At 39.9% G+C, this 57,671-nt stretch carries 56 protein-coding genes and 1 riboswitch (2 of these 57 running past the window's edge); of the genes, 35 read left to right on the top strand and 21 right to left on the bottom strand.

Annotated features, from left to right (window positions below; genetic code table 11):
* A protein-coding gene (locus PSF67_RS11120) for a gluconeogenesis factor YvcK family protein (protein ID WP_004909155.1) crosses the window boundary here: on the bottom strand, positions 1-336 show its start. 573 nt of this gene lie to the left of the window's left edge; the window shows 336 of its 909 coding nt (coding positions 1-336); the start codon lies at positions 334-336; the stop codon falls past the left edge of the window.
* Positions 337-628: 292 nt separating this feature from the next.
* Between PSF67_RS11120 and PSF67_RS11115 the strand changes: the two genes are divergently transcribed.
* The 8 genes from PSF67_RS11115 (at position 629) to PSF67_RS11080 (ending at position 8,454) form a co-directional block, all read left to right on the top strand.
* Positions 629-1,126 carry an RNA polymerase sigma factor gene (locus tag PSF67_RS11115; protein WP_102138362.1) on the top strand — a complete coding sequence of 166 codons (498 nt, stop codon included), beginning with the start codon at positions 629-631 and terminating at the stop codon, positions 1,124-1,126.
* Between the two features lie 2 nt (positions 1,127-1,128).
* Entirely contained in the window at positions 1,129-2,070 is a 942-nt protein-coding gene (locus tag PSF67_RS11110) for a FecR family protein (protein WP_210848330.1), read from the top strand.
* A gap of 134 nt (positions 2,071-2,204) precedes the next feature.
* The gene (locus PSF67_RS11105; RefSeq protein WP_272676917.1) at positions 2,205-4,871 is read left to right on the top strand and encodes a TonB-dependent hemoglobin/transferrin/lactoferrin family receptor; all 2,667 of its coding nucleotides are present in this window, start codon (positions 2,205-2,207) and stop codon (positions 4,869-4,871) included.
* Positions 4,872-5,302: 431 nt separating this feature from the next.
* Positions 5,303-5,442: riboswitch (molybdenum cofactor riboswitch) on the top strand.
* Positions 5,432-6,412 (top strand): GTP 3',8-cyclase MoaA, encoded by a 981-nt coding sequence (gene moaA / locus PSF67_RS11100; protein WP_102138365.1) that lies wholly within the window; start codon positions 5,432-5,434, stop codon positions 6,410-6,412. (Overlaps the previous riboswitch by 11 nt.)
* Positions 6,413-6,437: 25 nt before the next feature.
* Positions 6,438-6,914, top strand: coding sequence for a cyclic pyranopterin monophosphate synthase MoaC (gene moaC, locus PSF67_RS11095; RefSeq protein WP_272676916.1), 477 nt, complete (start codon positions 6,438-6,440; stop codon positions 6,912-6,914).
* The gene (gene moaD / locus PSF67_RS11090) at positions 6,914-7,159 is read left to right on the top strand and encodes a molybdopterin synthase sulfur carrier subunit (protein ID WP_102138367.1); all 246 of its coding nucleotides are present in this window, start codon (positions 6,914-6,916) and stop codon (positions 7,157-7,159) included. The genes moaC and moaD overlap by 1 nt, the downstream gene beginning before the upstream one ends.
* A gap of 1 nt (position 7,160) precedes the next feature.
* Positions 7,161-7,613 carry a molybdopterin synthase catalytic subunit MoaE gene (gene moaE, locus PSF67_RS11085; protein ID WP_166266382.1) on the top strand — a complete coding sequence of 151 codons (453 nt, stop codon included), beginning with the start codon at positions 7,161-7,163 and terminating at the stop codon, positions 7,611-7,613.
* A 133-nt stretch (positions 7,614-7,746) separates the two neighbouring features.
* The gene (locus PSF67_RS11080; RefSeq protein WP_004256664.1) at positions 7,747-8,454 is read left to right on the top strand and encodes a Bax inhibitor-1/YccA family protein; all 708 of its coding nucleotides are present in this window, start codon (positions 7,747-7,749) and stop codon (positions 8,452-8,454) included.
* A gap of 212 nt (positions 8,455-8,666) precedes the next feature.
* On the opposite strand, the gene PSF67_RS11075 is transcribed toward PSF67_RS11080, so the two are convergent.
* The 5 genes from PSF67_RS11075 to cecR all read right to left on the bottom strand — a co-directional run bounded on the left by PSF67_RS11075 (position 8,667) and on the right by cecR (position 14,514).
* Positions 8,667-9,773, bottom strand: coding sequence for an ABC transporter permease (locus PSF67_RS11075; RefSeq protein WP_195698355.1), 1,107 nt, complete (start codon positions 9,771-9,773; stop codon positions 8,667-8,669).
* A gap of 9 nt (positions 9,774-9,782) precedes the next feature.
* Entirely contained in the window at positions 9,783-10,922 is a 1,140-nt protein-coding gene (locus tag PSF67_RS11070) for an ABC transporter permease (protein ID WP_272676915.1), read from the bottom strand.
* Positions 10,919-12,658: an ATP-binding cassette domain-containing protein gene (locus PSF67_RS11065; RefSeq protein ID WP_272676914.1), complete on the bottom strand. Its 1,740-nt coding sequence runs from the start codon at positions 12,656-12,658 to the stop codon at positions 10,919-10,921. The genes PSF67_RS11070 and PSF67_RS11065 overlap by 4 nt, the downstream gene beginning before the upstream one ends.
* Positions 12,659-12,667: 9 nt before the next feature.
* A complete protein-coding gene (gene hlyD, locus PSF67_RS11060; protein WP_272676913.1) occupies positions 12,668-13,663 on the bottom strand; it encodes a secretion protein HlyD in 996 nt (331 codons plus the stop codon).
* A 152-nt stretch (positions 13,664-13,815) separates the two neighbouring features.
* A complete protein-coding gene (gene cecR / locus PSF67_RS11055; protein ID WP_195698358.1) occupies positions 13,816-14,514 on the bottom strand; it encodes a transcriptional regulator CecR in 699 nt (232 codons plus the stop codon).
* Between the two features lie 282 nt (positions 14,515-14,796).
* Between cecR and rhlE the strand changes: the two genes are divergently transcribed.
* From rhlE to PSF67_RS11040, 3 genes are all read left to right on the top strand, one after another.
* The gene (gene rhlE, locus PSF67_RS11050) at positions 14,797-16,134 is read left to right on the top strand and encodes an ATP-dependent RNA helicase RhlE (protein WP_272676912.1); all 1,338 of its coding nucleotides are present in this window, start codon (positions 14,797-14,799) and stop codon (positions 16,132-16,134) included.
* 168 nt (positions 16,135-16,302) lie between these two features.
* A complete protein-coding gene (dusC, locus tag PSF67_RS11045; RefSeq protein ID WP_102138375.1) occupies positions 16,303-17,244 on the top strand; it encodes a tRNA dihydrouridine(16) synthase DusC in 942 nt (313 codons plus the stop codon).
* 161 nt (positions 17,245-17,405) lie between these two features.
* Positions 17,406-17,654 (top strand): GlsB/YeaQ/YmgE family stress response membrane protein, encoded by a 249-nt coding sequence (locus tag PSF67_RS11040; protein ID WP_004256598.1) that lies wholly within the window; start codon positions 17,406-17,408, stop codon positions 17,652-17,654.
* 81 nt (positions 17,655-17,735) lie between these two features.
* Here PSF67_RS11040 and sseA read toward each other — a convergent pair whose 3' ends face one another.
* Positions 17,736-18,575, bottom strand: coding sequence for a 3-mercaptopyruvate sulfurtransferase (gene sseA, locus PSF67_RS11035; protein ID WP_272676911.1), 840 nt, complete (start codon positions 18,573-18,575; stop codon positions 17,736-17,738).
* 38 nt (positions 18,576-18,613) lie between these two features.
* Positions 18,614-18,775 (bottom strand): hypothetical protein, encoded by a 162-nt coding sequence (locus tag PSF67_RS11030; protein WP_004256593.1) that lies wholly within the window; start codon positions 18,773-18,775, stop codon positions 18,614-18,616.
* Between the two features lie 258 nt (positions 18,776-19,033).
* On the opposite strand from PSF67_RS11030, the gene dinG reads away from it, so the two are divergent.
* On the top strand, positions 19,034-21,142 hold the full coding sequence (dinG, locus tag PSF67_RS11025; protein WP_102138377.1) for an ATP-dependent DNA helicase DinG: 2,109 nt from the start codon (positions 19,034-19,036) through the stop codon (positions 21,140-21,142).
* 128 nt (positions 21,143-21,270) lie between these two features.
* Here the strand turns inward: dinG and dps are convergent, their stop codons facing one another.
* Positions 21,271-21,774 (bottom strand): DNA starvation/stationary phase protection protein Dps, encoded by a 504-nt coding sequence (gene dps, locus PSF67_RS11020; RefSeq protein ID WP_102138378.1) that lies wholly within the window; start codon positions 21,772-21,774, stop codon positions 21,271-21,273.
* Positions 21,775-22,112: 338 nt separating this feature from the next.
* Positions 22,113-23,000 (bottom strand): threonine/homoserine exporter RhtA, encoded by an 888-nt coding sequence (gene rhtA / locus PSF67_RS11015; protein ID WP_102138379.1) that lies wholly within the window; start codon positions 22,998-23,000, stop codon positions 22,113-22,115.
* A gap of 313 nt (positions 23,001-23,313) precedes the next feature.
* Between rhtA and PSF67_RS11010 the strand changes: the two genes are divergently transcribed.
* The 3 genes from PSF67_RS11010 (at position 23,314) to PSF67_RS11000 (ending at position 26,211) form a co-directional block, all read left to right on the top strand.
* Positions 23,314-23,889 (top strand): TIGR00730 family Rossman fold protein, encoded by a 576-nt coding sequence (locus PSF67_RS11010; RefSeq protein WP_166266405.1) that lies wholly within the window; start codon positions 23,314-23,316, stop codon positions 23,887-23,889.
* A gap of 30 nt (positions 23,890-23,919) precedes the next feature.
* Positions 23,920-24,378, top strand: a complete 459-nt coding sequence (locus PSF67_RS11005) for a GNAT family N-acetyltransferase (RefSeq protein WP_195698361.1) — start codon at positions 23,920-23,922, stop codon at positions 24,376-24,378.
* 234 nt (positions 24,379-24,612) lie between these two features.
* The gene (locus PSF67_RS11000) at positions 24,613-26,211 is read left to right on the top strand and encodes an ABC-F family ATPase (protein ID WP_102138382.1); all 1,599 of its coding nucleotides are present in this window, start codon (positions 24,613-24,615) and stop codon (positions 26,209-26,211) included.
* A gap of 67 nt (positions 26,212-26,278) precedes the next feature.
* Here PSF67_RS11000 and PSF67_RS10995 read toward each other — a convergent pair whose 3' ends face one another.
* The 3 genes from PSF67_RS10995 to moeA all read right to left on the bottom strand — a co-directional run bounded on the left by PSF67_RS10995 (position 26,279) and on the right by moeA (position 28,823).
* A complete protein-coding gene (locus PSF67_RS10995; protein ID WP_004909208.1) occupies positions 26,279-26,614 on the bottom strand; it encodes a zinc ribbon domain-containing protein YjdM in 336 nt (111 codons plus the stop codon).
* 209 nt (positions 26,615-26,823) lie between these two features.
* Positions 26,824-27,576: a molybdopterin-synthase adenylyltransferase MoeB gene (gene moeB, locus PSF67_RS10990; RefSeq protein ID WP_195698362.1), complete on the bottom strand. Its 753-nt coding sequence runs from the start codon at positions 27,574-27,576 to the stop codon at positions 26,824-26,826.
* 5 nt (positions 27,577-27,581) lie between these two features.
* Positions 27,582-28,823 (bottom strand): molybdopterin molybdotransferase MoeA, encoded by a 1,242-nt coding sequence (gene moeA, locus PSF67_RS10985; protein WP_166266411.1) that lies wholly within the window; start codon positions 28,821-28,823, stop codon positions 27,582-27,584.
* Positions 28,824-29,272: 449 nt separating this feature from the next.
* On the opposite strand from moeA, the gene folE reads away from it, so the two are divergent.
* Together folE and yeiB are read left to right on the top strand one after the other, a co-directional pair.
* Entirely contained in the window at positions 29,273-29,932 is a 660-nt protein-coding gene (gene folE, locus PSF67_RS10980) for a GTP cyclohydrolase I FolE (protein WP_004256561.1), read from the top strand.
* A 3-nt stretch (positions 29,933-29,935) separates the two neighbouring features.
* On the top strand, positions 29,936-31,081 hold the full coding sequence (gene yeiB, locus PSF67_RS10975) for a DUF418 domain-containing protein YeiB (RefSeq protein ID WP_272676910.1): 1,146 nt from the start codon (positions 29,936-29,938) through the stop codon (positions 31,079-31,081).
* A gap of 20 nt (positions 31,082-31,101) precedes the next feature.
* Here yeiB and sanA read toward each other — a convergent pair whose 3' ends face one another.
* The gene (sanA, locus tag PSF67_RS10970) at positions 31,102-31,806 is read right to left on the bottom strand and encodes an outer membrane permeability protein SanA (protein WP_004256559.1); all 705 of its coding nucleotides are present in this window, start codon (positions 31,804-31,806) and stop codon (positions 31,102-31,104) included.
* A gap of 367 nt (positions 31,807-32,173) precedes the next feature.
* Between sanA and PSF67_RS10965 the strand changes: the two genes are divergently transcribed.
* The 5 genes from PSF67_RS10965 (at position 32,174) to PSF67_RS10945 (ending at position 37,020) form a co-directional block, all read left to right on the top strand.
* Complete coding sequence (locus tag PSF67_RS10965) at positions 32,174-32,869, top strand: carbohydrate-binding family 9-like protein (protein WP_206275898.1); 696 nt, start codon at positions 32,174-32,176, stop codon at positions 32,867-32,869.
* 168 nt (positions 32,870-33,037) lie between these two features.
* Positions 33,038-33,955, top strand: a complete 918-nt coding sequence (gene murQ / locus PSF67_RS10960) for an N-acetylmuramic acid 6-phosphate etherase (protein WP_195698365.1) — start codon at positions 33,038-33,040, stop codon at positions 33,953-33,955.
* Between the two features lie 60 nt (positions 33,956-34,015).
* Positions 34,016-35,377, top strand: coding sequence for a PTS transporter subunit EIIC (locus tag PSF67_RS10955; RefSeq protein WP_102138388.1), 1,362 nt, complete (start codon positions 34,016-34,018; stop codon positions 35,375-35,377).
* Between the two features lie 15 nt (positions 35,378-35,392).
* A complete protein-coding gene (locus tag PSF67_RS10950; protein WP_102138389.1) occupies positions 35,393-36,238 on the top strand; it encodes a MurR/RpiR family transcriptional regulator in 846 nt (281 codons plus the stop codon).
* The gene (locus tag PSF67_RS10945; protein WP_272676909.1) at positions 36,238-37,020 is read left to right on the top strand and encodes a sulfite exporter TauE/SafE family protein; all 783 of its coding nucleotides are present in this window, start codon (positions 36,238-36,240) and stop codon (positions 37,018-37,020) included. Before PSF67_RS10950 ends, PSF67_RS10945 begins: the two co-directional genes overlap by 1 nt.
* Before the next feature lie 64 nt (positions 37,021-37,084).
* Here the strand turns inward: PSF67_RS10945 and PSF67_RS10940 are convergent, their stop codons facing one another.
* Both PSF67_RS10940 and PSF67_RS10935 read right to left on the bottom strand, forming a co-directional pair.
* Positions 37,085-37,966, bottom strand: coding sequence for a rhomboid family intramembrane serine protease (locus tag PSF67_RS10940; protein WP_195698366.1), 882 nt, complete (start codon positions 37,964-37,966; stop codon positions 37,085-37,087).
* Positions 37,967-38,127: 161 nt separating this feature from the next.
* Positions 38,128-39,825 carry an NAD-dependent malic enzyme gene (locus PSF67_RS10935; protein WP_102138392.1) on the bottom strand — a complete coding sequence of 566 codons (1,698 nt, stop codon included), beginning with the start codon at positions 39,823-39,825 and terminating at the stop codon, positions 38,128-38,130.
* A 429-nt stretch (positions 39,826-40,254) separates the two neighbouring features.
* On the opposite strand from PSF67_RS10935, the gene PSF67_RS10930 reads away from it, so the two are divergent.
* The 7 genes from PSF67_RS10930 to PSF67_RS10900 all read left to right on the top strand — a co-directional run bounded on the left by PSF67_RS10930 (position 40,255) and on the right by PSF67_RS10900 (position 46,022).
* A complete protein-coding gene (locus PSF67_RS10930) occupies positions 40,255-40,878 on the top strand; it encodes a hypothetical protein (protein ID WP_239979131.1) in 624 nt (207 codons plus the stop codon).
* A 59-nt stretch (positions 40,879-40,937) separates the two neighbouring features.
* Positions 40,938-41,636 carry a hypothetical protein gene (locus tag PSF67_RS10925; protein ID WP_272676908.1) on the top strand — a complete coding sequence of 233 codons (699 nt, stop codon included), beginning with the start codon at positions 40,938-40,940 and terminating at the stop codon, positions 41,634-41,636.
* Positions 41,637-41,778: 142 nt separating this feature from the next.
* On the top strand, positions 41,779-42,528 hold the full coding sequence (locus tag PSF67_RS10920) for a hypothetical protein (protein ID WP_195698369.1): 750 nt from the start codon (positions 41,779-41,781) through the stop codon (positions 42,526-42,528).
* Complete coding sequence (locus PSF67_RS10915; RefSeq protein WP_272676907.1) at positions 42,521-43,288, top strand: hypothetical protein; 768 nt, start codon at positions 42,521-42,523, stop codon at positions 43,286-43,288. Before PSF67_RS10920 ends, PSF67_RS10915 begins: the two co-directional genes overlap by 8 nt.
* A 24-nt stretch (positions 43,289-43,312) precedes the next feature.
* Complete coding sequence (locus PSF67_RS10910) at positions 43,313-44,563, top strand: hypothetical protein (protein ID WP_272676906.1); 1,251 nt, start codon at positions 43,313-43,315, stop codon at positions 44,561-44,563.
* A 153-nt stretch (positions 44,564-44,716) separates the two neighbouring features.
* Positions 44,717-45,385: a hypothetical protein gene (locus PSF67_RS10905; RefSeq protein ID WP_272676905.1), complete on the top strand. Its 669-nt coding sequence runs from the start codon at positions 44,717-44,719 to the stop codon at positions 45,383-45,385.
* Positions 45,372-46,022, top strand: a complete 651-nt coding sequence (locus PSF67_RS10900; RefSeq protein WP_272676904.1) for a hypothetical protein — start codon at positions 45,372-45,374, stop codon at positions 46,020-46,022. Before PSF67_RS10905 ends, PSF67_RS10900 begins: the two co-directional genes overlap by 14 nt.
* A gap of 157 nt (positions 46,023-46,179) precedes the next feature.
* Here PSF67_RS10900 and cdd read toward each other — a convergent pair whose 3' ends face one another.
* The 4 genes from cdd to metG form a co-directional block, all read right to left on the bottom strand.
* A complete protein-coding gene (gene cdd / locus PSF67_RS10895; protein WP_272676903.1) occupies positions 46,180-47,067 on the bottom strand; it encodes a cytidine deaminase in 888 nt (295 codons plus the stop codon).
* A gap of 205 nt (positions 47,068-47,272) precedes the next feature.
* The gene (locus tag PSF67_RS10890) at positions 47,273-47,968 is read right to left on the bottom strand and encodes a CidB/LrgB family autolysis modulator (protein ID WP_272676902.1); all 696 of its coding nucleotides are present in this window, start codon (positions 47,966-47,968) and stop codon (positions 47,273-47,275) included.
* Positions 47,968-48,435: a CidA/LrgA family protein gene (locus PSF67_RS10885; protein WP_166266438.1), complete on the bottom strand. Its 468-nt coding sequence runs from the start codon at positions 48,433-48,435 to the stop codon at positions 47,968-47,970. Before PSF67_RS10885 ends, PSF67_RS10890 begins: the two co-directional genes overlap by 1 nt.
* Before the next feature lie 142 nt (positions 48,436-48,577).
* Positions 48,578-50,605: a methionine--tRNA ligase gene (gene metG / locus PSF67_RS10880; protein WP_272676901.1), complete on the bottom strand. Its 2,028-nt coding sequence runs from the start codon at positions 50,603-50,605 to the stop codon at positions 48,578-48,580.
* A 258-nt stretch (positions 50,606-50,863) separates the two neighbouring features.
* Here metG and apbC point away from each other — a divergent pair, with 258 nt between their 5' ends.
* From apbC to asmA, 6 genes are all read left to right on the top strand, one after another.
* Positions 50,864-51,976, top strand: a complete 1,113-nt coding sequence (gene apbC, locus PSF67_RS10875; RefSeq protein WP_102138401.1) for an iron-sulfur cluster carrier protein ApbC — start codon at positions 50,864-50,866, stop codon at positions 51,974-51,976.
* A gap of 223 nt (positions 51,977-52,199) precedes the next feature.
* Positions 52,200-52,760 carry a LemA family protein gene (locus PSF67_RS10870; RefSeq protein WP_004909264.1) on the top strand — a complete coding sequence of 187 codons (561 nt, stop codon included), beginning with the start codon at positions 52,200-52,202 and terminating at the stop codon, positions 52,758-52,760.
* 86 nt (positions 52,761-52,846) lie between these two features.
* Positions 52,847-53,803 (top strand): zinc metalloprotease HtpX, encoded by a 957-nt coding sequence (gene htpX / locus PSF67_RS10865; RefSeq protein WP_102138402.1) that lies wholly within the window; start codon positions 52,847-52,849, stop codon positions 53,801-53,803.
* Positions 53,804-53,981: 178 nt separating this feature from the next.
* Positions 53,982-54,626 (top strand): uridine kinase, encoded by a 645-nt coding sequence (gene udk / locus PSF67_RS10860; protein WP_102138403.1) that lies wholly within the window; start codon positions 53,982-53,984, stop codon positions 54,624-54,626.
* A 38-nt stretch (positions 54,627-54,664) separates the two neighbouring features.
* On the top strand, positions 54,665-55,246 hold the full coding sequence (gene dcd / locus PSF67_RS10855; protein ID WP_004909269.1) for a dCTP deaminase: 582 nt from the start codon (positions 54,665-54,667) through the stop codon (positions 55,244-55,246).
* A gap of 128 nt (positions 55,247-55,374) precedes the next feature.
* Positions 55,375-57,213 (top strand): outer membrane assembly protein AsmA, encoded by a 1,839-nt coding sequence (asmA, locus tag PSF67_RS10850; RefSeq protein WP_272676900.1) that lies wholly within the window; start codon positions 55,375-55,377, stop codon positions 57,211-57,213.
* A 91-nt stretch (positions 57,214-57,304) separates the two neighbouring features.
* Here asmA and PSF67_RS10845 read toward each other — a convergent pair whose 3' ends face one another.
* Positions 57,305-57,671: the 3' portion of a hypothetical protein gene (locus PSF67_RS10845; protein WP_231068652.1), read on the bottom strand. The gene runs 314 nt beyond the window's last position; only the last 367 of its 681 coding nucleotides appear in the window; the start codon falls outside the window, past its right edge — the gene reads right to left on this strand; it ends in the stop codon at positions 57,305-57,307.

The raw sequence follows: 57,671 nt of genomic DNA, 5'->3' as shown, positions 1-57,671 counted from the left end.
TAGCGGGCGCACACTTAGGTGGTCTAATGATTTTAACATTAAATTACCTAAATTATGGCCTGAAAGCTCGCCATTACCGCTGAAACGGTATTCAAACATCGCTGAAGCAATAGACGGCTCAGTAATTAGCTGATTTAAACAGTTACGCATGTCTCCCCAAGCGATCCCGCCTTCGGAACGACGAATACGACCTGTCGAGCCTCCATTATCGGTTGTGGTAACAATACCCGTTAAACGAGAACCTAAAGAAGAAAGTGAAGACATCACGCGACCAAGTCCATGCCCGCCACCTAGAGCGACAACATGCCTGAGATCCGCCAGACTGCAATTCGGCATAGTGTTCCTATATCAGTTAATTTCCAGTACTTATAAAAGCAAGTAAACCAGCGAGTTACGAATGCGGTTTTTTACGCTAAAGCCCGTTTTATGGCGACTAAAATAAATTGGGCATTAATCTACCATAAAACATCATTCTTAGCTTAAGTACTGTGACAAAAAACAATAAAAGAGATGATTCTGTATTGATGTGGGCCTTAGACGGAAAAATGCGCGAGAGAGTTTTCATTTCAAATTATTATCTATATTATGTAAATAATTCTCATTTTCATTGTTTATTTTATGGATCAATATGTCTGATTCAGAATTACAGCGCCTGTTTGCTCGCCATTCGTCGTCGTTATGTCGTTATCTGAACATCTACCTTAAAGACCATAGTTTAAGTATGGATATTACGCAGGAAAGCTTTGCTCGGTTGGCCGAGTTGATGAAAAACCCTGCCATTCAAGATTTTGATGCTTATTTGTATCGAATTGCGAAAAACCTGATGGTCGACCATTTCCGCCTACAGAAAAAACAACGATTAATGGCTATCAGTGACCAACAGTGGGAAGAGATCCCATCGCGGGTGAAAGGCCTAGAAGCCACTGTCATTCATGATCAACAACTAGAACAAATTCAAAAAATTATCCAAACTTTGCCATTCAGGACTCAGGAGATATTTCGCTTGCATCGAGAAGAAGGACTAACCCAAACGGAAGTGGCGCAGCATTTAAATATTTCATTAAGTACAGTCGAAAAACATTTAGCCAGTGCATTGGCAATGCTAATTCATAAATGGAGAGACTAGTCATGAAGCCATCTGATAGTCCATCTGAAATTGAAAACAAAGCCGCAATGTGGGTTGTGAAAACAACGCATCGCGAGTTGACATCACAAGAGAATGCAGCGTTCCAGTCTTGGCTTAATGCGTCAGAACAACATGCATCAGCTTACTTCCGTGCTCGGCAATTATGGGCACTAACGGCGAATAAACCACGACAAAAAACAGCTGAAAATCAACAGGGAATGAAAAAAAAGAGACGCCCTCGCTATGTTGGTTTATCGATCGCCGCGGCTGTGCTAGTGAGTGTGTTATCCATGTCAATTTGGTATTTTCAATATACACAGCAAGTGGATTACTATGCGAAAACCGGTGAAATACAGCATATCACCTTACCGGATGGTAGCCGTGTAGATCTCGACAGTGGCGCACAGTTGCAATTAGCGTTTAATTCGCAGTACCGGCAAGTCAATTTATTACGGGGACGCGCTTACTTCACCGTCGCACCAAAAACGGATACGGAACCAAGGCCTTTTCAGGTTATGGCGAAAAATGGCATAACTCAGGCGCTTGGTACTGAATTTTCAATTGATAATGAAAATAGCGAAGTGGTGGTCAGTGTTTATCAACACAGCGTAAAGGTGTCGCTATTATCAGGGCAGGAAATGCTTATTCCAGCAGGAAACTTCACACAATATCAATCAGAGATAACGCCTATGGCTTCCATGGTTAATTCGCATTCTACAGTGTGGCGCGAAGGGCAAATTATTTTTCAACAGCAAATATTTCCAGAAGTTATTGCTGAAATAAATCGTTACCGTGACAAGCAAATTATTTTATTGGCTGAGGAGCCAGTAGGGCACATTAGTGGTGTATTACAGATTAACGCACTCGATAGTGGGCTGACGCATCTGGTGTCATCGTACGGTTTATCCGTTTATGAAATCCCATTTTTTACTTTAATCTATTGATTATGAATAAGTAGTATAGATATTAAGTGATACCGAATTATTTTATAAAAATTTATTTACGGGTTTTCCTAATTTTCGCGTCTTAACCTAAGTGATTATGATTTTTATTACCATTATCATTTTAGGGATGGGAAATGACTCAAAAAAAGCACCACTATAAAAAAGCGACACTTTGTGTTCACCTTGCATTATTTACGTTACCTGCATTTTCATTTTTTAGTCTAGCACAGGCAAACTCAGCGGTAGCACCTGCACAACAGGAAATCATATTTTCTGTTGCTGCGGGTTCGCTTGAAAACAGCTTGCTGCAATTCGCCCAGCAAGCAAAGGTAGAAATTATCATTCAGAGCCGAGAAGTGAATGGTTTACAAACTCAAGGCTTGAAGGGGAGTTTTACGCTACAGGAGGGGTTACGTCGATTAATTGCTTCAAACCCTGTGCAATATCAGTTGCAAAATAACCGGATAACCATTGAGCGTATCGCGCCTGCTACCAGTGATTCAGTGATCAAATTGGATAATATTACTGTCACAGCAAGCCAGCTCCAACAAGGGGATTGGGTATATAGCAGTCCATCATCCGTCAGTGTGATTAGTAAAAAACAAATTGATGACCGCCCACCAAAGCACATAGCCGATGTGTTAGAACTCACGACAGGCGTCTATTCGAGTGTTAGCCAGCAAGACCCTTCTTTGTCTGTGAATATCCGTGGGATACAGGATTATGGTCGCGTGAATATGAATATCGATGGCATGCGGCAAAACTTTCAAAAAAGCGGACACGGTCAGCGCAATGGTTCTATGTATATCGACTCAGAACTGCTTTCTGGAGTGGAAATACAGAAGGGCAATACGAGTGGGATGGGGAGTGGTGGAACTTTAGGAGGGGTGGCGACTTTCAATACTGTCAACGCGTCTGATTTTTTATCGAAAGATAAAACCTTTGGTGGGAAATTGCATGCGAGTACAGGGTCAAATAATACGCACTTTATTGGTAGCAGTGTGCTGGCATTAGGGAATGAAAAAGCGGATTTACTGTTTGCGGCAAGCGAACGGCGCCTTGGGGATTATAAACCGGGAACTCACGGTAATATTGGTAATATACGAGTCAACAATGGGGCCGGACATTACGATGAACTTGCACACCAATTAAAACACACTCGCATTAATGACAGTAATTACCGAATGACCTCTTATTTGGCAAAAGCTGGTTGGAATATAAGTGATGAGCAGCGTTTGCAATTTAATTACTTAGAAACCAAAGTGGCAACGCCAAATGCAGGAACATTAACGAACTTAGGTGGCACATGGCCCTACAAGTTAGGGTGGAAAAGTAGCGGTTTCAGTGATGTAACCGCCAAAAATTATTCTCTTGATTACACTCAATTTAGCGATAACCCATGGAGCACTGAGTTAAAGGGAAAAGTGTATTTTGTTGATACTAAAGACAATACAGACACCTATTCCACGAGCCAAATTTATAATAATGGCTACCAGATGGATACTCGAGTCAAAACGGTAGGGGTACAGCTTGAAAATCATTCAGAAATTGAATTTAACCATAACAATGTATTAAAAGCGCATTATGGTTTGGAAACCTTCCAAGACAAAGCGAGTAGTAGTTCAACACGTGAAGCAGCTAGTGGCGTGACACCGGACGGAAAACGTTCATTGAGCTCATTATTTACTAATTTGGCTTATGAATACGATGATTGGTTAACATTAGAAGGGGGAGTGCGTTATGACTACTATTCTCTCAAAGGCCAAACCAGTATGCGTTATGGCGTACTTCCTTATACCAAAGACAACCCATGTACAGGCAGAAGGTTACGTGATTGCAAAGTTGTTATGACGACTGAGAATTGGGATGTTGATAACTCAGAAGGGGCATTTTCACCCCACATTCGCTTAGCGGTACGTCCTAATCTTGAGTGGATGGAATTATTTACCAGCTATGGGCGATCATGGCGCCCGCCAGCTATTACAGAAACGTTAACCACAGGTAGTGCTCACAGTAGTTCGACCCAATTCCCGAATCCATATTTAAAACCTGAGCGTTCAAATGCTTGGGAAGTGGGAATGAACATCAATTATCCGCAATTATTTATCGAAGAGGACCGATTTGTGGCGAAAATCGCCTATTTTGATACTCGAGTAGATAACTACATTAATTTAGCGATTGACCGTAAAAAACCCGGAATGGTTAGCCCTAATATTGGTAATGCCGCATACAGCAATAACTTGGTTGCAACCCGTTTTAGAGGGTTTGAATACCAACTGAATTATGATGCAGGCTTTGTGTATGCAGACCTGACCTTTACCCACATGATCGGCAAAAATAAATTCTGTTCACGGCCCGCATGGTTAGGTGGCGTATTGAAGTATGGCGAAGATGTTGGTCCCGGTAACTGGTATGTTGAGCCAAATGAGGCATCAAATAACCATGTGGATTGTGATAGCAGCGCTATTTTCAGTAGTGCTGCGAACTTACCTGGAGATCGCGGTTCCTTTACATTAGGTGGGCGAGCGTTTGACAGAAAACTCGATGGGGGAATGGTCATTCGCTTTACACCTGGTTTTCAAGACTATTCAACGGGCTCTAATTCCCCTTACTTAGCCGATTGGCCTAAATATACACTGATTGATTTATATGCAAGTTATGCATTAACCGACAATTTAACTATTCGTGGAAATGTTGAGAACTTAACCAATCGAGCGTATGTGGTTAGTTATGGGGAAAGTTTGGCTAATACATTAGGTCGAGGTCGAACAGTGTCGGGAGGGATAGAGTACCGTTTCTAAATACACGTCATACTTTACGCTGTGGCGTTTTGGTTAATAAATTTTGTGCCTTACTATTTATTTTTAATTGATATGCCAATTATTTAATTTGAAATACCGGTTTTGATAAGCGTTAAGTGCTGTTATTTACAACGTAAACAATTAGATGGGGAGCTTGCTCCCCATTTTAGATCTATATCAATAAATGTTTAATTAAATAGTTAGAGATGTTAATCAATTAACATGAAATTATGCGGTTTAAAGCGTGTTAAAACAGAAAATTGTCAGTGATAATAATAGCTTCGGTGATCCAACTATGTTTTTCGTAAGTCGTTGTATATAATAGTATATATCGAATTGTAATTCGCTTTTTCAATTTCTATCGGCTAGAATCCTTACATAAATTAAGTGAACAGAGTGGCGTATTTTATAGTTTAAAATCAGTAACTCGGTTCCAAATAAAACTCCTAGCCTTTGCGTCTAAGTTTGAACGACTGAATATGATGCACTGGCCGTGGCCTAGAGCCACCAGGGTGCAAGATAGAAATGTCTGCATCTCCCGTACTTGGAAAGGTGTGATTATGCAGCAACTTGTCGATCAATTTGACCGGAAATTTTACTATCTTCGGCTTTCTATAACAGATGTTTGCAACTTTCGTTGCACATACTGCCTACCCGATGGCTACAAGCCAAGTGGTCGTCATGAATTCCTAACACTCGATGAAATTCGTCGTATTAGCACGGCATTCGCAGAATTAGGCACAGAAAAAGTGCGTATTACGGGCGGTGAGCCGACTATGCGCAAGGATTTCAGTGATATTATTGCTGCCATCAATGAAAATGAATCAATCAAAAAAATAGCCGTGACAACTAACGGCTATCGTATGGCGCGAGACGTGCAAGAATGGAAAGCCGCAGGGTTGAACGCGATTAATGTGAGCGTTGACAGCTTAGATCCACGCCAATTTGCGGCTATCACAGGGCAAGACAAATTCTTTCAGGTGATGAAAGGCATTGATGCTGCTTTTGAAGCAGGCTTCGAAAAAGTAAAAGTTAATGCCGTGCTCATGAAAAATGTCAATGACATTGCGTTGAAGTCATTCCTAAATTGGATCAAACACCGTCCAATTCAATTACGTTTTATTGAACTCATGGAAACCGGTGATGGTAGTGATATCTTCCAACGTTTTCATATTTCAGGTGAAACTATTCGCGAACGTTTAATCGAAGAAGGCTGGTATATGCTTCCTCGTTCTCGTAGTGATGGGCCAGCGCAAGTCTTTAGTCATCCAGATTACCAAGGCGAAATCGGGCTTATCATGCCGTACGAAAAAGATTTTTGCCAAAGTTGTAACCGTTTACGCGTTTCCTCATTAGGAAATCTGCATTTATGTTTATTTGGTGAAAATGGCATTCCGCTTCGTGATTTATTGGGCGCAGATGATCAAAACGAAGCGTTGAAAGCCCGTATTCAGCGAGGCTTACACCATAAACGAGAAACCCATTTTCTGCATATGGGTGATAGCGGAATTACACCAAATTTATCCGTAATTGGCGGTTAATCCTTTTTTGATTTCAGGAGAAAATATGTCCCAACTGACTCACCTTAATGCGTCGGGCGAGGCGCATATGGTTGATGTTTCAGCCAAAGCTGAAACTGTTCGTGAAGCTCGCGCAGAAGCTTATGTCACTATGAACCCAGCAACCTTAATGATGATTGTTGATGGTAGCCATCATAAAGGGGATGTGTTCGCTACAGCGCGTATTGCGGGTATTCAAGCGGCAAAAAACACCTGGCAGCTTATCCCATTATGTCACCCACTATTGTTAACTAAAGTTGAAGTGATCCTGAAAGCGGAACCCGAACATAACCGTGTCCGTATTGAAACTTGTTGCCGGTTAACAGGGAAAACAGGGGTAGAAATGGAAGCGTTAACCGCTGCATCTGTTGCTGCTTTGACGATTTATGACATGTGCAAGGCAGTGCAAAAAGATATGGTGATTGGCCCTGTTCGTTTGTTAGAAAAGACAGGCGGTAAGTCTGGACATTTTAAGGTGGAATAATGATCACAGTATTATTTTTTGCTCAAGTCCGTGAGCTAGTTGGAACGGATCGCTTAGAACTTACAGAGACTTACCAAAAAGTGGAAGACTTACGCCAAGCCCTTTCACAAAAAGGCGATCGCTGGGCGTTGGCACTTGAAGATGGCAAATTACTTGCCGCTGTTAATCAATCATTTGTTTCACTAGACCACCCACTCTCAGAAGGGGATGAAGTGGCCTTTTTCCCACCAGTCACTGGGGGGTAATATGGAAAACACTCATATTGCAGTACAAACAGAAAATTTTAGTATTGGTGAACAATATCAATGGCTTGCACAGTGTGATAGTGATGGCGCTGTTGTGACTTTCACAGGGAAAGTACGTAATCATAATTTAGGTGATAGTGTGGCGGCATTAACGCTCGAGCACTACCCAGGAATGACCGAAAAAGCGTTAGCAAAGATAGTTGTAGAAGCAAAAGAACGTTGGCCATTGCAGCGAGTTAGTGTGATCCACCGCATTGGTACCTTACAACCAGGTGAAGAAATTGTTTTTGTTGGGGTCACGAGCGCCCACCGTAACGCTGCATTTCAAGCCGCTGAATTTATTATGGATTACTTAAAGACCAAAGCCCCATTTTGGAAAAAAGAAACCTTACCTGAAAATGAACGTTGGGTGGAAGCGAAAGAAACTGACGAAGCGTCTGCAAACCGCTGGTAATCGCATTTTTTCCGCTAAAAAATACGAATTTGCTGAATGGTATTGTCAAAAGAATGTGTTAGACTTTGGTTAATTTCTCCGATTGCAGTATTTTTACTGGGTCGATTTTTCTTTTAGCGAAAGGGTAACCATCATGGGTCAGTTTGATCAACGTAATGATTCTCTTGTCCAGGGTGCCAATACTGGCGTTCAGGCATTTATGTCGCAAGTATACGGCTGGATGACAGTCGGTCTACTGCTGACAGCTTTTGTGGCATGGTATTCAGTTAGCAGTGGTTTGTACTACACCATTGCAACCAATAAAATCCTCTTTTTCGGAATGATTATTGCTGAACTTGGTTTAGTGATGGGCATTTCATTTCTGCTGCAAAAAATTAGTGGCATGGCAGCAACGGGCATGTTTATGCTCTATTCATTGCTCACAGGCTTAACAATTTCAGTTATTCTTGCTGCGTATACTGGTGAGTCCGTTGCGGGCACATTTGTTATTACCGCAGTGATGTTTGGTGCATTAAGCTTCTACGGCTATACCACTAAACGTAGCTTAACAGGTATGGGTAACTTCCTGTTTATGGCGCTGATCGGTATTGTTGTCGCTTCTTTGGTTAACATCTGGCTGCAAAGCACCATGATGTATTGGGTGATCACCTACGGTGGTGTTTTACTGTTTGCTGCTTTAACCGCTTATGACACTCAAAAACTGAAAGAAATGGGTTCACAAATTGATGAAGACGACAGGGAAACAATGCGTAAGTACTCTATTATGGGTGCACTGTCTCTGTATTTAGACTTCATTAACCTGTTCTTAATGTTACTGCGTATCTTCGGTGACCGCCGCTAAATTCAGTAGCTCTCCTCATAATGCAATGAAATGAGGGGATAGACGTCGTTAAAATTGAAAACCCTTGTTACTTCGGTAACAAGGGTTTTTTGATCTAAATACTATCGTAAAATATGATTTGGATATTATTAGCTTGCTTGTTATTCAAAGCGTTAATGGTAGTTCCAATGCTTTAAATTGTGCTTCCAAAGCGTAATGTGATTTCTTTATGATCACGCTATTTTCTTCCTAAATAAATAATAAGCCACTGAGCTGGTGATTATCGCAATGATAAATAGTGGCCATAAGCTGTGAAAGATAACTGAAAAATCAGCATTTTTTAGGTATATCTGTTTGGTGATTTCAGTGAAATGGCGAATAGGGTTAATCCACGTGATTTGTTGCAGCCAAATTGGCATGTTCTCGACTGGGGAAATGTACCCCGATAACAGCACTGCTGGCATCATAAATACAAATACCCCAATGAATGCTTGTTGCTGAGTTGAACACAGTGCTGAAATGAGTAAACCGAACCCTACCAATGACAACCCGTAAAATAACATGGTGGCATAAAAGAGGAGCAGGGAGCCAGCAAAAGGAATTTGATAGCAAAAGATCCCAATAACTAGGACCAAACTTGCTTGTGCTGTCGCTACTATCAATGCAGGCACCGCCTTACCAATAAATATTTGCCAAGTAGTCAGGGGGGATACTAGCAATTGGTCAAGGGTACCTTGCTCCCTTTCCCTCGCGATAGAAAGAGATGTCACAATCAACACTCCAATTGTGGTTATCAACGCTACCAATGAGGGCACAATAAACCACTTATAATCTAAATTTGGGTTGTACCAATTGCGAACAATTAATTCACTGTTGTTTGGCAGAGCCTGTGCTTGCGTTAGCTCATGTTGGTATTGAGTGACAATTTGTGCAACATAGTTTGCTGCAATTTGCGCGCTATTTGAATTACGCCCATCAAGGAGTAACAGCATGTTAGCGCTATGGCGACTTGCAACATCGGCACTAAAGTTTTGCCCAAAACGGACAACCAGCAGCGCTTTGCGGTTATCAAGCGTTTCACGAATTTCGTGTTCATTCTTCAATAATAAAACCTGAGAAAACGCACTGGCTTTGGCGAGACGTTGAGTCAGCTCGATAGAATGTTCACCATTGTCTTGGTCAAAAATAGCAATGGTTGTGTTAGTCACTTCAAGCGTGGCTGCTAGGGGAAATAAAATCATCTGAAATATCACGGGTAAAATCAAAATAACCCGTGTTTGTGGTTCTTGAAGTAATGATTGAAGCTCTTTCATAATTAAGGTGTATAGGCGATAAAACATAACTTCACCTCAATCCAAACGACGGCGAGTTTTTAGCGCCGTCAGTCCAATAAATAGTATTGCAGAAGCGATTAGTAGCAGGAAATCTATCAATAAAACAATATAGATATCACCCGCAAGGAATAGCGTTTGTAGGCTGCTGACAAAGTAACGGGCAGGGATAAAATAAGTTACAGCCTGAATGATTGCAGGCATGCTATCAATTTCAAAAATAAACCCAGAGAGCATAATTGCCGGTAAGAAGGCGGCATTCAGAGCGACCATCGCTGCGTTAAATTGGTTGCGAGTAATTGTTGAAATCAATAACCCCATCCCCAGTGCGGTTGCTAAATAAAGGCTGGTAATGACAAATAATACGAATAAAGAACCACGATAAGGCACCCCTAAGATAAATGTGGTGACAAGCATGCATAACACCATCACAAAAGACCCAAGAACTTGATAAGGCAATAATTTTGAAAGCAATAATTCAGTTTTAGTAATTTGGGTTGAAAGCAATGCTTCCATCGTGCCACGTTCCCATTCTCTTGCGATAACTAAAGAGGTCAAAATGGCACCAACTACGGTAATAATGATACTAATTGCTCCTGGAATAATAAAATGCTGACTAATTGCAGCTTCATTAAACCAATAGCGCATATTGAGCTCTATTAATGGGTCTGTTGGGTAGCCTTGATTTTCCCCTTGCTGTGCCAACCATGTTTGCCAAACACCTTGGGTATAAGCTTGCACAAAGTTAGCTGTATTTGGTTCGCTACCATCAGTAATAACCTGAATAGCTGCATGGCCTTGTTTTTGCAACAATTGAGCTGAAAAATTGACAGGAATGACGATAATGCCGCGAATTTCACCCGCTTGCATTTTGTCGATTAATAAATGGCGGTTATGACTAATAGTCACATCGATAAATGGCGAACCCGTGAAGGTATCAACCAATTCACGTGCTTGAGAGCTTTGTTGATCAAGTAAAATACCAACGCGTAATTTACTTGAGTCTAAATTGATACCGTAACCAAAAATAAATAATAACATCAATGGAATAAGTACAGCGATAAGGGCACTGCTGGGGTCACGAGTAATTTGTTTACTTTCTTTCCAGCATAGTGCTTTAAGCCTACGCCACGAAAAATGAGAAGCGGAATGCGTCATTTTGCCTCCTGTTGCTTATCATAATCCATAATCAAGCCAATAAATGCATCTTCCATCGATGGGTCGGGATTATCGGTAGTCGTCACTTGCTGTTTGAGCTCGTCAGGCGTGCCAGCTGCAATAATTTTTCCATGGTAAACCAGCCCTATACGGTCACAATATTCTGCCTCATCCATAAAGTGAGTCGTGACCATTACGGTGACGCCTTTATCTACCATTCCATTGATATGTAGCCAAAATTCCCGACGTGTGAGTGGGTCAACGCCTGAGGTTGGCTCATCTAAAAATAAGATATCAGGCTCATGCATCAATGAGCAGGCGAGGGCTAAACGTTGTTTATAACCCAGAGGGAGGGATTCAGTAACCTGATTGATAATCGGTTTGAAATTAAAAGCCTCAACCATTTCGTGGATTTTTTTGACTTGTTGCTGATGGTGTAACCCATAAACACCTGAAAAGAATTTCAGGTTTTGTCCCACTTTCAGGTTGCCGTACAGCGAGAACTTTTGTGCCATATAGCCAAGTTGTTGCCTGACTTTGTTTGAACTCGTTTTTAAATCCATTCCAAGAACGAGTGCTTGCCCACTTGTGGGTTTCATTAACGCACACATCATTTTAAAGGTCGTTGATTTCCCTGCACCATTTGGCCCCAATAAACCAAAAATTTCCCCGCGTTTCACTTGGAAATTTACGCGATCAGTTGCGGCAAATTGGCCAAATTTTTTGGTTAAATTACGCGCTTCTATGACGGTTTCTTCAGGAGCAGGTGGAATTTGCGGCACGATAGCGGCTAATTCCGAACGATGAGATGGGCCTCCACCTAATAAGTCAATAAATGCATCTTCGAAACGAGGCTGCGCTTCAATGAGTTTCCCATCTGCCATATTTAATGCGGTTAATAAATTCGTTTGGGATGCATTCGGCTTCAAAATTAAGCGAATATAGCGGCCTTGGATCACGCCATCGGTAGTTTCTGGTAATACGAGTGCATTTTGCAATACTGTGCGTTTTTGTGTGGCAGGTACATCGAGTAAAAAGGAACGTCCCGCCATTTTTTCAGTCAATAATTCAGGTTTACCTGCATAAAGCTGTTTGCCTTTATTTAATAGCAGTACATTTTTACACTGTTGTGCTTCATCTAAATAGGAAGTACTCCAAAGGATCAGCATTCCATCATCAGCAAGGGTATGAACCATTTGCCAGAGCTCCCGCCGAGCGATGGGGTCAACACCAACACCGGGTTCGTCGAGTAAAAGAACCTTGGGTTTTCCTAGTAATGTACAGGCTAACCCGAGTTTTTGTTTCATCCCCCCTGATAATTTACCCGCCAGCCTACTGGTAAAAGGAGCTAAGCTAGTGAAAGAAAGCAGCTGCTGATAGGTTTTTTGCCGCTCTTCGCCGAGTACTCCACGCAAATCTGCGTACAAATTTAAATTTTCCTGTACGGTCAGGTCTTCATATAAACCAAATTTTTGGGGCATATAGCCTAGGTCTGCTCGCATAGCAATGCTGTCGTCGATGGGGTCGAGCCCCATCACGCTAATTTTCCCAGCATCTGGTTTTAATAGCCCTGCAATCATGCGCATTAAGGTTGTTTTTCCTGCACCATCAGGGCCGACAAGGCCAGTTACAGAGCCCCCATGAATATCGATTGTTAAGCTTTCAACGGCAGGTGCACCTAAGCCAGCAAAAGCTTTCTCGACGTTGGATAGGCGAATACTGTAATCATCACTCATAGCAAACTCTTACTGTTTATTATCAGCAAACTGAATAGTCACAGGCATTCCTTGGCGTAAAGCATCGTCAGCATCATTGACAACGATACGCAGTCGATAGACTAAATCGGTTCTTAAATCAGGGGTTTGTACGCTTTTAGGCGTAAACTCAGCGGTAGGGGAAACAAACCCGATGGAACCATGATAAGGCTGATTCGGGCGGCTATCGGTATACAGCAAGACCTCTCTACCAGGGATGGCATCTCCGAGGTGTGGTTCGCTAACATAGGCTCGAACCCAAACGGGGTTTGTTAATGTGACGCTAAATACGGTATTACCTGCACTGATGATTGTGCCCGGTTCTATTGCTCGGGTTAAAATAGTCCCAGATGAAGGTGCAGTTAAAATGGTGTCTTGCAAGTCGAGTTCAGCTTGGGCAACAGCCGCTTCAGCTTGTAACCATTCACCTCGTGCAGCGGCTATTTCTTCTTGGCGAAAGCCACTTTGGTATTGATTCAGCTTGTCTTGTGCTGCTTGAAGAGCGGCAAATGCTTGGTTTCGGTTGTTTTTCGCGCTGTCTAAATCATTAGCTGAAATAACGCGAGATGCTGCAAGCCCTTGCTGACGTTTATAAAAGTTATCGGCATATTGCCAAGCTGCTTGTTTTTTAGCCAACTCCGCTTCAACTTGTGCGATTTCTTGGGTGCGGTAACCACTTTCTTTCAAAGCGAGTTGGGCTTTGGCGCTGTCGCGCACCCCTTTGGCTTTATTTAACGCGTTAATGTAGGGAGCGTCATCCAGTTGACCAAGCTGCTGGCCTGCAATAATTTTTGCACCTTCATCAACGCTTAGGGATGCAAGCTTGCCCGGGACACGAAAACCGAGATTTACCGTGCGGACATCAACATTGCCGTAGAGTGTTAATATCTTGTCTTGCTGTGATTGATAGTAGTAATAACCGCCAATTGCAGCGCCGATTAATATGAGAATAATGAAAACAACAACAGAACGGTTTTTATTGCTCATAGCTAACCTTACTTAAAGAATCCACGATATGAAAACAAATTTGTTGTTAGAGGCCGCTGTTTTTAGTGGAAAAATGTGGCATAAATTACAATAAAATCATCAGCCTCTAGTTATTATCAATGTGAATAAATCACTTTAATATTTTTATCATATCACTTTTCATATTGTTTGCGATGGCGTAAGCCTGCTAATAATATATTTGTATGCTCAATAAGAACTTGATTAATAATTTTAAATTCATTTTCATTAATATGCTTCCAACCGGTTTGACGTAATAACGTCTCTCTAGCAATACGAAATGACAGCGTTTCGCCAAGGATAGCGTGAGTGTGAATTAGCGTTGTTAAATGATTGGGATCAGCACCAATGTAAATGGCAATCAAACGGTTTAGACGCGAATGTATTGGGCCTAAAGCCTGTTCGTGGATGATTGTATAGGCTTCGGTTGGGTTGAGTTGTTCACGTGCTAATATGCGAGAAAAACTTAAATTTTTCTTTTCCAACTGAAAGTGATTATAGGCAATGACTGTTTTTTGTAGTAAACCAAGCGCATCATCAGTGACTTGAACTGATAAAGGTTGATTTAGAAAGTTGTCAATTTCTTGAAAGACATCATGGAAATCGTCCCGGATTGTTTGTGTGATAAGCTGAGCAACAGCTAAGTAAAGTCCTTCTTTTGAGCCAAAATAATAAGAAATTGCGGCAATGTTTTGCCCTGATGCCTGTGCGATTTTGCGTGTGGTAGCGCCATCAAGCCCTTGTTCTCCATATACATCAGCAGCAGTGAGAAGCAATTGCATTTTCGCATTTTCTCCTCGCAATGTTGACGATGAATTTGTATTCATAACCATTCCTTTAAAAATTCAGAATTAAATAATATCTAATTAGCTCTTGGTGGCTTTTCATTTTTATAAAAATCAAAAAACGACATCTCATAGTACCATGTAAGTATATATACTATACGAATGAGATTTTATATTAATTTATTAACCAAACTAAATTAATATATTTATCATCAGCAAATGATGTTAGAATTTTACACAGTGTCGCACGGCAGTTTGCGCTTTTCTTCTGACTCACTTCCCCATAACTGCCACATTCAATTTGAAGCGGTGAAGCCCGGAGTAATTAATTTGACTACTTTTTCAGACCTCGCGTTAAACGAGGAAATTTTGCTTGCCATTAATGAATTAGGCTATGAAAGTCCTACGCCTATTCAACAACAAGCTATCCCAGCCGTGCTTGCAGGAAATGACCTTTTAGCTAGCGCCCAAACAGGTACAGGTAAAACGGCTGGTTTTACATTGCCAATTTTACAAAAGCTTATTATAACTCCTCGAGCAGGGAAGGATCGCAAGCCTATTCGTGCGTTAATTTTGACGCCAACAAGGGAGCTTGCAGCACAAGTAGCTGAAAATGTAAAAGAATATAGCCGTCATTTACGTATTCGTTCTTTTGTGGTCTTTGGTGGGGTAAGCATTAACCCACAAATGATGAAGTTACGTGGCGGGGTTGATGTCTTAATTGCAACTCCGGGGCGCTTATTAGATTTAGCGCACCAAAATGCGGTAGATCTTTCTCAAGTCGAAGTTTTCGTACTTGATGAAGCTGACCGTATGTTAGATATGGGGTTCATTCATGATATTCGTAGGGTGATTAATAAGTTACCTAAAAAGCGCCAAAACTTATTATTCTCAGCAACGTTTTCTGACGAAATCAAACAACTGGCGAATAAATTACTCAATAATCCAGTGACTATTGAAGTTGCTCCACGAAACTCAGCTTCGGAGCAAATTACCCAGTATGTGCATCTGGTTGATAAAAAAAGAAAAGCAGAGCTGCTTTCGTTTATGATTGGCCGTGAAAATTGGCAACAAGTCCTCGTCTTTACACGTACAAAACATGGCGCAAACCGTCTTGCTGAGCATTTAAATAAAGATGGCGTTAAAGCTGCGGCTATTCATGGCAACAAGAGCCAAGGAGCGCGTACACGTGCATTAGCTGACTTTAAATCTGGAGATATTCGTGTTTTAGTGGCAACGGATATCGCAGCTCGTGGTCTTGATATTGAACAGCTTCCTTATGTGGTGAATTTTGAGCTACCTAATGTTGCAGAAGATTATGTTCACCGTATTGGCCGTACAGGCCGTGCAGAATCAACTGGAATGGCTGTTTCCTTAGTCTGTATTGATGAGGCTAAGTTACTCAAGGATATCGAGAAATTATTGAAAAAATCGATTCCATTGATGGCGATTGAAGGCTATGAGCCCGACCCATCCATCAAAGCGGAGCCTATTCAAAAAACACCACAACGGAATGAACGTCGTTCAGGCGGTTCAGGTGATAGGAATCAAAGTAAAGCACCACGTCGTAGCAATGCACCATCGTCAAAGCCGAGTTCAGGAAAGGCGGCGGGTTCCCCATGGAAAAACGCACAGAAAAAAGTCAAACAAGGGCGTAGTGATAGTTAACCTCCCGTAATCTTGTAGCTCTTTTTAATGTTAATAGCATTGACTAGAGCTATTTGAAAAACCATTTCAAGCCAGTCTCTGGCCACTCCTGTCTTAGAATTTTTCCTGCTTATCAATTAAATAAACGGTATGATAAGCAGGAATTATTACGTTTTTTGTGAGTCACTTATGCGCGTTTTATTAGCTCCTATGGAAGGGGTTTTAGATCCTCTAGTTCGTTGTTTATTAAGTGAAGTTAATGACTATGACCTGTGCATAACAGAGTTTGTTCGTGTGGTTGATACCCTTTTACCCGCAAAAACATTTTACCGTTTATGCCCTGAGCTAAAGCATGAAAGTCGTACCCTTTCAGGGACGCTTGTCCGTGTACAGCTGTTAGGGCAGCATCCTCAGTGGTTAGCAGAAAATGCAAACCGAGCGGTCGAGTTAGGATCTTGGGGGGTTGATTTAAATTGCGGGTGTCCATCAAAAACAGTCAATGGCCATGGCGGTGGTGCGACATTATTGAAACAACCTGATTTAATTTATCGAGCTGCTAAATCAATGCGAGAAGCGGTTCCAAAAGAATTACCTATTTCGGTTAAAGTCCGTTTAGGGTGGGATAGCTCTGAATTTGCTTATGAAATTGCAGATGCGGTTCAACAGGCAGGGGCCACAGAGCTCACTGTTCACGGTAGAACGAAAGAAGACGGTTATAAAGCAGAGAGTATTAATTGGTCTGCTATTGGAGAGATCCGCCGTAAATTATCGATCCCAGTGATTGCTAATGGTGAAATTTGGGATTATGCGAGCGCACAGCGCTGCCTTGAAATCACAGGTTGTGATGCCGTGATGATTGGTCGTGGAGCACTAAACACCCCAAACCTTAGCCGGGTGGTTAAATTTAATGAATCTAAAATGCCTTGGGAGCAGGTTGGCAGGTTGTTATTAAAGTATACGGAGCTTGAAAAACAAGGAGATACAGGCCATTACCATGCTGCTCGAATCAAGCAGTGGCTAGGTTATTTACGTAAAGAATACCATCAGGCAGATGAACTGTTTTCTCAGGTTAGATCGTTAAAAAATGCCCAACAGATTGCGCAAGTGATAACTGAAATTGTGAGTAATTAGTTATGAATAATGTTAATTAGCAAAATTTTATAGTTGCGAAATTAACTCATAGGGTCTTTACTTAATTGGTAGGAGAGCGATTTAATTTATTTAAAGCTCATACTGTTGTCTGAAAATATTTTGATGTATGTCGTGAAATTACCTAGTCTGGGAGGCGTAAGATGGGTGTAATAGCTTGGATTATTTTTGGTCTAATTGCTGGTGTTTTAGCTAAGTGGCTGATGCCGGGTACTTACCACATGGGGTTCATTATGACCACCGTGTTGGGGATTGTTGGTGCTGTTGTGGGTGGTTACATCAGCACTTTCTTTGGTAAAGGAAAAGTTGATGGCTTCAACTTTGGTAGCTTTGTTGTCGCGGTTATCGGAGCGATAGTCGTGCTGTTCTTAGCTGGGATATTTGCCAAATAGCTATTTTCTCTACTTGATAAATCTTTATTCTATAAGCCACTTGAATATTAAGTGGCTTATATTTTTATGGCGGTGGGGAGGCTACGACTCAATTGGCAGGCCGTTATCTTGCCCCCATTGGGCCCATGAACCATCATACAAACGTATGTTTTGGTTACCTAATAATGTTAATGCCATTAATACCACCGCAGCGGTCATTCCTGAACCACAGGTCGTCACAGAAGGTGCATGGATATCCACACCTTGTTTAGTAAAGATAGCTTTAAGTTGCTCTGGTGATTTGAATTCACCCTTTTCAACGAGAAGATCCCATGGGACGTTTTTGCTCCCAGGAATATGACCCATACGCAAGCCTGGACGAGGTTCCGGCGCTTGGGCAAGAAAGCGTGGCTCTGCACGAGCATCAATAATTTGAATTTTGCCTTGATTCACAATATCAAGCATTTGCTCTCGATTCAGTGCATTACTGTCTTTGCGTGTTGCATGGAACTGTTTCGCAGCTGGTGGAGTGACTTCCCCGGACTGAACATCAAACCCAGCAGTTTTCCAAGCATCGATACCACCAGCTAAAATTTTAACGTTTTTGCAGCCCATTGTAGTAAAAGTCCACCATGCTCTTGGGGATGAAAATAAATTATTCTGCGAATAAATAATAACTTGGGTGTCATTGCCAATGCCCATGGCACTAACGGCTTGGCTAAAAATATCGGCACTTGGCAGCATATGGGGTAAATCACAGCTTTTGTCTGCAATTTCGTCTTGATGAAAGAACTGAGCGTTAGGAATGTGTTCTTCTAAATATTGCTGGCGGCAATCATAAGGTGCAGTCGGTGGTGGAGAGGATGCATCGAGTACAACGATGTTGTCATCAAATAGATGTGAATTTAACCATTGTGGGGTGACGAAATAATCGTTGTACATAAGCTATCTCCATCCTGGGCTGATAAATTATTTTAAAATTATTGAATTTGATTGGGTGCTGGCAGTGCTGAAGGGGATTGCGGCTGCCCTTGTTCAAGGGGAGTTGTTGAACGTGTATAAATGTTCATACCCGCTAAAACAATACCGCCAACAGAACCAAAAGCACATAATGCGCAAAGTGCGATAACAACCTTTTTCATTTTTTATAGCCTGCCTAGTGATAAAAATTCAAAATAGTATAAGAACTCAAAGTATAACCGGATGAGTGTTGCAAACAAGTTAAAAGCTATTTTTTCTGTTGCATAATGGGCGTTTTGCAAAAAGCTTCCCAATTTTTATGTATAATGGGTATTAATACAGTAGTTTTGCGAAGCGGTTGGCAAAAAATTTTTTTTCCTATTTCGTATTGTTGTCGGTTTCGTTATCTTTCATCTTAACTTTGGTCACCTGCATAATTTATGTCCCTGTCAAATAAAACTAAAGAACAAATAACTCAGTGGTATAAAGGGTTATCCGTACAAATTGACGGGTTTGTTTCTCGAGCCCCACAGCGGGAGATGATCGCGCAAGTCGCAAAAAACCTAGCGGATGATGATGGTCGCCATTTGGTCATAGAGGCACCTACAGGGGTGGGGAAAACGCTATCTTATTTAATACCGGGAATTGCAGTTGGCAGGGAAGAAGGAAAAACCTTAGTAGTCAGTACGGCAAATGTGGCGCTACAAGACCAAATTTATAGCAAAGATTTACCGTTATTAAGCAAAATTATTCCTGATCTAAAATATACGGGTGCATTCGGGCGTGCTCGTTATGTTTGTCCCCGTAATTTAGAAGCTATCTGCGCAGCAGAAGGCGAACAAATTGATTTAATGTTATTGGTGGAAGATAAAACAGAAATTGCGAATAGTGAAGAACGGGCAATTTGTCAGCAGCTGCGGCATGATTTTCAGAGCTTTGCATGGGATGGGTTAAGGGATCACCACAAACGTGCATTTAGTGATAGTTTATGGCGTAAAGTTAGCACTGATAAAATGAATTGTTTGGGTCGTAATTGCCAATTTTATCAGCGGTGTCCATTTTTTATTGCTAGGCGGGAAATTGAAGATGCCGATGTGGTGGTCGCTAATCATGCATTGGTTATGGCCGCAATGGAGAGTGAGTCGGTTTTGCCGGACCCGAAAAACTTATTATTAGTGCTTGATGAAGGCCACCATGTCCCAGACGTTGCGAGGGATGCCCTTGAAGTTGAAGGCGAAATTACGTTAGTTCAATTAACGGCACAGCTTGATAGCTTTATTCAGCATGTTGGGCAATATATGAGCCAATTTCGTCCAGTGAAGCCACCAAAGCTTGCTAATCCTGAACGGTTACAGCAACATGCAGAAAAATTACGGGAAACATTTCGCGATTTCTCATTATTAGCGAATGCATTATTACCAGAAACATCAAAAGAAACTGAATATTTATTTCCACTAGGTGTGTTACCTGAAGCAATGCAATTAAGCTGTCAGGTGTTGTTCAAGCAGACTGATGCGTTACAAGGGCTGGCTGAAGCTATCTTAAATGATTTAACGGAACAAACTGCGAAACAAGATATCGTTCGCTTACATCGTTCCATTATTGTGACTAGCAGGGCTATGGGGTACTTTGAAAATATGTCGAAGCTATGGCGGCTGGCGGCATTAGAGCAAAGTTCAGGAGCTCCTGTGTCAAAATGGTTAAGTCGGCGTTATGAGAAAAACCAATCTCGTTTCTTTATGCATTGTGCGGGGATCCGAGTAAGTGAGCAGTTACAACATTTGTTATGGCGCAATGTGCCTCATATTGTCATTACCTCGGCAACACTGAGGTCGTTGAACAGTTATTCACGTTTTATGGAGCTCACAGGGCTATCCGAAAAAAGTGATGACCGCTTTGTGACATTGTCTTCCCCTTTTAACCATGTTGAGCAGGGTAAAATTATTATTCCTAAAATGGAATATGAGCCAACTATCAATAATGAAGCTGAACACTTAGCAGAAATGGCGGTATTTTTCCGTGAGCAATTTACTCAAAATACTCATCGTGGAGTATTGGTTTTATTTAGTAGCCAAAGAGCGATGGAAGGCTTTCTCGAACACGTAAAAGATTTGCGCTTGCAGCTTTTGGTCCAAGGAGATCAACCTCGCTACCGGTTAGTTGAAACACATTGCGAAAGAATTAACCAAGGGCAAGCTAGTGCCTTAATTGGCTTACAATCGTTTGCTGAGGGGTTAGACCTCAAAGGGGAATACTTAACTCAGGTCCATATTCATAAAATTGCGTTTCCACCAGTAACAAACCCAGTGATTATCACAGAAGGGGATTGGTTGAAATCATTGAAGAGATACCCATTTGAAGTACAAAGTTTACCGAGCGCTTCATTTAATTTGATACAGCAAGCGGGCAGGCTAATTCGTAGTCATGAATGTTATGGTGAAATTATTATTTATGATAAACGTTTACTGACTAAAAATTATGGTAAAAGGCTATTAAATGCATTACCAGTATTTCCGATAGAACAACCCGAAATACCTAAAAAACAGTAAATAATTAAATTAACTCATTTTATTTTTAGATATTTAAATAACAGTTTGATTTATAGTTATTTACTCGCAAATAAAATGGCCACTTTTCAGTGGCCATTGGTCAATTTTAATTGACTCTATTTACGACATTACTCAATATTTGCTTCTAAGAACCAGAGGAATTTATCCATATCGCGGGAAGCCGCAGTAAACATATCCGCAGTGTCTTCGTCTTCCACTTCATCAATGGCTTTGCGGATATCATTCGCGACAATAGCATAGCGGTCGGCTAACGCTTTCAAGTGGTCTTGTACGCTATGGATATTAATTGGGTAAGCTTCTAACGAAGTGAAGCGGTTAACTTCTTGGGTTGTACCAATAGCAACCCCACCCAATTGAACCGCGCGCTCTGCGAATTCATCTAAATGTTCAACTAACGTGGTTCTAAAGCCATCTAGCATTTCATGTACAGCGATAAAATTGCGACCACGCATATTCCAGTGGGCTTGTTTAGTCATTAGAGAGAGATCGGTAAAGTGGACAACCATAACATTAAGAATTCCAATGGTTTCCAATTTTACGCTGTCTTCCATATCATTACGTGTATATAAAAGTTCATTTGAAGATGCTTTAAATAATTTAGCTGTGCTCATGATTCATCCTCTCTTAAATATGAATTTGTTTAGTAACCTCATCTGTCAATAAATATAAAATAACCAAACTAATTTGTCATGATGTAATAAACGATTAATTTAATAGGTCTATTCGATAAACTTTATTAACCGTTAATTAATTGTGGATCTTCGATACTAATCGTTTTTGACAATAAGTGCGATAGAGATAATTAATTTTTATTTAAAGCATAAACTAGAAATAAAAATAGATTATTTCAAATTGATGAATAAAACTTTACACGAAAAAAGGTTAATAAATATCAATATATCGAATTTATTAACCTTGACTGTCTTTGTTTGCTTCTAGCTTTTAGTGGCTAGGACACTTTTTCAATTTTTGACTTTGGTACCGCTGTTGAGGTGGAGCCAATAGAAGCACAGACAATACATAATAAGGCTAACCACTGAGTCATCGTTAAGTGCTCATTTAGGAAAACAATTCCTAAAAATGCACCCATACAAGGTTCAAGGCTCATCAATGTACCAAAAGTTCGGGCAGGTAAACGCGTTAGCGCGATCATTTCTAAAGTATAAGGAAATGCGGTTGATAAAATCGCGACTGCTAGTGCAATAGGTAAAATTGAAGGGTCGAACATCACCTCGACACCTGTTTGCATTAAACCGATCGGGAAGAAAATCATCGCAGAAATAAATGAACCGATAGCCACGGTGGCAGCGCCATAGCCCGCTCCCGCTCGTTGGCCAAATATAATATACAACCCCCAACAGACACCGGCTCCGAGAGCATAGATAGCACCGAGTGTATCAATGGATTCAATATTATCGCCAATTGGGAGTAAAAATAATAACCCAACTATAACAAGGGCTATCCACAAAAAATCAATTGGGCGGCGAGAGGAGAACATTGCGACAGCTAAAGGACCAGTAAACTCTAGTGCAACGGCTATTCCTAATGGAATGCGCTCAAGGGAAAGGTAAAACAAATAATTCATCGTACCTAGGGACAAGCCGTAGGCTAGCAGTGGAACTAGCGAGCTTCTTCTGAATTTTAAACGCCAAGGTTTAAAAATAACAAATAATATAATTGTAGCAAGCAATAAACGTAAACCAGTAACACCGGGAGCGCCGATAACAGGAAATAAAGTTTTAGCTAAAGAAGCCCCGCTTTGAATAGAGGTCATAGCAAGCAGTAATAACCCGATAGGTAATAGCGGAAATGCGCTCTTTTTAGTGTCGGCAGACATAAATAAGTAAACCTCAGACAACGTAACTTAATTGGCAATAAATATTTAGAAAAATAAGTATTTGATGATGAAAAATAATTTCTGACAGATTATCTCATAAAACCCTGCTGCTTTATATTTCTTTATTTTACAGCTAACAATAACAAGGTGATAAATGTGCTCTATGGGTATTCAAGGTGTTGGTTTAACTGAATGACGATGTTATAAACATGGATTAATTTTATGGTGGGAAGGATGATGCTTGAGCTTCTACACTAGGCTCGTATAATTCCATTCTCTAAAAAGCCACTATAAAAATGGAAATGAGGAACAAATGGGAAAAATTAAAAGCATTGCAGTGTATTGTGGTTCAAGCATGGGGAAAAACGAAATTTATCAGCAAAAAGCCATTGAATTTGCTAAAGAAATGGTTAGTCGCGATATCGCATTAGTCTATGGTGGGGCGAGTGTGGGGATTATGGGAACGGTTGCTGATACTGTTTTGTCATTAGGTGGTAAGGCGATTGGTGTGATCCCTTCATTGCTAGAAGAACGCGAAATTTCTCATAAGAATTTAACTGAGCTGTATAAAGTTGAAACGATGCATCAGCGTAAAAGTAAAATGATTGAACTTGCCGATGCTTTTGTCGCTTTACCAGGCGGATATGGCACGCTTGAAGAGTACGCAGAAGTATTTACTTGGAGCCAAATTGGTTTACATACTAAACCATGTGCCTTGTTTAATATTAATAATTATTGGCAACCATTGATTGATATGACAAATAAAATGGCGGATGAAGGCTTCCTACATGAAAAATATCGTCATATGGCGATTGTGAATGATTCGCCAGCTGAATTACTAGAAAGCTTCGAAACGTATATTGCGCCACCAATTAAAACTTACGATTAGCATTAATATCGAAATCACAGAGAGGAATGCATGATAAGGGAAGCTATAAAAAGTGATATAGACTCTATTTTATCGCTTTATCAAATTTTGTTTTCGGAAATGGCATTACTAGACCCCGAGCGCTTACAACCTGCAGAGCAGGCTAGGGAATTTATTGAAAATGCGATTATCGATGATAAATTTTATTTGTTAGTTGCTGAATTTAACGGTGAGATTAAAGGATTTTGCATCGCGCAACAACAAGTTGCTGATCCTTATAGCTGCATTGTTCCTCGAAATTTTGGTTATATTTTTGACTTAGTGGTTGACCCCAATTTCCGTGGTGAAAAAGCAGGGCAAAAATTACTCGATGGCATTAAAGTATGGGCGAAGAGTAGGCAGTTTAGCCATTTGGAGCTGTCGGTATTAGCGCAAAATCATAAAGCCATTAAGTTTTATGAGCGAGAAGGGCTAACAGAAATCAGCCGTACTATGGGGATCACGCTTTAGTTTGGCATTTAGTCAGCCTTTCCTTCTGTGTTAATCAATTTGCTGAAAACAGCACAAGATCTAAGCGGTGTAATATGGCATAATGCGCCGCTATTTATACCTGCCATACTCTAATGACCATGCAGGGAATGTATTTTGCTGCTCAAATCACTATTTTGGGTTGTTTTGCACGCTGTAGTCATGGAACCCAAATCATCGCAGGCTATTTTACACCGTTTAATTTAAGGCATAGCAGTGTTAACAACGAACAATATCACTATGCAGTTTGGCAGTAAGCCACTGTTTGAAAACATTTCAGTTAAATTTGGCACAGGCAACCGTTATGGTTTGATCGGCGCAAATGGCGCAGGTAAATCCACATTTATGAAGATCTTAGGGGGAGACTTAACCCCAACAGCGGGTAATGTGAGCACGACTGATCCAAATGAGCGTATTGGTAAACTTCGCCAAGATCAGTTCGCATTTGAAGAATTTACCGTGCTTGATACCGTGATTATGGGGCATAGCGAACTGTGGGACGTCAAACAAGAGCGCGATAGGATCTACGCCTCACCTGAAATGAGCGAAGAAGACGGCTACCGAGTCGCTGACTTAGAGGTCGCTTATGGTGAAATGGACGGCTATAGCGCAGAAGCACGTGCAGGTGAATTATTACTGGGTGTAGGTATCCCTGTTGAACAGCATTATGGGCCGATGAGTGAAGTCGCACCTGGCTGGAAACTGCGTGTGCTACTGGCACAGGCCCTATTTTCTGATCCAGATATTTTATTACTCGATGAGCCGACGAACAACTTGGATATCGATACGATTCGTTGGTTAGAGCAAGTGCTGAATGATCGTAACTGTACCATGATCATTATTTCCCATGATAGGCACTTTTTAAATACCGTATGTACGCACATGGCTGACCTAGATTATGGTGAATTACGTTTATTCACGGGTAACTATGATGAATATATGATCGCGGCAACCCAAGCTCGTGAACGTCTATTGTCGGATAACGCAAAGAAAAAAGCGCAAATTGCTGAGCTGCAATCTTTCGTTAGTCGTTTTAGTGCGAATGCTTCTAAGTCGAAACAAGCGACTTCCCGTGCACGTCAAATTGATAAAATTCAATTGGATGAGGTGAAAGCGTCTAGCCGTCAAAACCCATTCATTCGTTTTGAACAAGAGAAAAAATTGTTCCGCAATGCACTGGAATTAGAAGCGGTAACGAACGGTTATGACCAAGGGCCATTATTTAAAAACGTCAATTTATTACTGGAAGTTGGCGAAAAAATGGCGGTTATTGGTGCTAACGGTATCGGTAAAACGACATTCTTAAAAACGCTGGTGGGTGAACAACCTGCAACGAGCGGAATGGTTAAATGGTCAGAAAACAGTAGCATTGGTTACTATGCCCAAGACCATGCAGAAGATTTTGAAACAGATTTAACCGTGTTTGACTGGATGAGTCAGTGGAAAAGTGAAGGAGATGACGAGCAAGCGGTGCGCAGTATTTTAGGCCGTTTACTGTTTTCTCAAGATGACATTAAAAAGAAAGTTAAAGTGTTATCCGGTGGTGAACAAGGACGCATGTTATTTGGTAAGTTAATGATGCAACAACCAAATATTTTGATTATGGATGAACCAACCAACCACTTGGATATGGAATCTATCGAGTCATTAAACTTAGCTCTCGAATTATACAAAGGAACGTTAATTTTCGTTTCCCATGACCGTGAGTTTGTTAGCTCGTTAGCGAGCCGTATTTTAGAGATTAAAGAAGATAAAGTCATTGATTTCAAAGGTACTTATGATGAATACCTGACAAGCCAAGGTGTCGTTCTTTAAATCTGGTTTTTGGATGAAAAAACAAAAAGCCCTCAAATTTGAGGGCTTTTTAATGGGCGAAGTAAACTTAGTTTTTCTTCACAAATTCAGATTTCAATTTCATTTGGCCGAAACCATCAATTTTACAGTCGATATTGTGGTCGCCTTCGACCAAACGGATACCTTTAACGCGGGTACCAATTTTTAGCATAGAAGAGCTGCCTTTGACTTTGAGATCTTTAATAACCGTGATGGTATCACCATCAGCTAATAGGTTGCCATTGGCATCTTTTACAATCAATTCATCAATATCAGCTACAGGCTCGGCATCATTCCATTCATGCGCGCACTCAGGGCAGATATACATATCGTTATCAGTATAGGTGTATTCAGACTGGCATTTCGGGCAAGGAGGGAATTGCATATTCATACTCTCAGTAACTTTATCAAAAGAATAAACAGTGGTGATATTTAAACCATCAAGCACCACAAAAGAGAGATAGTATAAGGTGAAAGGAGAATTAAATTATTTTTTCGGATTATTCCTAATTTTGATGTGGTGAAAATGGGAAAAAGGCGAGAAAAGCCTCGCCTGAATGATGAGAAAAAACAACTTGCCCGAAAATTTAGTCGTTAGCCTTTAGCACAGACTTCACAATGGGGATCTTTGCTAAGTTTAAATTGGCGAAAATCCATAGTCATTGCATCAAATAACAATACTTTTCCTGAATTAACTTTCCCATAATTAGCTAATAATTTAATTGTTTCCATTGCTTCTAGCGTACCAATGGTACCAACTAAAGGGGACATAACTCCGGCTTCAACACAAGTTAAGTTATTTTCACCAAATAAACGGCTTAAACAGTGATAACAAGGGGTGCTTTCTTCATAAGTAAAAACAGATAATTGCCCTTCCATGCGGATGGCAGCACCTGAAACCAGTGGTTTTTTCTGTGGTAAACACAGGCGATTAAGCTGTTCACGAATGGCAACGTTATCGGTGCAGTCTAAGACCACATCATGGTGCATGATTAATTCATCAAGTTGAGCATCATCTAGTTGTGCATTGACGGTGTCAATTTGGATATGTGGGTTAATGGCAGCAAGTTGCACTTTAGCTGAATCAACTTTGGGTGTACCAATGGTGGCGTCACGGTGCAAAATTTGCCGTTGCAAGTTAGACAACGACACAGTATCGAAATCCACCAATGTCAGATGACCGACACCGGCAGCAGCAAGGTATTGTGTTGCAGCGCAGCCTAAACCGCCAAGGCCAATAACTAGCACTTTGCCAGCCTTAAGTTTTTCCTGCCCATCGAAATCAAACCCACGGAGGATAATTTGGCGGTTATACCGCAACATTTCCAGATCGCTAAGCTCTTGCACAGTTATTATTCACTTTTTAATAAATAGTTAAACATTTCGACTTCAACCATTTCACCTGCTTCAACACGCCCACGCTCTCGTTCAAGGACAATAAAGCAGTTAGCTAAACTAAATGAACTAAACACGTGTGAGCCTTGGTGACCCGTTGTGGCGACTTGTAACTGTCCTTGCTCATTGGTGCTTAGAATTCCTCGTTGAAAATCTAAACGGCCCGGGCTTTTCTTCAATGTGGTGGTAACTGGAACTTTAAAGCGTAGCGGGGCACGCCATTGGCTGTGCCCTGAAAGACGAGCAATCAGCGGTTGAACCAATTGGTAGAAGGTGAGTGCTGCGGAAACGGGGTTCCCCGGTAGCCCACAAAACCAAGCGTCACTCAGCTTGCCAAATGCAAAGGGTTTTCCTGGTTTTATAGCTAGCTTCCAAAAACCAATCGTGCCTAATTCATCCAAAATTTGTTTGGTATAGTCGGCTTCACCCACGGAAACTCCACCACTACTGATCACTAAATCCGCGTGTTGGTTAGCTTCGATAAAGGTTTGTTTGAGTTTTTCTGGCGAGTCCGGTATCACACCTAAATCGAGCACTTCGCAGTTAAGTTTTTCAAGCATCAGACGGACGGTAAAGCGGTTAGTATCATAAATTTGCCCATCTGCTAAAGGAAGGCCGACCGCTTGCAGTTCATCACCCGTTGAAAAAACGGCAACTTTAAGGCGACGATATACGGCGACATCTGCAATACCCAGTGAAGCAATTAAAGGTAGCTGAGCAGTGGTAAGTAAGGTTCCAGCAGGGAACACCGCACTGCCTTGGGCAATATCTTCCCCAGCTTTACGAATATTACTGCCTTGTTTGATGGGGTGGGTGAATATAATCCCTTGCTCGGTTTGTTCTGTAGACTCTTGCATGACAACAGTGTCCACACCTTGTGGAATTGGAGCACCCGTCATAATACGCACGCAGCAACCCGCTTTGAGTTCACCTTCCATCGGGTTGCCAGCAAATGATTTACCTGCCACAGGCATTGGCGTTTTACCATCCCAATCGGCAAAACGTAAGCCATAACCATCCATCGCAGAATTATCAAATGGTGGAACATTGATAGGAGAAATTAGGTCTGTCGCAATGATGCGCTGTGCAGAGGAGGTCAGTGGAATGATTTCTGTATCTGTGACGGTTTTCGTTTGAGATAGTAATTTTTCCAATGCAACATCTAGAGAAATCAAATCGTTAGTATGACACTGATCCATAAATAATGACCCTCATTATTGTTATCTGCCTTGAGGCTTTAAAATGTGTTCGTAATGCATATTATGGCAGAAATCCATTAGTGGGTGAATGAATAGAAATTGATTACAGATAGCTTTTGGTCAGATTTAACCAGTAAGGTGGCATTATCACAAACAAAATTATGCACAGAATGGTTAATGCTTAGGTTATGTATTGTGTTACTTATTGGCGGGTTATTGGTTTTTCACCATTCAAGGTTAAAGGATTGAGAGAAAGTGTGATAAAAATCACGTTATATAAGGTGTTAAACCGTTTAAAGAAAGTAATCATTGGGTGAATGAATTACAGGGTTAAATGCAATTATTTCACGGCAATTATCTATGTTGTGCTGGATTATCTGTACCTGCTGTTTTAGAGTACCGCACACCTGCATTTTATAAAAATAGTAATACCATTTGTGGAGGCTCACATGTCATCTCTGAGTAAAGAGGCCGAATTAGTTCATGCCGCGCTGGAGGCTAGAGGCTTAGAAACGCCTTTACGTATCCAGCCAAAGTCAGGCGACGAACGTAAGAAACTGATTGAAGGGCACATGACAGAGATCATGACGCTGCTGAATTTGGATTTAACCGATGACAGTTTAGCTGATACCCCTCGTCGTATCGCAAAAATGTATGTTGATGAAATTTTTTCAGGGCTTGATTACGCAAACTTTCCAAAAATCACTTTGATTGAAAATAAAATGAAAGTGGATGAAATGGTCACGGTGCGTGATATCACGCTAACAAGTACCTGTGAACACCATTTTGTTACGATCGATGGAAAGGCTACGGTTGCCTATATTCCAAAAGACAAAGTGATTGGTTTATCGAAAATTAATCGCATTGTGCAATTTTTCTCACAACGCCCACAAGTGCAAGAGCGCTTAACTCAGCAAATTTTGGTTGCTTTGCAAACATTATTGGGAACAACAAATGTGGCAGTTTGCATAGATGCGGTGCATTATTGCGTGAAAGCTCGTGGTATTCGTGACGCGACAAGTGCAACAACAACAACGTCACTTGGTGGGTTATTTAAATCAAGCCAAAATACACGGCAAGAATTTTTACGTGCAGTTCGTCACTTATAATTTATGACAACAACGACACCGTCAAGCCGCATTGACCAACTTGACGCTGTTCGTGGTATAGCAATTTTAGGTATTCTGCTAATGAATATCTTTGCATTTGCTTTACCACAAGCAGCGTATTTAAACCCTTACTATACCAATACAACATCCGATTCAGAGGCTTACCTCTGGGGTGTTTTCAATGTCCTTTTTCAAGGTAAAGTTCTCGCGATTTTTTCAATCCTATTTGGGGCAACGCTTGCTTTATTACACTCTCGCTCTCTTCGTTGGAACCAGTGCCGTTTATCTGTTTTAGCCCTATTCGGGGTGATCCATGGGGTTGGTTTTTGGGATGGTGATATTCTGTTGGCTTATGCATTAACCGGCTTGTTAGTGACCTATTTGCTTAATCAATATGATGATAGTTTATTATTGAAAATAGCATTATCAATCTATTTGGTTGGGTTAGTTATTTTGCTCGTGTTGGGAAGTAGTATAGATCCCTCCGGTTTTTGGCAAACCTCGGATGAGCAACTGGCATTTGAATATGTGATGCATACCTCGGGGGGAATGGATGGTGTGCTTTATCGGGCGTCAGAGATGCTCAAAATGGTTGAAATGTTGGTTATCCAATATGGCTGGCAATTAGCGGCATTGATGATTATTGGCGCACTGTTAATGAAAAATGGCTGGTTACAAGGGCAATTTAGCGCTCAACACTACCGTAAAATAGCCTACATATTTATCTTGCCATCGATATTGGTCCAAATAGTTTCGCTATACATGCAAAGCCAATTTAATTGGAGTTATTTTTCAACATCAATCATTGGTTACATTATTAATGAGCTAGTTATTCCATTCCAATCTTTAGGATATATCGCTTTGGTGTATGGTTTTTGGGAAAAAATCGCAAATAACAAGGTAATCCATGGGCTGCAATATGTGGGGCGGATGGCGCTGAGTAATTATATTTTGCAAACGCTAATTTGTACCACACTGTTTTACCAATTAGGCTATTTTGGTCAATTCACGCGGGTTGAATTAATTGTCTTGGTTCCCATTATTTGGGGAATAAATGTATTGTTTTCTTATTATTGGCTGATGTTTTTCAGACAAGGCCCACTTGAATGGTGTTGGCGCAAATTAACAGCAAAGTTAATAGGTAGATGAGTATTTATCTACCTATATATCTACTTCAATTTATTGACTTCATCCGGTGAAACCGCCGGATAGCCTTTAATTCCGGCTGGCATTTTAATCGGGGCTGGGATCGATTCTTGTTCACCTAAAAATTTAGGCTCCCGTTTTAAGATATATAAATCTGCCAGAGCGCCTAGCCGCGCAAACACTTCACGCACTCTCACTCTATACATCCCAGAAGGTGTCGGAACCGCTAAACATTGCGCATCAATACCTTTATGTTTGGCGATAAAGACCGCACGTTCACAATGAAAACGCTGGGTAATAATCGTAAAATTATCGGTATCAAACACTTTTTTAGTGCGTACTACGGAGTCTAATGTCCTAAAACCAGCAAAATCGAGCACAATTTTGGAGGCTGGAACCCCTTCTTTAATTAAATCTTTGCGCATGTTGATTGGCTCATTGTAATTATGAGCGCCATTATCACCACTGAGGAGCAAATATTTCACTTTTCCACTGTGGTATGCTTCCGCTGCGCCTTTAATGCGATAGGTATAATAGAGGTTATTAACACCAGAGGCATAATATTTGGATGTGCCGAGTACCATCCCGACATCGCGCGCAGGCAATTTTTCTACATCTTCATAGATATAGGGGGCGGTATCCCAGCTTATCCAGCGATCAAGCAACATTATGGTCGTAAATGCGATCCCTGCAAGAATAATAAGACCAAAAAACAGACGTTTCCTCATGTCCTAGCCTTGATAATAAAGAGTCATAATCCGAAATTGTCAGCCTCAGTAGGCCTGTGTCTCTAGGCTACTTGACTTAAATTAGTGACGCAAGTCGCGTAACGTAAAGTCATGTCAATGTCTGCACACTAATCGAAGTTGACTAATATTAAGCCTAATAATTGAAAAAAAATTAATCAGACATTGGATGAAAAAGGTAAATCACGTTCTCATCAAAGAGTGATTCGCTTCACATCATGGTAGTTTTTATGGAATGAAGCTATATATTATGAAATTTTAATTCTATATTTTTAATTTGAAGTGAAATATTGTTTCTTTGGCGGGTTTCTGTGAATAGCAGATCTTTAATTAGATAGGTGAGGAAAGTATGAAACTAACGACATTATTAGCCGCGAGTGCTGTGTTTGTTACCGCGAGTGTGGCAGCGAAAGAGTACCAAATCAATCATACCGATCAGTTAAAATCACTCAATGATGCGACTAAAAGTACGGAAGTCTGGGAAAAAGCAGAAATATTAACCGATTTTACGTACCCATGGGAAAAGGAAGCGGCTCCCAAAACAGATTTTCGCGCTTTGTGGAGTGATGACGCATTATATTTCCGTTTTATTGCAGATGATAAAGATATTCAGTTAGGTGATAACCCAGATAAAGACCAAGCGGTGTTAGATTCTGACCGAGTCGAACTCTTTTTTGCGACTAGCCCTGAACTAAAACCTTATTACACGGCTGAAATGGACCCGAAAGGACGTACTTTCGATGCAAAAGCTAATTATTACCGTGAAGTTGACCCAAGTTGGAACTGGGAGACATTACAAACCGTGGGTGAAATAACGCCAAATGGTTATGTATTAACGGGAAAAATTGATTTGGATGAATTTACCAAACTTAATTTATGGCAAGACGCAGACAAGCAGACACTAATGTGTGCCATTTTACGTGGGGAGTTCAGCGCGGGTGAACCTAAGCAAGTGCGTAAATGGATTAGCTGGATCAAACCTGATTCTGTTAAACCTGATTTTCACATCCCATCTGCCTTCGGAACCTGTAAGTTCGTAAAATAGAGCTATCGCCGGTGGCTTTCGTCACCGGTATTTTTTCAATACAGACCTATTATTGTGAGAAAGATCATAACCCGCAATTAAGTTGTACAAAATTGCAGTGATTTAAATTGAAATAAAAGTTCATTTAATGTATTTTTTAATGAAATTAAATTTCATGAGGGCGTTTTAATGTCTCTAGCCGAAAATACTCTGAGTGACTGCCTACACAATGAATTCAATCAGGAAACACAACAGTTTTCACGGTTGGATACACTCTCGATGGTGAAGGTTATTAACCAAGCAGATAGTACCGTTACAGGGGCCATTCAGGCCGTTCTACCCGCGATTGCCCAAGTGGTTGACGCGATTGCCGGATGCTTAAAACAAGGTGGGCGCTTGTTTTACATTGGGGCGGGAACCAGTGGCAGGCTAGCCGTGTTAGACAGTGCAGAATGCCCACCCACATTTGGCACTTCACCTGAAATGGTGCAGTCGATTATTGCAGGTGGCCAAAATGCCATGCTAAAAGCGGTTGAAAATATTGAGGATTCAGTAGAGTCAGCGATTGAAGAGCTAAAAAAACGCCAACTCTGTGCCAAAGATGTCGTGGTGGGTATTGCAGCCAGCGGACGCACACCATTTACCTTAGCGGGCATTGAATATGCTAATGAAATCGGTGCGTTAACGGTGGCAATTACTACGCGAGGCCGAGGGCTAGTCAGCGAAGTAGCAAAATTGGCGATTGCCCCCGATGTTGGCCCTGAAGTGTTATCAGGTTCGACTCGCATGAAAAGCGGTACTGCGCAAAAAATGATTTTAGGCATGCTAAGTACTTGTGTGATGGGGAGATTAGGCCGTATTCATACTAATTTAATGGTTGATGTTGTTGCGAGTAATATCAAATTACTGCGCCGCGCAGAACGAATTGTAAGTGAGGTCTGCGGTATTGATGAACACACCGCAGCAGGGCTATTGGCACAAGTGGATTATCATCCACGACGCGCAATTTTAATGCATGAGTTACAAATCAACGCACAGCAAGCGACGGACATCGTTCAACAGCATCCAAATACCACATTGGACAGCATGTTAGATACACACCGTTAATAAATGGGGATAGCGTGATGGAAAGCTAGCATATAGCTTAGCCAACACCGGGGGAATAATATGGCTAATAAGATAGAACATCTGGAAGTACTCGCCAGAGAAATAGAAAAATATGCGGGCGGCTTTGAGAACGTGGCAACATTAACTCATTGTATGACGCGTATCCGTTTAGTTTTAAAAGATAATAGCAAATTCGATGCTGAGGCCTTGAAGCAAATTGAAGGCGTAAAAGGCGTGATTTTCAATGGTGAACAGCAACAAGTGATTGTTGGGATGGGAACCGCAGCAAAAGTCTTTTCAGTGATGAACAAACGTATGCAAGGTAGTTCGTCCTCAACAACAGAAACGGCTAAGCCTACAGAAAAAAAAGCGTTCTCGATCCGTCGTACTTTAAATACGTTAGCCGCTATATTTGTCCCTACCATTCCAGCTCTGATTGGTTGCGGTCTTATTATGGGGCTAATCAATATCGTCCGCTTGGTTGCTCCGGGTGTTGTCGACCAATTCCCTGAGTTATTTAAGTTATTAAAATTGATTGGTAGCGCAGTATTTGTTTATCTTTCAATTATGATTGGGGTGAATACCGCGAAAGAGCTTGGTGCTTCCACCTCAATTGGTGCGGTCATGGCTGGGCTACTTTCGATGCCAGGTTTAGCGGATATCACCTTATTTGGCTCGAAATTAGTCCCAGGGAGTGGGGGGATTTTTGCGGTACTGATGGTGGTCGTTTTCTCTTCTAAATTTGAAGTGTGGTTTAGAAGTATCATTAAAGAAAGCTTAGATCTTATCGTGACGCCATTTGTGACCATTTTAGTCTCTGCGATGGTCGCAATTGTGGTGTTCCAACCCGCAGGACATTACTTAAACCAGATTTTGGCTCAAGGGGTTTCTGTCGCTTTATTAAATAGTGGCGGTGGCGCCGTGGCGACTGGCGGTATCTTAGGCGGCAGTTTCTTATTCTTATTACTAACGGGTTTACACCAAGGTTTGATCCCAATTCATGCTGAAATTTTGCAAACTTTTGGCCTGAATTACTTGTTCCCAATTTTAGCGATGGGCGGAATGGGGCAAGTGGGCTCGTGTTTCTGGGTTTATTTAAAAACCAAAAACCAACGTTTGAAAAAAACCTTAGTCGGTGCGTTGCCTGTGGGTATTTTTGGTGTCGGTGAACCGTTATTATTCGGTGTGTCATTGCCATTAGGTAAACCATTCATTGCGGGTTGTATTGGTGGCGCGGCTGGCGGGGCATTAATGGCATTCTTCCATGTCGGGATCATCATTCCTTTTGGAACAGCAGGGTTATCATTAATTCCATTAGTGGGTGATGGCCAAATCCTGGATTTCTTAATTGCTGTTGCGGGTGCATGGATTGTCGGGTTCATTGCCAGTATGATAATAGGCTTCACTGATCCAGAAAAATAATTAGAAGGAAAAGCCATGTCGACACTGACGGTAAAACTGGAAAGCATGCAGACACGCGGTAAAGGCACAGAACAACGTATTGCCACATTTTTGTTGGATAATCGCGAAAGCCTTATTGCGATGAATGCAGCGGAATTGGCACAAGCGGCTGGGGTCAGTAGTGCATCTGTTATCCGCTTTTCACGCCAAATGGGGTACCGTGGCTATCCTGAATTTAAAGTCGATTATTTGTCGGATGAGAAGCAACACAAAGCGGAAAGTTTATACGGTAATCTGAGTCGTCACGATGATACTTCTCAGATTATCGCCAAAACAGGGCAAATGTTTATTTCGGCTATTGAAAAATCACTGGATTTACTTGAGCCATCTGTCGTAGATACCATCGCGCAAAAAATGTTTCAGGCCAAACGTATCGTGCTGTTTGGTGTCGGGTCTTCAGCCATTGTTGCCAGTGATATTTTCCATAAATTAGTTCGCATTAATAAACACGCACTGTTTAGTTATGATTTGCATGTTCAGCTAAGTTATTCGGCAAATTTGGGGCCAGAAGACCTTGCAATTGCGGTAACAGCGCGTGGAAATACTCAAGAAATCAATAGCATGCTTCGAGCTGCAAAAGAAACAGGTTGCCCGACAGTCGCACTGACGCGGTTTGGTCAAGATGAAGCGATAAAGTTAGCGGACTTCGCCTTGCCTTATTTTTATGATGAGCAACATTCCCAATTAGGCATCATCACCCCCCAAGTGTTACAGATGATTACTTTCGATACATTATTTTTTAAATACCTCACGTTAGCAGATAGTGATGCAAATGAAGCATTACAAAAAGGGCGACGCGCACTGATACAAGGCAAGAGTTAATGATTGTAACGGAGTTAGCGATAGGTGCACTTATTGGGCTGATTATTAGCACAACGGGTGTCGGTGGTGGTGTGATTGTATTACCGATACTGACCTATTTTTTTGGGCTGAATGCATTAGCAGCCGTAGCCACGGCCAATTTCCTTTCGATGCTAATGAAGGTTTCTTCTTCTTATATGCATTTTCGCTTAGGCAATATCCCCTTTAAAGGAGCGCTCATTGTATTAGCGATTATGTTGCCGAGCACCTTTCTTTCTAGTTTGCTTGTGACATGGCTTGGGGGATTACTGGGGTATGAAAAACAAGTCGAGTGGGGTATTAACCTGTTAGTGGCTGCTGCCATTATCTTTTCGCTCTATTTATTTGTTCAGCGAATGTTTTTTGTTTCGATCATCAAACAAGAAGCGGCAAAAGGAGATCAGCTAAAATCCATGGCTGTGCCAGCTGTTCTAGCGGGTGTTGTACTTGGTGCAACTGGAGTTGGTGGTGGGGTGGTTGTTCTTCCTATGTTGTTGCGCTATATGCAACTGAATATTAAGCAAGCAATTGGCACATCGATTTTTGTAACAACTGTGTTGTCTGGCTCTTCTGCTTTGGCCTATGCGCAAGACGGTTATACCGATTTAAAATTGGCGCTGATACTGTGTGTGGGGGCATTGATTGTGATGCCACTGGCTAAATATTTACTGATCCGTTTATCCGAACGCACTTTCCAATACATTACATTGTTATTAATTACCTGTAGCGCAGTTATGATGACAATGAATTTATTCACTTTCTAGATTTATGTCCTATTATTGGCAGCATCAATAATAGGACTGCTCTCTTACCAAAAAACAGTATTTTTTATCGCTGATTAAGTTCTTTTGCCATTTCTTGGTAAATAAACTGGCGCTCATAGTTTAGGTCTTCGTCTTGTAAGGAAGAAAACTGGCTGAGTGTCATTGCCAGTAAGGTGGCAGCTATAAGTACAATTAAGCCACTAGAAAGCAGTTTTGCCCGAAATGTTGCTTGTGGCGCAAGCACAAAAGCACCGCTAATAACCGCACCAAGTACAGCGCCACCAATATGAGCAGCGTTATCAATACCTGACTGCAAACCATTGATGAGAGTTAGCGCAATCATCCCAATAATATTATATAGCGGGCGTTTTAATTGGTTGCGTTCTTCAAGAGAGAGACTCGGGTTATTAATTCTTTTTAATAAATCAATTACAGAAGCGGCAGCTAACCCCATAATAGCGCCAGATGCGCCAATACCCACGGTAATATACACTGTGTTATCAGGTAAATATAAACTATTCCACGCATTCATCGATGCACGGTTCGCTACTGCATTAATGGCTTCACTGTATTGCCAATAAGCACTAAAAAATGCCGCGCCAATACCTGAAAATAGGTATATCGCGAGCATCCTAAATTTCCCATAGGTACGTTCGCATTCAATCCCAATAACAAACAAAGCCAACGTATTCAAAGCAAGGTGCATACCACCTGAGTGCAATACCATACTGACTGGATAGCGCCACCAATCCCCCGTTAATGAAAGTTGGTAAACATTGGCACCAAATAGCAATAAGTTATTTTCTTGAGAATCGAGTGGGGCGGCATAATTGAGTTGATAAAAATAAACAACAATATTCAGTGCTACAATAAAAAGCGTTAGAGCTATTGCCCATAGGGAAAACTTAGGTTTCTGTGGAATAGCAGCATTGAGGTCGCCAGTCATGTCAATATCCTATTAATCAGCCATGGCCGTTATCTTAAATAAGTGATTTGTTTAGCGCAATTTATCATTATCTGAGAAAACAGACATTCGTTTTTCGGGAGCTATAAAAAACAAAAAAGGAGCTCTAAAGAGCCCCTTTCAATCAATACCGTTATGACAAATTAAAACGAAGTACGTTTATAAGTACGGTACTCAGGCTTCCAGAAATTACGTTCAATGGCTTCATCAAGAGCGCTATCCGATGTGACGGTTGCCACACCTTGAACTTGTGCTTCTTTGGCAACTTGTTTAGCAATAATGCGAGAAACATCTTGGATATCAGATAGCAGAGGCAATAGCGCACCTTCACCATTTTTAGCAAGAGGTGAACAGCTGGCGAGAGCGCGGCTGGCGGCCATTAACATGCCATCAGTAACGCGTTTAGCACCAGAGGCGATCACACCAAGACCGATACCCGGGAAGATATAGGAGTTGTTACATTGTGCAATTGGGAACACTTGCTCTTTGTAAGATACTGGGCTAAATGGACTTCCTGTTGCGACCAATGCTTTTCCATCAGTCCAATTGATAATATCTTCTGGGCGAGCTTCAACACGTGACGTTGGGTTCGATAATGGCATCACGATAGGGCGTTCACAGTGCTTATGCATCTCTTTAATGATTTCTTCTGTGAATAACCCAGCTTGGCCAGACACACCAATCAATATGGTTGGTTTGGCATTGCGTACGACATCTAACAGTGAAATTGAGTCACTGTTAACATCCCAGCTGGCTAAATTTTCACTGTTTTGCGTTAACTTAGCTTGGAAATCGAGTAAATTAGGCAGTTTATCGGTTAATAAACCAAAGCGGTCAACCATATAAATGCGTGAACGCGCTTCTTCGTCGCTCAAGCCTTCGGATTTCATCTGGGCGATGATTTGCTCTGCAATACCGCAACCTGCGGAACCGGCACCCAAGAAAGTCACGCGTTGGTCGCTTAGCTTACTGCCTGCAGCATGGCTGGCGGCAATTAAGCTACCTAATGCAACAGATGCAGTGCCTTGGATATCATCATTAAAACAGCAAAGCTCATCACGGTAGCGGGTTAATAAAGGCATCGCATTTTTCTGGGCGAAGTCTTCAAATTGGAGCAATACGTTTGGCCAACGGCGTTTTACTGCTTGGACAAATTCATCAAGGAATTCGTTGTATTCATCACCAGTAATACGTGGGTGGCGCCATCCCATATATAGAGGGTCATTCAGGCGCTGTGGGTTGTTGGTTCCTACATCAATAACAATAGGCAAAGTATAAGCAGGGCTGATACCCCCACAAGCGGTATATAGAGAGAGTTTCCCAATTGGGATACCCATACCGCCGATACCTTGGTCACCAAGGCCTAAAATACGTTCGCCATCGGTAACAACAATCACTTTCACATTTTGTTTGGTGGCGTTTTGTAGCATGTCGTCGATGTATTCACGGTTTGGATAAGAAATAAATAAACCACGTGCACGACGATAAATGTCAGAGAAATGCTCACAAGCTTCACCCACGGTTGGGGTATAGATAATTGGCATTACTTCTGTCAGGTGGGCATCTATAAGGCGATAAAATAAGGTTTCGTTGGTATCTTGAATATTTCGCAGATAAATATGTTTATCAATATCTGATTTAAAATCAATCAATTGACGGTAGGCACGTTCAACTTGTTCTTCGATGGTTTCAACTTGTTCAGGAAGTAAACCATGCAAGTTAAAATTTGCACGCTCTTCTTCGGTGAAGGCGCTTCCTTTATTCAGCAAAGGGAATTCAAGCAAAATTGGGCCAGCGTAGGGTATATAGAGAGGGCGTTTTGTTTCGTACTCATGTTCCATGAAATATCACTCTTCGGACGATTAATCAACAAAGTCAGGGTAGATCCTAAGCTAAACAGCAAATATGTACAGTAAATAATGATAAAAAAGCGTTAAAAAATTTACTGAAAAATATTGTGCATATGATAAGGAGTTTATGTGCGGAAGGGAATGAAAGCCGTCAACGGTGTACTCATTACGGTGGGTAGATCACGCTTAGGTTAATGATGAATGTCTTATCGCTATTTTTTACGTTCTCAAACGTTAGTTTAGCTTTGTTGAGGGTTCAATTTTTTCATGTTTTTTTCTTATTTTTAGCTAGTTACAGAGAGAAAAAACGGATTCACTGTAAGTTAAATTATATTTTCAAATATCATATATTGCTGCAACTTTTAAATTTATATAGGTTAAAAACTTATTTTTATATTTCAATGTTTATTAAGGAATATTATGTGGCTAATTAATGGCGCGTTAAGAGATAAGCGTATTTATATATTACTTATTATGGCATTTCTAGGGGGAATGAATAATTCAAGAGCAGACTATAATCCCGTGGAAACACTAAGGAATATTGATGGCTATTTTTATGAAAAAAAATATGGCTCATCAATTTTTGGTCGAGTTATAACAGACTATTTTTATTTGGTGATGAAGGAAAAGAAGAAAATAATCAATAACGCATTGATAGAGAAAATAAATTATGACCATGCATTAGAAATGCTTCAAGTATTAAAGCGAAAAGAGAGGAAACAACGTACAGGTGAAAAAGTCTCTCATGATATGACTTATAAAGAAGCCGATGAATTACATTATCTGGTTATGTTGCGTAATAAAATACCGGAAGAAGCTTGGGTTTTAGGTGTGGCATTTTCTGTATTAGATAAAAAAGAAAAAGAACATTATTGGCAAAAAATTATGGCGGCTTCTGGAGACCGCGGTCATGAATTATCGGTAATATACAGTTTGATGAAAGTGATATTAGAAAAGGAAAAGAAGGCGACTAAGAAACAAAAAGTTATTATTAATAAATGGTATGAGCGAATGAGTAAAATATTGGCTTCTGCTAAATCATAGTTTTAATTTAAATAATTTCTATAATTAAATATTATATAAGTATCAAGGTGCCAATTATTATGAAATTATATTTTGGTTTGATTCTACCATTATTGTTATTCTCCTGCATTGTTAATGGCGAGAACCGCCCCGGTTTTGTCTGTGGGCAGTTTAATAAGAATATTATAGAAATTCCTAGCGAGTATGTTTTTTTATTTGCTGAATATGAAGGGTATAGTTATTTTGACCCAAGGTTTATTGAAAATAAAAAAGGGTGTGAGGCTAATTTTAGAATTCTGCCAATGAGGATGTCATGGCCAGATTTAAAGCCATTTAGTGAAGTCAGCCATGATGTTAAAATGATAGAAGTCTATGTTGAGCCATTAAATAGTGACCCTGAAAAATATTTCAGTCATAAAAAAAATATATACCTAAATATGGGGAGGCTTAAAAGAAAGGGTGAACTATATTATGATGAGGAATTAGAAATTTATTTTAATGAGGTTTCTATTGAGTTTAAACATATTAATGGTAATAAAGTGGATGTCAATATAATAAAGTATGGTTACTATTGGGATGAAGATAATGGTGAAGTCAATGTTTTAATGGAGTGTTCATGGAGACAGTTAGATGATAGTTATCGGCGTTGTAAATTATTATCATTAATGCCTGAGTTTGGTCTTAAATATAGTGTTTCATTTGAATTTTCAAATCTTGTTAATTGGGAAACTATTCAAGACAAGGTAAGGCTATTTTTATCAGAACGTATTAAAAATTAGGGACTAAAATATGAATATTAATGGTCGTAGGCAGGGGAACTTAGAATTAATATCAATAGATTTATCTAATGTTGCCCGAATTTTAATAGTTAGTAAAAATCCAGAGCTTATGTATGGTTAGTTTATTTTAATAGGTGTAAGTATGAGATTTGAACTAATAATTAGTTATATAATTAAATTTACAGTTAATTGTCTTATGCTATTAAGCGCAATAAATAGTTACGCTGATAATCGTCCAGGTTTTGTCTGTGGTCAGTTTAACGGCACGGTTATAGAAGTTCCTGAAAAGTATGCTTTTTCATTTGCTGAATATGAAGGGTATAGCTATTTTGATCCAAGGTTTATTGAAAATAAAGAAGGATGTGATGCTAATTTTAGAGAATTAACATTAATAACGCATTGGCCTTATATGACAAGTGTTGATTTTAAAAAAAATCTCCATTTTGGAATGGAAGAAAAAACAATAAAAATTATATTGAGGCCAATTGGAAAGAAAGATTACTCATTAACACAAAAAATGAGTAATTATTTAAATGCATCATATTTAGGAAAGAGAAGTCATATATTATATGACGATGATTCTGACCTTCAATATGTTGAATATTTTGATGATTATAACGTATCTGAAAGGTTATATAGTGGAAAAAAAACTCAAAAGAAAAGATCTTTTTTTTGGTTCGAAAAAGAAAATGAAGTTATTGCTATCTTAGAATGCTTATGGCTACCATTGGAAAATAAATATTCAAGTTGCAATATGAGTTTTTCAATATTAGAAAAAGGTATACTTGCAGAGATTAAATTTGGTTTTGATAAGTATAACCAATGGAGGGATATAATGAATGAAGTTAAGGTTTTTGTCTTCGGTTTTATTAAGGATGAATATTATGAGTAAAGGTATGGCTAGTTTTTCAATTAATTATAATGATGTTTTAAATTTGAAGGCTATTTTAAATGAAGGAGGTTTGGAAGAGTTTTACAGATATCTTGCTGATAAGGGAGATAGGTATTCATTAACGGCTCCTGGGAGTTATAATGAGCATAGTTTCTTAAGTCGATTATACTTTCATTATGGTTTAGATGTTTATAGTGATGAATTGAAATACATGTATTTAAGAGAGAAGTTATATAGGGTTCAACAGGACCTAGCTAAAGAGTACATGGTGTTAATAGAAAGTAATAATATGGATAAAAGAGGGTTTATAAATATATCTAGTGAGGATGTTTATAAGCACTATATGAATGTTTTAGAGAAAAACCATATGGTTATGGGATATTGGGATACTAATATAGCAATGTTATTTTTTACTACTGAAGAAAGAGGGGAGTATTGGGATAGTAAATTAAATAATAGTGATTCATTCAAAGGCCAAGTGATTCATTATTTTAAAACTATAAATTCCCTATTGGATATTTATGATAAATATACTGATAAAAAAGGTGCTCCTATAGCGTGGTACTTGAAAAATAACTATGATCTATTTATGTATGAAAGGGGGTATGAGCTAATTGAAGAGAAAAAAGATATAATATTAAAAGATAAAGATCTTTGTGATTTAATATATACTGTTCATATGAAGTATGTTAAATACAAAGATGAAATTGATATTAAAATAGGGAATGTGCATGATTTAATAAACTATCAGGAAAATTAGTTATTTTACTCTGACAAGATTGATTTGAAAAATAAAATAAAATTAGAGGTGTTGGAAAAAGATATTAAAAATAGAAGGAAAAAAAGGTCAGCTGGTAATTATACTGATGAGTTTGTTACGAAAAAAGATGATGCTATTAGAATATATGAGGAGTTTAAAAAAATACAAAAGTCTGAAGTTATTTATGATTATTTGGAAAGTGAAGGTTCCAAGTACGCTGTTATTGCAAATGGATTGATTAAAGGAAAATCTTTATCTGGAAAGGTTGCAAGTAATTTTATAGATACAGAATTGAAAAAAAATGGAATAAATAAAAGTGAAATTATTTTTGATAAATTAAAATTGGATTTGGCAGAAGACACTCTTTTAACATTTATATCACGAAGTGATAGTGATGGGGTTATAAGGGGAGATTTAACATCAGAAGAAACACAACATATTCATTATAATGCTTTTGAACGTAATGGTATATCAAGGTATGGATGGACATTAACAATTCCTTACCAGATTTTACCAGAAAGTAGACATAAAGAAATTCATCTTGAAATGTTAAAATCTGCCGGTAATGATCAGGCTGAATTTCAATTCTCTATTTACTTAAGTGATGAAATGTTTCTTGAAATAATTAAAAACCCAAAGATAGATTCAATAAAATATTATACTAATTGGGGAGGGACATTATTAACCATTGATAATATAAAAGAAACAGGGGCTGTTTTTGGTGATTACTTTGTAGAGAGTGGAATAACACTCAAGGAAGATATAGCAGCTTACGTGAATGAATTAAAAAAAGTTATCCCTAAAAGCGATTTAGATATTTATGGGGTTGAGAGCAAAATATCGCAAACCAAAACCCAGCCTATCAATCAAGGAGCGCCATCAACACCTCCAATTAAGTATCCACATAATATGGTAGATAAATCGATATTGGAAAGCACTTATCCAAAATCCGAACCAAATAGGCAATTAGCACCACTTACAACAAATTTGCTAGATAGTTCAAAGTTTGAAAATAATGAAGCACCAACAAGTTATTATCTAGAACGCCCAAGTGTTGTTCTTCCGGGAGTTTCCGGATTTAAAGACTTCCCTGAAGATACTTTTCAACATAACCATCATTTTGAAAATATGATTGGCCAGTTAAGAGACAATATGTCATCAATGAACAATTCAATGGACTCATTTGATGATAAATACTCAATACCCTCAATGCCAAGTATACCTGAATTTAGTTATAGTGGTTATTCTTCTGGAGGAACTTTTAGTTTTAATTAATATTTAAAAAGTCCACTTATAATAAAATAAATTATTTTAATTATTAGTAATCGAATGGTGATTGCTGATGTTTGTTTGTATGTGGGAAATGTTTTTTTACATAATTGTTTTTAAGATTATTGGTTTCTAACTTTATGAATAACAAGGATGTATATGAATTATAAATTAATATTTTTGCTTTCAGTTTTTCTTCTCAGTGCTTGCCAAAATCCTCAAGGAAATAATGTAAAATATAATAAAAAGAATATAATTAGTTTTTGTGAAAAAAAAGGTGTTAAAACGCCACGTCTTTTCTTTATGCTACAGATGTTATACTTTTCTGAATCTAAGAATTTAATATTTGATAGAAAAAAATTAGTCATTTTTAAGGGTGAAAAAGATAATAACCCAATATTAGAATTCTTAAAGTATCCAAAGGAAGCATTTATTAAAAAATTAAGCCATGAACAGGCAATGGGTTTTTATCGTGAGAATTTAAATGAAATGGGAATGTCTTATCATGCTTGGATTTTAGCAGATGTTTTAGATGTTATTAATGAGAGAAACCGAGAGGCACTATGGCAACAGTTCATTTTTGTGATGAATAACAACGATCCTGCGAAGGAAGCTAAATTATTCATGGTGCTTTGGTATGCAATGGTAAGGGAGGCTTCCAAACCACCATCATACAAGCAAATTAAAAGCAAAAGATGGCTGGAGAAAATGAGGCGGATTGCTTTAGTTAATAAGCTAGAGAGAAAGTTAGATTTTATGTTTGAAGAAATGATTAATGATTCAACGTGTTATAATAAAAATCGAAGGGGTTCTCATGATATCATTTAAATCTAAATCTATTATTACATTAATTTTTATAATTTCATCATGTTTAAGCCTTTTAAATAAAGGTCATGCTTTTACTGATAAAGACAATATTCAAGAGGTTAATAATTCGGATGATAAATATTTCAGTATTTTTATTTATCTAGAAAAAGAGTTTTTAAATAATCATATGAAGGCACGGGGTGAGTCATTCACCAGTGAAAAACGGAGTCGGTATCAAAAAGAAGTAAAATTAGCATATGGACGAATTATGAAAAATCGCAAAGAAAGTGATAACATCCCAATTGGTGATATTACACATCAAGAATTTATTCAAATAAAAAAAGAAGCGATGTTAAATTCAGGAATTCCATATGAAGGTTGGTTGTTTAAAGATGTATTTGAAGTATTATCTATAGATAAACAGAATAAAATTATAGGGAAACTATTAAATAGCTTTTCTAATAAATCACGTAATGGTGAATCTGCGTTATTTGCTAGCATTTGGCTAGACATGAAAGAAGAAGCCGCGCAATCTGCATCGATAAAACAGCAACAAAGCCAAGCTTGGCTAGAAAAAATGCGGAAGATCCCTTTAGTTATTACATTAGAAGACACGATAAATGAAACAGAGAAATTGTTTAATGAATTCACTTACTAGGGCATATATTAATCAAAACTAGTGAGTCCTATTATGGATGGCCACTTTGCAGGTAAATGGTTTTGTGAACAAGATTAAAGTTCTAATAGCAACTATACGGTTATTACTGTTTATTCAAGCTCCCAGCAATAACCGTTATATTTAAATAAATATAAAATTAATCTAAATAAGCTAATTCAATATTTTGGCAACCCAGTGCCTGTAATGTATTTTCGGTAATATACCAATGTTTGATAATTGCATCTTGCTTTTCAACAAACTTAGCTTGGTCGATGGCGTGAATATCTTTACCTGCAAGGTTAATCATAATTAAAGCGGCTTGCAGTGGCGGTAAACTTGGGTTGAATGCGGCATTTTCTGCGTAGCGGCCTGTAAACAGTGAGCCATCTTTTAACTGTAACGCAATACCTGAATGAGATTGACTATAAGGTGCATGAGATTGGTTTGCAGCCTCAATTGCGGCACTTAATAACCGGTCACGGCTTTGGTTTTTATAGCCATGGTCAACAGGGTCGAGTAGTAAAGTAGTAATGTTTAAGTCAGACGGCCCAAATGAGTCGGGTAAATAGTGGTGTAGTACTGCGGGTGTGCGGCCTGGTAAATTCACCATAATTTTACCACCTTCACGTAATTCATTCATAAATTGGCGGCAGTGGCCACAAGGTGTGTAATTCACGGTAATTGAGGTAATCTGCGTTTCACCTTTCATCCAAGAGTGTGTCACTGCACACTGTTCTGCATGGATCACTTGGCCCATTGATACATGGCTAAATTCCATATTGGCACCAAAATACAAGTTACCACTTGCCCCACGAGCGATTGCACCCACGTTAAAATGGGAAATAGGCGTAACGGCATAGGCAGCAGCGAAAGGCAATAATGCAAAGGCTAACTCAGCGTCGTCTACACTTGTTTCAGCTTTAATCTGTTCAACTTGCTCAGCCGTTAACACGCCTTGGAAATCAGATTTATCAATGATAGGTCTAAGTACTGACTGTAACTTTTCTGGAAGCTCGGCCCAAGCGGCCTTAAATCTTGAATGCATGAGTTACTCTCCCTATTTAATTGTTTTTATTCTATTCAATAACACGTAGAACTATATGTGATCATTATCACTATTTTAAATGAAATGTATGAAACATATTCTTTTGTTGTGAGATATATCTCATGTTTTATCAGTGTGTGAATGAGTAAGAGGCTAATGGACTCCTCTTACTCATATGCTTGATTTTTGGCTCAGTGAATTAAGCTTAGCTAAAAAGGTGTAAAATGACAGGAAATACAAATGGGGCAATAAGTGAGGTGATAACCCCACAGGTCATTAATGCAAGGGAACTATAAGCACCTTCAATGTAATTCACTTCGGCACAGCGGGCAGTGCCTAGGGCGTGGGAAGCAGTTCCCATCGCGAGCCCTCTTGAGGCGTGGGTTCGTACACGCAGTACATCAAATAAGCTATGGCCAAACATGGCGCCTAAGATCCCAACAAACAACACGCAAGCGGCACTAATCGCAGGGATCCCACCAACAGAATCAGCGACAGCCATCGCAATAGGGGTAGTTACCGATTTAGGTAAAATAGAACCCGCTATATCCGGGGTTGCCCCCAACCATAATGCGATGGCAGCACCGCTGAACATGGCCACTAAACTACCTGCAAAACAAATGCTTAATAAAGATTTCCACTGGGCTCGAATTTGGTGCATTTGTTCGTAAAGTGGAAAAGCGAGCGCAACGACTGCGGGTTGTAGTAAATCATTGAGTATTTTGCTACCTGCAAAATAGTGCTCATAAGAAGTATCTGTGACGACCAATAGTGCAATCAATACCGCAATAGTAATTAATAGTGGGTTTAAAATCGGTAACTTAAATGTGGTCGACAACTTACGAGCCAAATAAAACACCACAATAGTCAGCGGCAATGACCACCAAATATGTTCTAACATTATTCATTCCCCTTAGTTTTATCATTATTAATGACCGAAGAAATTGGGTCTTCGGGGGGTAAAGGAACGTCATCAGGTTGAGCCCCAACGACAGGGCGTTCCTTATGAATATAGTTGGAACTGATGGCGACAACGACCATAACGATTAAGGTACTAACCACACAGGAAACGATAATAGGAACCATTTGTTGGCTAATTAATTCATAGTAATTCATTATGCCAACACCAATAGGAACAAACAGGATGGTCATGTTTTTCAACAAAATGCTGCAACCGGGTTGTGCCCACTTCGCGGGGATAATTTGTAACGCAAGCAATATGAATAAAATTAACATGCCGACAATGCTGCCGGGGATGGAGAATGGAAGTAGTGTTGAGATAAGGTTTCCAATAATCAGGCAAAGGTAGAGTATTGCGAAAGCTCGCAAATACTGCCATCCCGTTATCAGTACCTGTTTAAATGACATGAGATTGGTCCTGTAATGTAATATCTATTCATCATACAATTAACTTTATTATTGTGCTACCGATCACAATAAAAAGCCAATAAAAAATGGAGAGTCTTTAACCCTCCATTTTTGATGAATAGCAACTCAATTTAATGCGTTGTTATTTAACTTGCATACCGGGCTGTGCGCCACTGTCAGGGCTGAGTAAGAAGATATCTTTACCGCCAGGGCCAGCAGCCATTACCATGCCTTCAGAAACACCGAAACGCATTTTACGTGGTGCGAGGTTGGCAACCATCACCGTCAAACGACCTTCTAACGCTTTCGGGTCTGGATAAGCGGAGCGAATACCAGAAAATACTTGGCGCGTTTCACCGCCAATATCCAATTGTAATTTCAGCAGCTTGTCTGAACCTTCAACAAAATCAGCTTGCTTGATTAATGCAATTCGCAGGTCAATTTTCGCAAAATCATCAAAAGTGATGGTTTCTTGAATTGGGTCGTCAGCGAGTGGCCCTGTAAGTTGTTGTACTGGTTTAATGCTCTCTTTTGAAGCTTCAACCATTGCATCCACTTTTGCCATTTCAATGCGGTTAAACAGCGCTTTGAACGGAGCGACGCTGTGGTTCAATAACGGGGTATTAATCGCATCCCATGACAGTTCACTATTTAAGAAGGCTTCAGCACGCTCAGTGAGGCCGGGTAAAACCGGCTTCAGGTAAGTCATTAGAACGCGGAACAAGTTGATGCCCATCGAGCAAATGTCTTGCAGTTCTTGATCTTTACCTTCTTGTTTTGCCACAACCCAAGGGGCTTTTTCATCAACATAGCGGTTTGCGATATCGGCTAATGCCATAATTTCACGGATCGCTTTGTTATATTCACGGTTGCTGAAATCTTCGCCGATAACTTTAGCAGCATCAACAAATTGTTGGTATAACTCTGGCTCAGCGAGATTTGCCGATAATTTGCCATCGAAGCGTTTAGCAATAAAGCCTGCATTGCGTGATGCAAGGTTAACGACTTTATTGACGATGTCGCTGTTGACGCGCTGTACGAAATCTTCCAAATTGAAATCGATGTCATCAATACGAGAAGACAGTTTTGCAGCATAGTAATAGCGCAAGCAGTCAGCATCTAAATGATCTAAATACGAACGGGCGGTAATGAATGTTCCGCGAGATTTAGACATTTTTGCACCGTTGACGGTGACATAACCATGCACAAATAGATTTGTCGGTTTACGGTACTGGCTACCTTCTAACATTGCAGGCCAGAACAGGCTATGGAAGTACACGATATCTTTACCGATAAAGTGGTAAAGATCTGTTTTCGAGTCTTTATTCCAAAACTCGTCAAAGTCGAGGTCGCCGCGTTTGTCACACAGGTTTTTAAAGGAGCCCATGTAACCGATAGGGGCATCTAACCAGACATAGAAATATTTACCCGGCGCATCTGGAATTTCAAAACCGAAATAAGGTGCATCACGGGTGATATCCCATTGTTGTAGGCCTGATTCGAACCATTCTTGCATTTTGTTGGCGACTTGTTCTTGTAATGCGCCTGAGCGAGTCCACGCTTGAAGCATGTCGCTAAATGCAGGAAGATCAAAGAAAAAGTGTTCTGAATCACGCATGACAGGTGTGGCGCCAGAAATCACTGAACGTGGGTTAATCAGCTCTGTTGGGCTATAGGTTGCGCTACACACTTCACAGTTATCACCGTATTGGTCTTCGGCTTTACATTTTGGACAAGTGCCTTTAACGAAGCGATCCGGTAAAAACATGCCTTTTTCTGGGTCGAAAAGCTGTGAAATAGTGCGGTTTTTAATAAAACCGTTATTTTTCAGTTTCCCGTAAATCAGCTCTGATAAAACTTTGTTTTCTTCACTGTGTGTGGAGTGGTAGTTATCATAACTAATGGCGAAACCAGCAAAATCGTTCTGATGCTCTTGATTCACTGCCGCAATCATTTCTTCTGGCGTTACGCCAAGCTGTTGAGCTTTAAGCATGATTGGAGTTCCGTGCGCGTCATCGGCACAGATAAAGTGAACCTCTTTGCCGCGCATTCGCTGATAACGGACCCAAATATCAGCCTGAATGTGTTCCAGGATATGACCAAGATGGATTGAACCGTTAGCATAGGGTAACGCACAGGTTACCAGTAATTTATTCGCGACTTGAGACATAGTAACTTTCTTACTTCCATTATTTGAAAAGGGTCTTTGATGTTAACCGATCAAAACCATCGCTGCTAGGGGTATAAAATATTAATTGGAAATTTGTTTGAAAAGAATTTTTACCTCTTCGTGGCTTTTCCTATCTCGATATAATAACTTTCTTCCTGTTCTCTGTTATGATTAATCTCAGTCAAAGTATATCCGCCCAATTTTCTGTAACTTATTCTAGGATATACATAGTTCAAAAATATAAATAAAGGAGCCGGGATGAACGATAAATCCCCCGAGCAGAACAAACCAGAACTGCTGACTGAACAAGTCTCCAAAGTTTTGGCTTCATTTACACACCCAACACTGCAACGTAATTTGGTTTCTATCAAAGCCTTACATCATTGTGCAATGTTGGACAACGTGCTGCATGTCGAATTAGTAATGCCATTCGTTTGGAAAGGGCCGTTTCAAACTTTAATTAGTGAAAAAACCGCTGAATTAAAGCAACAAACAGGGGCTCATGCTGTTGAATGGAAACTGCGCCATGATATCACCACATTAAAACGTGCGAATGATTTGCCGGGTATTAATGGTGTTCGTAATATCTTAGCCGTCAGTTCAGGTAAAGGTGGTGTTGGTAAATCCAGTACTTCTGTGAACTTAGCGCTCGCGCTGGCGCAAGAAGGGGCAAAAGTCGGTATCTTGGATGCGGATATTTACGGCCCATCAATTCCAAACATGTTAGGCACTACCTTAGAGCGCCCAACCTCTCCAGATGGTCAGCACATGGCGCCAATTATGGCGTATGGCTTGGCAACCAACTCCATCGGTTACTTAGTAACGGATGACAACGCCATGGTTTGGCGTGGCCCAATGGCAAGTAAAGCATTAATGCAAATGCTACAGGACACGTTATGGCCTGATTTGGATTACTTAGTCATCGATATGCCACCAGGAACAGGTGACATCCAATTAACACTTTCCCAAAACATCCCTGTAACAGGGGCGGTGGTGGTGACAACACCACAAGATATCGCCTTGGTTGATGCCATGAAAGGCATCGTGATGTTTAAGAAAGTCAATGTCCCAGTACTGGGTGTCGTTGAAAACATGAGCGCGCATATTTGCAGTAATTGTGGCCATGTTGAGCCAATTTTCGGTACCGGTGGTGCTGAGAAATTAGCCGAGAAATACCATACTAAATTATTGGGGCAGGTGCCTCTGCATATCTCTTTACGTGAAGACCTTGACCGTGGCCAGCCTACTGTCATGCGTGATCCAGAAGGTGAATTTGCAGATATCTACCGTGAAATTGCTTCAGGTATTTCAGCCTTGATGTATTGGGAAGGGGATAAGATCCCAACAGAAATTTCTTTCCGTGCCGTTTAACTGGTTGCAGCTTAATTAGTTATAGAGCAAAAAGGCTATTTAGTTTTACCACTGGATAGCCTTATTTATTGTTGATGCTTTTCTTTACTAAACACGTTTCTTTTAACCTTCTATTTTTCTGAATTGTTCGCGGAACATTTCTTTATTGAGTCATGTTCGCGTAGAATAGCCACATCTTTTATTTAATCAGTTTTCTTTCTACGGGTAACCCGAAAAGGTGACTATGAAATTTTTAATTTTTATTGTTGTCGTGGTGCTGATCGTTATTTATTTTTATAACCGTATCGTTGCATTGCGAGAAGCTGTTATTTCGAGTGAAACAGAGATTTCAGTTCAATTGGATCGTCGTGGAAAAGTATTTGATAGCTTATTAGCAACAGTTAAAAAATATTTAAGCCATGAAACCGAAGTGTTCAGTAAAATTACTGAGCTACGGACGCAAGCACAAAATGCGACAGGGGATAAAGCCCGTGAAGCCGAAGATGCGCTTTCAAAAATGGTGACAAGTGGGGCGATTAATGTCGCAGTTGAAGCTTATCCTGAGCTAAAATCTGATGCCATTATGGCAAATTTACAAGAAGAAATTGTTTCTTCAGAAAATAAATTGTCATTTGCTAAACGTGGTTATAACCGTTCATTAGAAACTTATAATGCGTATATTGCTTCTATGCCAGCAGCGCTAATTGTTGGCATTATTCCTAGCTTAAAAATTTCAAAGGAATATTGGCGTCTTGATGAAGAAACCATTAAGACTGAGGAATCTCGTCGTATTAATTTCGATTAAAAAGCGCTTAGCCTTTGAAGTGATAAATCATCGGAATGCCTTATGGTGTTCCGATATTTTATGAGCGGTAGATAACAGGTCACATTATGGATTTTAGAAACGTCATTCGTAAAAATAATATTCGTACACGTTTGGTGGTGATGAGCTATATTTTTTTAATGCTAATCATTGGCTTACTGGCTGATGTTGCAACGCATCCAAATGAGCAATTGGATTTAGTCGATAATGCAATGATGTTTGTGACATTCCATGAATTACCTATCGCTACTTTTATTGTTTTAGGCTTAACTTTCCTTGGGTTAGTTTATATTCATTTTAGAGGCCATAAAATGATGTTAGCAGGGATGAATGCCAGAGAAATCACTCAAGAAAATGCGAACAGTCCCCAAGAGAAGCAACTTTTCAATATTATTGAAGAATTAAGTTTAAGTGCCAGTTTAGGCTATATTCCCCGTTTATATATTTTAGAAACGGATGAACCGAATGCTTTTGCCGCAGGATGGAATAATCGAAATGCACTTGTGGGAGTGACAAGAGGCTTATTGCAAACGCTTAATCGACAAGAGGTTCAAGCGGTTCTTGCTCATGAAGTTGGCCATATTATTCATGGTGATTCGAAATTAACCTTGTATGTTGGCATTCTGGCCAACGTGATTTTAACCGTGACTAATTTATTTAGTCAGATTTTTATTCGTACGGCAGGGCGCAGCCGCAATAATGCCGCGAATAAAGCGCAAATGATCCTATTAGTTCTGAATTTTGTTTTACCGTGGATAACACAAATCCTCTATTTTTATTTATCTCGTACCCGTGAATATATGGCAGATGCCGCAGCGGTGGATTTGACCTCAGATAACCAAGCCATGATAAGCGCACTGAAAAAAATCTCAGGTAACCATGAAACCCATGAATATGATAACAGCACGACTGGGCAAGCTTACCGAAAAGCCGCTTATATTTTTAATAAAGGGGATTCTGTGTTTTCAACCCACCCCTCGATTGAAAATCGCATTGCAGTATTAGAAGGAAAAAAACAGTTTTAGTGTATAAATGACATTTTGTACGCTTTGATTTACGGCATTTCCTCTCAAATGGGTGTTTTTTTAGCGAACTTTGTTGAGGTATGCTGGAACAACACGCCATTACCCCCTATAATTCCGCCAACATGACATTTTACTGTTGTGTATTTTCATTTCTAATATTCAACCAGGTTATCATTTTATGACTGACATAGCGCATCACTGTACCATTGTAGGTATATCGGGAGCCTCTGCATCTGGCAAAAGCTTAATTGCAAGCACGTTATACCGTGAGTTAAGAGAACAGGTCGGTGATCATAATATCGGTGTTATTCCAGAAGATTGCTATTACAAAGACCAAACCGAGATCCCAATGGAAGAACGCCTTAAGGTAAATTATGACCATCCCAACTCGATGGACCACAGTTTGCTTTATGAACATCTTAAATCACTGAAAAGTGGTCAAGCAGTAGAAATTCCACAATACGACTATGTCGCTCATACACGAAAACAAAAAACCATCACGTTTAAACCTAAAAAAGTCATTATCATTGAAGGTATCTTGTTATTAACAGATAAACGTTTACGTGGTGAAATGGATTTTTCTATTTTCGTTGATACACCGCTCGATATTTGCTTGATGCGCCGTATTAAACGTGATGTAAATGAAAGGGGCAGAACGCTTGATTCCGTTATTGACCAATATAATAAAACGGTTCGCCCAATGTTTTTGCAATTTATTGAGCCATCAAAGCAATATGCCGATATCATTGTACCGCGCGGGGGGAAAAACCGTGTAGCGATTGATATCTTGAAAGCGAAAATTGGCGAATTCTGTCAAGATTAAACCGCGCAGAAATTAAAATAATGAAGGGGGAAACAACCATGCGTCTTTGTGACCGCGATATTATTCAATGGATGGATGATGGTAAATTAGTGATTAGCCCACGCCCACCAGTTGAACGAATCAATGGTGCAACTGCAGATGTTCGTTTAGGAAATCAATTCCGCGTTTTTCGAGGACACACGGCTGCATTTATTGACCTTAGTGGCCCTAAAGATGAGGTTAATGCGGCATTAGATCGTGTCATGAGCGATGAAATTGTTCTTGATGAAGATGAGCCATTTTTTCTGCACCCAGGAGAATTAGCACTTGCAGTGACGCTTGAGTCTGTTACGCTCCCTGATAACCTTGTAGGTTGGTTAGATGGGCGTTCTTCATTAGCGAGATTAGGTTTGATGGTGCACGTAACCGCACATCGAATTGACCCCGGCTGGCATGGTCAAATCGTGCTAGAATTCTACAATTCAGGTAAATTGCCGTTAGCGTTGCGTCCTGGTATGGTGATTGGTGCTTTAAGCTTTGAGCCGTTATCTGGTAGTGCTGATCGCCCCTATAATAGCCGGCAAGATGCTAAATATAAAAACCAACAAGGTGCTGTTGGTAGCCGTATCAGCGAAGACTGATAACCGGTGAACTTTGCGGAAATTGTTGCGTTTTAATGGATATTAAATAGGTAATTTCCGCCCATTTTCAGGGATAGGTGTGAGTTCATTTTTGTGGCGAGCGCAAGCGGAATTAAAGAGAGGGAAGGATGAAACGTTTTTTGACGACACTGATTATTTTACTTGTGGTGATTGTCGCTGGGCTAACAACACTTGTAATGCTAGTGAACCCGAACGATTTTCGTCATTATCTTGTTGAACAAGTAGAGAAAAAAAGTGGTTATCAACTCGAGTTCAACGGCGACATGCGTTGGCATGTATGGCCAACTTTAAGCATTATTACTGGGCCAGTTTCCCTTACCGCACCGAATGCCGCTAAGCCTATTCTAAGTGCCGATAATATGCGTTTAGATGTTGAATTATGGCCACTTATTTCCCATAAGCTTTCTGTTGAGCAAATTGTTATCGATGGCGCTGTTATCCGAAAAACGCCAGAGAGCGAAATCCAAACTCACCATAACGCTCCTGTAGCACCAGGTGGTGCGCCGACAGCAGCGGCTTCACAAGAGAAAAGTAGCTGGTTATTAGATATAGAAAAAATTAATATTTCTAATAGTTTAGTTATTTGGCAAACAGCTAAAGATGAATTTAACCTGCGTAATATTGATTTATCACTGAAGAAAAATGATAAAAATCAGGTAGCGGTTAAATTCAGTGGAAATCTGAATAAAAACCAACAAGAGTTTGTATTTAATTTACGTGCGGATGTTAACTTATCCGATATTAATCAAAAAATTAGTGGGGCGTTAACTCAATTCGACTATAAATTGAGTGGTGTCGATTTACCTGAAAGTGGGATTGAAGGGCAAATAACGGGTGATTTTCTATATACCAAAGGGAAGGTGGAAAGTGCGAGTTTAAGCAAGCTGGCAATAACGGCCAATGAAAGCGCCTTATCAGGGGATGCCAGTATCCAATTAACAGACACACCGCAAATTGTTATTAAACTAGCCGCAGATAAACTGGATTTAGATAACTTATTAGGCACCGCTTCGGCAAATATTAATTCAGAAATAGAAACGAATAATAACCGTGTTGGTGTTAAACCTGTGATTTCAGGCTCTAATCCTCAGCAGTATGACTTATCAGGGTTAAAGACTTTTACCGCGAATATTAGCCTAGGGATAAATCATTTGATTTATCGTGGAATGATAGTAAACGACGTCATTTTTGAGGCGCAGAACCAAACACCACGCCTGACCGTTTCAAAACTACAAGGTAAAGCATTTGGTGGTGATTTTTCATTACCGGTGACATTTAATTATAGTTCAACTCCTACTTATGTTTCAGCAAAGCCAGATTTAAAAAATATCGACTTAACACCGCTATTAAAAGCCTTCGATATGCCACAAAAATTAAGTGGAATAATTTCGTTAAATGCGGCGTTATCGGGTGTGGGTTATGATGACAATGCAGTAAAAAACCAGTGGCAAGGGCCTGTTAATTTTGAGTTAAGAAATGCCAAACTACAGGGGTTGAATATTCCGTTATTAATTCAGCAATCGGTTTCCAGAGTAACCAATAAAATTAATGCGCCCGTGAATACGGGGAACGTCACTGAGGTTGATTCCTTCACGGTGGCAGGTAAATTAAATAAAGGTACGTTGAACATTTCCTCTATGAATGCGATGTCATCCTTAGTTAACATCAGTGGGCAAGGCCGTATGAATATCCCTAATGAAACCATTGATGTCAATTTAGGGGTTAATATTGCCAATGGCTGGGGTGGGGATTCACGTTTAGTTCAACAATTGCAAGCTATGACCATTCCACTGCGAATTTATGGTAATTGGCATAACTTGAAATACCAATTAGATGTTGAAAAATTACTGCGTAATGAGTTACGCACACAAGCTAAAGAAGCGTTTGGTAATTTTTTAAAGAAAGAAGAAAATAAAGGGCTCAACGATTTATTGAATGCTCTTTAAGACAACAAAACGCCCTTAAATGGGCGTTTGAGGTTGTTGGCTAAATGGGATAAAAGCTTGGTTTTTCCCGCTTTGTGTTATCAGCCGAAAATCAATAGTAGCCATTTCCTGTTTTATAGTCTTCTCTTCTTTTCTGTATATCTGCAGAGGTTCTTGAAGTTTTATCAATCGAGTATTCTCCAGATAAAAAACTATTTTTAGCATTACCTTGTTGAAATATTGCTATTGTATTATTTATTTTACCTTCTAATTCATTGAGTGCATTTTCTTTTTTACTATTGTGCTGATAAGTTGAACGTTCTAATTCATTCCTATAGTTTTGAATATTCCCTTTTAATTCTGATAGTTTATTATTCAATGTAGTCATTGTATTTTTAGATAAGATGACCTTACATCCTCGGCCATCAGAGGTGCCGATACTTTTTATTTTTTTTGCGATGCTTGATAAATCTTTAGAT

Origin of the sequence: Providencia sp. PROV076, assembly GCF_028483405.1 — a bacterium.
Classification (GTDB): Bacteria; Pseudomonadota; Gammaproteobacteria; order Enterobacterales; family Enterobacteriaceae; genus Providencia; species Providencia huaxiensis.
Note: the sequence above shows the minus strand (reverse complement) of the source record. Positions and strands in the feature narration are given on the sequence as shown.

Excerpts from the sequence above, each read along its gene's own strand:
- PSF67_RS11115 (WP_102138362.1), top strand. The coding sequence starts at position 629 with ATGTCTGATTCAGAATTACAGCGCCTGTTTGCTCGCCATTCGTCGTCG.
- PSF67_RS11110 (WP_210848330.1), top strand. The coding sequence starts at position 1,129 with ATGAAGCCATCTGATAGTCCATCTGAAATTGAAAACAAAGCCGCAATG.
- PSF67_RS11105 (WP_272676917.1), top strand. The coding sequence starts at position 2,205 with ATGACTCAAAAAAAGCACCACTATAAAAAAGCGACACTTTGTGTTCAC.
- moaA (WP_102138365.1), top strand. The coding sequence starts at position 5,432 with ATGCAGCAACTTGTCGATCAATTTGACCGGAAATTTTACTATCTTCGG.
- moaC (WP_272676916.1), top strand. The coding sequence starts at position 6,438 with ATGTCCCAACTGACTCACCTTAATGCGTCGGGCGAGGCGCATATGGTT.
- moaD (WP_102138367.1), top strand. The coding sequence starts at position 6,914 with ATGATCACAGTATTATTTTTTGCTCAAGTCCGTGAGCTAGTTGGAACG.
- moaE (WP_166266382.1), top strand. The coding sequence starts at position 7,161 with ATGGAAAACACTCATATTGCAGTACAAACAGAAAATTTTAGTATTGGT.
- PSF67_RS11080 (WP_004256664.1), top strand. The coding sequence starts at position 7,747 with ATGGGTCAGTTTGATCAACGTAATGATTCTCTTGTCCAGGGTGCCAAT.
- PSF67_RS11075 (WP_195698355.1), bottom strand. The coding sequence starts at position 9,773 with ATGTTTTATCGCCTATACACCTTAATTATGAAAGAGCTTCAATCATTA.
- PSF67_RS11070 (WP_272676915.1), bottom strand. The coding sequence starts at position 10,922 with ATGACGCATTCCGCTTCTCATTTTTCGTGGCGTAGGCTTAAAGCACTA.
- PSF67_RS11065 (WP_272676914.1), bottom strand. The coding sequence starts at position 12,658 with ATGAGTGATGATTACAGTATTCGCCTATCCAACGTCGAGAAAGCTTTT.
- hlyD (WP_272676913.1), bottom strand. The coding sequence starts at position 13,663 with ATGAGCAATAAAAACCGTTCTGTTGTTGTTTTCATTATTCTCATATTA.
- cecR (WP_195698358.1), bottom strand. The coding sequence starts at position 14,514 with ATGGTTATGAATACAAATTCATCGTCAACATTGCGAGGAGAAAATGCG.
- dusC (WP_102138375.1), top strand. The coding sequence starts at position 16,303 with ATGCGCGTTTTATTAGCTCCTATGGAAGGGGTTTTAGATCCTCTAGTT.
- PSF67_RS11040 (WP_004256598.1), top strand. The coding sequence starts at position 17,406 with ATGGGTGTAATAGCTTGGATTATTTTTGGTCTAATTGCTGGTGTTTTA.
- sseA (WP_272676911.1), bottom strand. The coding sequence starts at position 18,575 with ATGTACAACGATTATTTCGTCACCCCACAATGGTTAAATTCACATCTA.
- PSF67_RS11030 (WP_004256593.1), bottom strand. The coding sequence starts at position 18,775 with ATGAAAAAGGTTGTTATCGCACTTTGCGCATTATGTGCTTTTGGTTCT.
- dinG (WP_102138377.1), top strand. The coding sequence starts at position 19,034 with ATGTCCCTGTCAAATAAAACTAAAGAACAAATAACTCAGTGGTATAAA.
- dps (WP_102138378.1), bottom strand. The coding sequence starts at position 21,774 with ATGAGCACAGCTAAATTATTTAAAGCATCTTCAAATGAACTTTTATAT.
- rhtA (WP_102138379.1), bottom strand. The coding sequence starts at position 23,000 with ATGTCTGCCGACACTAAAAAGAGCGCATTTCCGCTATTACCTATCGGG.
- PSF67_RS11010 (WP_166266405.1), top strand. The coding sequence starts at position 23,314 with ATGGGAAAAATTAAAAGCATTGCAGTGTATTGTGGTTCAAGCATGGGG.
- PSF67_RS11005 (WP_195698361.1), top strand. The coding sequence starts at position 23,920 with ATGATAAGGGAAGCTATAAAAAGTGATATAGACTCTATTTTATCGCTT.
- PSF67_RS10995 (WP_004909208.1), bottom strand. The coding sequence starts at position 26,614 with ATGCAATTCCCTCCTTGCCCGAAATGCCAGTCTGAATACACCTATACT.
- moeA (WP_166266411.1), bottom strand. The coding sequence starts at position 28,823 with ATGGATCAGTGTCATACTAACGATTTGATTTCTCTAGATGTTGCATTG.
- folE (WP_004256561.1), top strand. The coding sequence starts at position 29,273 with ATGTCATCTCTGAGTAAAGAGGCCGAATTAGTTCATGCCGCGCTGGAG.
- yeiB (WP_272676910.1), top strand. The coding sequence starts at position 29,936 with ATGACAACAACGACACCGTCAAGCCGCATTGACCAACTTGACGCTGTT.
- sanA (WP_004256559.1), bottom strand. The coding sequence starts at position 31,806 with ATGAGGAAACGTCTGTTTTTTGGTCTTATTATTCTTGCAGGGATCGCA.
- PSF67_RS10965 (WP_206275898.1), top strand. The coding sequence starts at position 32,174 with ATGAAACTAACGACATTATTAGCCGCGAGTGCTGTGTTTGTTACCGCG.
- murQ (WP_195698365.1), top strand. The coding sequence starts at position 33,038 with ATGTCTCTAGCCGAAAATACTCTGAGTGACTGCCTACACAATGAATTC.
- PSF67_RS10955 (WP_102138388.1), top strand. The coding sequence starts at position 34,016 with ATGGCTAATAAGATAGAACATCTGGAAGTACTCGCCAGAGAAATAGAA.
- PSF67_RS10950 (WP_102138389.1), top strand. The coding sequence starts at position 35,393 with ATGTCGACACTGACGGTAAAACTGGAAAGCATGCAGACACGCGGTAAA.
- PSF67_RS10945 (WP_272676909.1), top strand. The coding sequence starts at position 36,238 with ATGATTGTAACGGAGTTAGCGATAGGTGCACTTATTGGGCTGATTATT.
- PSF67_RS10940 (WP_195698366.1), bottom strand. The coding sequence starts at position 37,966 with ATGACTGGCGACCTCAATGCTGCTATTCCACAGAAACCTAAGTTTTCC.
- PSF67_RS10935 (WP_102138392.1), bottom strand. The coding sequence starts at position 39,825 with ATGGAACATGAGTACGAAACAAAACGCCCTCTCTATATACCCTACGCT.
- PSF67_RS10930 (WP_239979131.1), top strand. The coding sequence starts at position 40,255 with ATGTGGCTAATTAATGGCGCGTTAAGAGATAAGCGTATTTATATATTA.
- PSF67_RS10925 (WP_272676908.1), top strand. The coding sequence starts at position 40,938 with ATGAAATTATATTTTGGTTTGATTCTACCATTATTGTTATTCTCCTGC.
- PSF67_RS10920 (WP_195698369.1), top strand. The coding sequence starts at position 41,779 with ATGAGATTTGAACTAATAATTAGTTATATAATTAAATTTACAGTTAAT.
- PSF67_RS10915 (WP_272676907.1), top strand. The coding sequence starts at position 42,521 with ATGAGTAAAGGTATGGCTAGTTTTTCAATTAATTATAATGATGTTTTA.
- PSF67_RS10905 (WP_272676905.1), top strand. The coding sequence starts at position 44,717 with ATGAATTATAAATTAATATTTTTGCTTTCAGTTTTTCTTCTCAGTGCT.
- PSF67_RS10900 (WP_272676904.1), top strand. The coding sequence starts at position 45,372 with ATGATATCATTTAAATCTAAATCTATTATTACATTAATTTTTATAATT.
- cdd (WP_272676903.1), bottom strand. The coding sequence starts at position 47,067 with ATGCATTCAAGATTTAAGGCCGCTTGGGCCGAGCTTCCAGAAAAGTTA.
- PSF67_RS10890 (WP_272676902.1), bottom strand. The coding sequence starts at position 47,968 with ATGTTAGAACATATTTGGTGGTCATTGCCGCTGACTATTGTGGTGTTT.
- PSF67_RS10885 (WP_166266438.1), bottom strand. The coding sequence starts at position 48,435 with ATGTCATTTAAACAGGTACTGATAACGGGATGGCAGTATTTGCGAGCT.
- metG (WP_272676901.1), bottom strand. The coding sequence starts at position 50,605 with ATGTCTCAAGTCGCGAATAAATTACTGGTAACCTGTGCGTTACCCTAT.
- apbC (WP_102138401.1), top strand. The coding sequence starts at position 50,864 with ATGAACGATAAATCCCCCGAGCAGAACAAACCAGAACTGCTGACTGAA.
- PSF67_RS10870 (WP_004909264.1), top strand. The coding sequence starts at position 52,200 with ATGAAATTTTTAATTTTTATTGTTGTCGTGGTGCTGATCGTTATTTAT.
- htpX (WP_102138402.1), top strand. The coding sequence starts at position 52,847 with ATGGATTTTAGAAACGTCATTCGTAAAAATAATATTCGTACACGTTTG.
- udk (WP_102138403.1), top strand. The coding sequence starts at position 53,982 with ATGACTGACATAGCGCATCACTGTACCATTGTAGGTATATCGGGAGCC.
- dcd (WP_004909269.1), top strand. The coding sequence starts at position 54,665 with ATGCGTCTTTGTGACCGCGATATTATTCAATGGATGGATGATGGTAAA.
- asmA (WP_272676900.1), top strand. The coding sequence starts at position 55,375 with ATGAAACGTTTTTTGACGACACTGATTATTTTACTTGTGGTGATTGTC.